Genomic DNA, 56502 nt, shown 5'->3' on the forward strand with positions numbered 1-56502 from the left:
GGCACAGGTGCGGTCCGTTGCTGCTTGAGCTGACGGTCGAACCAGTCCAGCTCTCGTTCAAGCAGCGACCCCGCGTTGTCGATGCCTGCGGCGTCGGCGGTCGGGCCGAGGTCGGTGTCGCCAAAGCGGCCGCTCTGGTTGTCGTGCGACCAGGGTCCGACGATCAGTGCAGCCTGTTGCCCGGCCTGGCGTGCCCTGACGTAGTTGTCGAGGCTGCCTTGCAGGAAGCAGTCGAACCAGCCTGCGACGGTCAGTGTGGGAACGTCAGGGTGGGGGAGCGGCGCGGAGCCGGCCTTCGGAGCCGACAGGCCGAAGCGGAGCAGAGTCGGCGACGCGGGTGCGGGAAGCTCCCAGTACGCGTGCGTGGGCAGTTCGGCCAGCGCCGTGTTGAGCGCGGCGAGTTGTCCGCGCAGTTCCCCGGAACCACCTGAGTAGCGGCGTTCGAGAACGTTGATTCCCAGGCTCAGCGTCCAGTGGGTCACCAGCCCCAGCTCGACGGCACCGCCCCGGGAGAGCAGGCCGTCATGCGGGTCCGCCCAGGTCAGTTCGGGTGCCGCGGCATACAGGTGAGGAGGCCGTGCCGCGATGGCGGCCCATTGGGTGTGGCCGAGATAGCTGGGTCCGTACATGCCGACGCGTCCGTCGGCCCCGGGCAGCCCGGCCGCCCACTCGACCGTGTCGTGCCCGTCCGCGCTCTCATGGACGAACGGTTGCCAGCGCCCCTCCGAACGGAACCGCCCGCGGCAGTCCTGGATGACGACCAGATAGCTGCGGCGGGCGGCGCCGAACGGGTCAAGACGGGTGAGCACGCCGGGGTCCTGCTTGCCGTAGGGAGTCCGGGCCAGCAGGACCGGCCACGGTCCGCTGCCGGTGGGCCGGTAGGCGTCGGCGCGCAGGACGGTGCCGTCGCGCATCGTGGCTTCCAGGTCGATCCGGATGTCGATGTCCCGGTGCGGGCGATGCACGGCGGCGCCTCCTGGCGACGGTCAGTGGTGCGTGGTCAGCCGATGCTCAGATCGTCGACGTAACCGCGGTAGCCTCCGGTCGAGTTGGGGTTGTCGTAGCCGACCAGGACCCGACTGATCTGCTTGTTGGCATTGCTGGTGCCCAGGTTGACGGTGACGTGGTTCCAGGCGTCGAGGGTCAGGTGCCCGCACTGCTGGGCGGGGTGGATGCTCCTGCCGTTCTGGTCGACGGCGCCGGAGTCCCTGAGCGTGCTGCCGTCGGTGAAGACCATGTCGACGGCGGTGCAGGAGCTGTTGACGGACCCCGAGGTCAGCCAGCTGCTGGTGGCACTGGACTGCGGGTAGATCCAGTAGCTCAGGGTCTTGCCGGTGCCGATCGCCAGCGGGGATGCGCCGAGATCGTAGATCTCCATGTAGGCGTGCACGGTGCTGCCGCCCTGCCCGGAGCCGGAGTACATCAGCGCGCCGCTGCCTGCGTGCGAGGTCTCACCTGTGCGCACGGACGACTCCGGGCCGGTCAGGCCGCAGCACAGCCCGGTCACCGATGCGACGCCGCCGCCGCTGGCGTCCACCGTGTCGACCAGCGGGGCCGGGTCGGTGGACTCGAAGCCGGAGCTGAAGCTGCTCGTGGTGGTCCCGGTGCCGGTCTGCAGGGGCTGGGCCAGTTGGGTCTGGATGGTCGCGAACGGGGTTCCCGCCGGGGCGAGTTCGAGCGTGTCGCCGGCGGAGGTCGCCAGGGTGATCTTCGAGCCGGACACGGTGCCGGTGTCGGTGCCGTTGCGGTACACCTCGACGCTGCCCGACCACGGGTTGGTGAAGGTGAAGGAGCCGCCGCGCTGGCTGACGACCCGCGCGTACTGGACGCTGTTGTTGTAGAGGCTACTGGAGACCAGGAAGTCGCCGTAGGCCAGCAGGTCGCCGAACTTGGCGTTGGTGTTCGTCGGCCAGTCCGGGAAGAACCTGACGTCGTTCTGGAAGGACTGCAGCAGCATCTCGTCCAGGCCCGAGGTAGTGACGTTGATGTTCTCGACGCCGCCGCCGTTGTGGTGGACGGCCATGTTGGCATAGCTCTGGCTGGTGGCCTCGTTGTGCAGGTTGGTCAGGATGGTGCTGGGGTTGTAGCCCACACGGGCGGCCGCGGCGTAGAAGGTGGCCGGCGCGTTCCCGCCGTGCCAGGCGTTGGTGAGCGCGCCGATGGTGTTCTGCGCGGTGGTCAGCAGCGTCGGGGCGCTGTCCAGACCGACCAGGCCGCCGGGGTAGATGGCCTGGGAGTCGAGGTCGTTGCCGTCGTTGTAGAAGTCGCTGCCGACCTCGGTCTCGCGCAGGATGGTCTGGCCGTTCAGCGTCATGGTCGGCAGGGCGCTCAGGTGCGAGACGATGTTCTGCCAGGTCGCGCGGGTGGTGGCGTCCTGGTTGAGGGCGGTGCTCATGTCGATCAGGCCCTGCAGGAGCAGGTGGACCAGGCCGAGCGACAGGCCCGAGTTGGTCTGCGGGTAGCTCTGGTCCTCGTGCGGGGCGTCGTTGGTGATGACGTAGCGGTTGTTGGCGGAGTCCCAGGTCAGATAGGACTGCCAGAACAGGCCCACCTGCTTGAGCCACGGATACACCTTGGTCGCGTAGGAGGCGTCACCGGTGTACTCGAAGCGCATCACCATGTCGCTGGCCAGGTTGGCCGCGTTGGACTTCTGGTTGTGCAGTGCGGTGTCCGCGCTGGTGCCCTGCGGGGACAGCCCCACCGGGTAGAGGACGCCGCTGTAGCCATTCGACGTCGCCAGGGCCTGGCCGGCCGACTGCCAGTCCAGCACCGGCTGGTCGTAGGCGTCCATCTGGGCGATGTGGTTGGTGGACAGGGCCGCGTAGAACGGGGCCTCGTAGTTGTAGTTGGTGTGGTAATCGCCGTTCCAGTTCATCGCCCCGGTGATCCAGTTGCCCCACAGGCCCGGGGCCGATTTGCCCGGGCGCGAGATGCAGGCCAGCAGGTACAGCGAGCCGTACCAGCTCTTCTCCACGGCCTTGTCCGGGATCTCGACGAACGACTGCGACCAGTAGCTCTGCCACCAGGCGCGGTGGGAGGTGTTGTGGTTGCCGACATCGGTCTGGGTGAGGTTCTGGACCAGCGCGTCGGCGCCGGACTGCCACGAGGAACTGTCGACGCTGGAGACGATTCCGGTGACCAGGGTGGCCGTGCCGCCGGGCTGGAGGGTCATGCTGACGGTGTTTCCGGAGACCGACTGGGTCTGGCCGATGATCCGCGCGGCCATCCTGGCGTGCGGATCACTGCCGGTCCCGGTGTCGGCGACGACGTCCGCGTCGAGGTCGTTGCCGGTGGTGGTGACCGTGGGGGTGCCACCGGAGCCGTTCTGCAGGGTGACGCCGATGCTCTGTGCGCTGCCGCCGGTGAGCTTGAACGAGGTGACGGCCAGGCCGCCGTTCGCGTCCACCCAGCTGCTGGTGGTCAGGGTCTGGCCGCCCAGCGTGTAGCTGCCGTCGACCTCGCCGTGGGCGATGTCCTGCACCACGTGGTACGAGGAGCCGCTGAGCCCGGGGGCCTTGACCACGATCCGGCCCAGGGGCTTGATCGCGTGGCTGGACGAGGAGAAGAAGTCGTTCTTCCCGACGTACATCGTCTGGTTGTCGATGGACCCGCCCACCGCGATCCCGATGTCGCCGTTGCCGAGCAGCGGGGCGTCGACGGTCCCGCCACCGGTCAGCTGTGCGGGCGGGCTCGTCCACACACCGGTGTACTGCTGTGCGATCCGCCAGCCCTGGTTCGCGGTGACCGTGTCGGCCAGGGCGGGACGGGCGAGCGTGGCGGTGACCATGGCGCACGCGAGCCCCATGACCGTGGCGACACCCACGGCCTTCCGGGGCTGCAGGCGCAACTTCCCGAGGCGTACCTCGATCTTCATCGACCGGACCTCTCCTCAAGCATTGGGTGGGCATGCTGAACCCGCGACCGGCGCAGGCGTGCGCGGTCGGCAGAAGCGCGGGATCAGGGCGGGAGCACGACCAGAACGACCGTGTTGAAATAACGTTATCGCGAAAGGTTGTGGGCATCGTGAGGCTGTGTCAAGGGGTCTGACGCGGAGCGGCGACGGGGTCCCGGGCTCAGGCCGGGATCTCCCCGGAGCCACGGACCGTCAGCGTCAGCGGGAGGACGACGGTCTGCACCTGGCGGGCCGGATCGGCGATGCGCGCAAGCAGCAGCTCCACGGCGGTCCGGCCGATCAGTGCGGTCTGCTGGGCGACGACGGTGAGCGCCGGCTGGAGCAGGTCGGCGTGCGGGACCTCGTCGAAGCCGACGATGGCCAGCCGCGAGGCCGCCTTGGGCCCCAGCACCCGGAGCGCGGTGAGCGTGGTGTCCATACTGCCGGTGACCAGCGCGGTCGCAGGCTCCGGACCGTACAGCGCGGTGTCCAGGGCCGCCGCGACCCGCTCGGGGGTGATCTCCCCGGGGTGGACCAGTCCGTCCAGCGGCTGTCCGTGGGCCCCCAGCGCGGCACGGAAGGCCGCCGCGCGCTCACGGCCCGAGTAGACCTGCTCGCGGTCTCCGACATAGGCGATGCGGCGGTGCCCGTATCGGGTCAGATGGTGGAACGCGGTGCCGATGCCCGAGGCGTTGTCGGACATGACGCAGTCCACCGAGACGCCGCTCATCGGCCGGTCCATCGCCACGATGGGCATGCCGGCGTCCAGTTCCGGCTGCAGGTAGCTGTGGTTGTCGCCGAACGGTTCGAGAATGATGCCGTCCAGGCGCTGCCGGCACATCGACACCAGGATCTCCCGCTCCCTGGCCTCCTCGAAGTCCGTGGAGGCGGCCAGCAGCGTGAGCCCCGACTCGCGGGCGGTCTGCTCGATGGCGGCCAGCTCCGGGTTGACCTCGGCGATACGGCGGACCGCGGCGCCTATCGTGCCGGTGATCCCGGTGCGCAGCTGGCGGGCCCGCTCGTCCGGCCGGTAGTTGAGCGCCGCGATGGCGGCCTCGACCTTGGTGGCGTACTCGGGGCCCACCGTCGGGTCGTTGTTGACCACGCGCGAGACGGTCCGCAGCGCCACCCCGGCTTCCCTGGCCACATCGACCATGGTCGGCCGCTTCGGGCGACCCCCGGTGCCGTTGCCAGCCCGTGCTCCGCTCATGCAGTCACTCCTCGTTGTTTCAGCGCACCGTTATCAGATCGACTCTTGACACATTCCCGCAATACGCGCGTACTCTCGCGATAACGTTATCTCGCAGGTGCTCCGGCGTCGATCCTCCCACTGATCCGCCCCCACCCACGGGTCACACCACCCCCCAGGAGACTTCCATGCGGCACAAGATTCTCACTGCGGCCTGTCTGGCCGCAGGGCTCGCGCTGGTGACCGGATGTTCCGCAGCCACCCCGTCCGGCGGCGCGAAGGGAGGCTCCTCCCTGACCTATCTGACCTTCGAGACTCCGAGCCTCACCGCGTCGTTCTGGGACAGCTCCATCGCCAACGCCGAGAAGAAGGTCCCGGGGCTGACGGTGAAGAAGCTGGTCGCCCCCAGCACGGACCGCGACGCGTACGCCAAGCAGCTGCAGGCCTCCGGGCAGTTCCCCGACCTGCTCCAGTCGATCACGCCGTCGACCTTCGCCACCGCCGGGCTGCTCAAGCCCTACGACCAGGGCTGGGTCAACGCGAACTTCCTGCTGCCGCTGGGCAACGCCTACAAGGGCAAGGTCTACATCCCGCCGACCAACTCCCAGATCATCCCCCAGGTGTTCTACAACAAGAAGCTGTTCGCCAAGGCGGGCCTGACCACGGCGCCCAGGACCTGGTCGGAGTTCATGGCCGACTGCGCCAAGCTCAAGGCCGCCGGCGTCACCCCGATCGAGCTGGGCGGCGGCGACCCCTTCGCCGCCTCGATGCCGCTGGTCGGCATCCTGTCCGCCGACGTCCTGGGCAAGGACCCCAACTGGCTGCAGGAGCGCTACGCCGGCAAGGTCCACTTCACCGACCCGAACGTCGAGACAGCCGTCGCCAAGTACCGGACGATGGTCAAGAACGGCTACTTCGAGAGCGGCGCGCTGGGGGTCAAGTACGCCGACTCCATCACCAACTTCGCCGCCGGCAAGACCGCGATGTACATCATGGGCAGCTGGTTCCTCGGCTCGGTGCCGAAGGCGACCGCCGATGACTTCGGCGCCTTCCTGACGCCCACCGACGACGGCTCGCTGGTCGTGCCCTTCGCCGTCGGCGGCTCCATGGCCATCAGCGCCAAGACCGCGGACCCCGCCAAGGCCACCGCCTTCGCCGAAGCCTGGTCGCTGGACCCGAACAACTACAAGACCCTCATCGAGGGGGACGGCGCCTTCCCGATGCTCAAGGGCAAGACCCTGGCCGACTACAACGTCAACGTCACCCAGGTCTTCAAGGACTCCTACTCCTACGTCACCAGCCAGAACACCAAGGTCTCCGCCATGGGCTGGGCGACCAACGACGACTCCATGCCCTCGGGCCTCAACGACGCCTTCTACGCCGCCAGCCAGGCGCTGTTCAGCGCCGACGACGTCCACGGCCAGATGGCCAAGCTCGACGCCGCCTGGGACGCGGCGACCAAGTAGCCGCATGGCCGGCGCCGGGCCGACCGAGCCCGGCGCCGGCCGCACCGCCATCCGACTCCTCCAAGGGAAGACGCCATGACCACCCGAGTCCGCCCGCGCCGCGGCGACCCAGCCCTCGGCGCCATCGCCGTGCTGGCACTGGGACTGTATGCCCTGTTCATCCTGGTCCCCGTGGTCATGAGCGCCTGGAAGAGCCTGACCAACGAGAACCCGCTCCAGGACCAGGCCCGGTTCGTCGGCGCGGCCAACTACACCGAGATGCTCCACGACAGCGCCCTGACCGCGAGCCTGACCTTCACCCTGGTCCTGGCCGCCGTGGTCACCATCGCCGCCAACGCCCTCGGCATTGGCTTCGCGATGCTGCTGAACAGGACGTCGCTGAGCTTCCGGGTCATGCGCACGGTCGCCTTCCTGCCCCAGGTGCTCTCCGGCGTCATCGTCGGATTCGTCTGGCGCTACATCCTCGCCCAGGACGGGATCCTCAACAACGTCCTGCTCTCGCTCGGCATCATCGGCCATCCGGTCACCTGGCTCGGCAGCCCACACCTGGCCATGTTCTCCGTCGGCCTGGTCGCCACCTGGGTGCTCACCGGGTTCACCACCGTCGTGCACCTGGCCGCGCTGCAGTCCATCCCGGTCGAGCTGTACCAGGCCGCCATGGTGGACGGGGCCGGCCGCTGGCAGCGGTTCCGGCGGATCACCTTCCCGATGGTGGCCCCGGGGACGACCATCAGCGTCACCATCTCGTTGATCACCATGCTCAAGCTCTACGACATCATCACGGTGCTCACCTCCGGCGGCCCGGCCGACTCGACCCAGTCCACCGCCCTGTACATCATCAAACTCGCCTTCACCGACGACCGGTTCGGCTACGCCTCCGCCGTGGCCATGCTGCTGCTGGCCGTCTCCGCGGTCATCTCGCTGTTCGTGACCGGCCTGCTACGCCGCCGGGAGGTGGACCTGTGATCGCCTCGACCTCGCAGCGACCGACGACCAAGAACCCGCGCACCGACACGTCCGCGGCCGCGCCGCGCGCGAACCGCCGGGTGTGGGCGTCCAAGGGCTACCTGCTCGCGGCCGCCCTGCTGACGCTGGCGTTCGTCAGCCCGATCTACCTCACCATCGTCAACGCCTTCAAGTCCCAGGACCAGATCGTCAGGAACCCTGCGGCGCCCCCCGCCCCGCCGACCCTGCACAACCTCACGGACGCCCTGTCCCGCCCGGACCGGATCATCCAGATCGGCCTGACCAACTCGGCGGTCACCGTCATCGCCTCGGTGCTGCTGATCATCCCGCTCGGCGCCGCCTTCAGCTTCTGGCTCAGCCGCCGCCCGGCCCGCTTCCGGCGGATCGTCCTCGCCTGCTTCTCCGCCGGACTCATGATCCCGCCCGCGGTGCTCCTGCTGCCCACGATCCGGATCCTGACCATCCTTCACCTGGACCACACCTATCCCGGACTGATCCTGTCCAACGTCGGCGGCGGCTACCTGTCCTTCGCGGTCTTCGTCTACTCCGGCTTCCTGCGCTCCGTCCCCGCCGAGATCATCGAGGCCGCCACCGTGGACGGCGCGGGCACGCTGCGGATCTGGTGGACGATCATCATGCCGCTGCTGCGGCCCGCCACCGCGACCGTCGCCATCTTCCTGTCCCTGTGGATCTGGAACGACTTCATGAACCCGCAGTTCATCCTCGGCCCCCTGCACGGGCAGACCGTCACCACCGGCCTGTACCTGTCGGTCGGTCAGTACTCCACCAACTACGCCCAACTGTTCGGCGTGATGTTCCTGGCCGCCGTCATCCCGGTCGCCGGATACCTCACCCTGCAGAAGCAGTTCATCGCCGGCCTGACCTCGGGAGCCACCAAGTGACCGCCACGACCGACGCCGGCCCCGGTGCCACCGAGATCACGCCCGGCGTCCCGGACCTGGACGACGTCGCGGGCCACTGGGTGGGCGCGGACGAGATCGCGCACCTGCCCTCGCTGCGCAACCAGCAGGGACAAGGGCACGTCAACGCCGACCTGACGTCCGCGTCGTGGCTGGTGGCACCGCCCTTCACCTTCGGCTACCACACCGGTGAACTGCACCTGGACGGCCGCACCCCCGCTGCCCAGCGCTTCCTGTGGAAGCCCTGGGGAGTGGTGCGCGAGCGCAGGGGCGACGGACTGCTGCTGCGCACCGACACCCGCATGGCCCTCTCCCGCGACCTGCTGCTGTGGCGGATCACCGCCACCAACGAGGGCCCCGAGGCCAGGACCGTCGAGCTGTCCCAGGACCTCTACGCAAGGGTCGCCCACACCGAGGTCGGCTACGGCTGGCTGTACGACGTTCCCTGGAACCACGGCGACCACCACGACTTCATGGCCCTGGAGCGCATCCGGGCCACCACCGGTGGCGGCGGTGCGTCCTACCTGCTCTCGCCGGCGCCGCGGCGGCTGCGCCTGGGCAGGCCCCGCATCCCGGGCATCCAGCGCGACGAGGACCACGGCCCCATGCTGCTGGACGATGCGCTGCCGTCGCACTTCAGCCACGACAAGGAGCCCGAGCCCCGTACCGGCGTGGACGCGGCCGTGCGGGCGCTCCGGGTCGAGTCCGCGGACGGCGGACTGGTCCTGGACATCGACGGACCGGTCACGCTCACCCGCGACGGCGAGGCGACCTTCGACGCCCTCGTGCTCGCCCCCGGCACGGAGATCGGCTTCGACCTGCGACTCGACGCGGCCGGGCAGTCCGGCACCGTCCTCATCCACGGCAACCATCCCGACTCCCTGCAGATCGGCGTCGAGGACGGTCGGCTGTGGCTCGGCATCACGGGGGAGCGCGAGTTCAGCACCGCGGACGTCCCCGAAAGGACCTGGCACCGAGTCAGCACCCGCGTGGAAGCCGACCATGCGGTCCTGACGCTCGACGGGGAGGAGATCATCCGGACCCGGCACTGGAACGCGTCGCGCCGCTGGGCCTCCCACGTCACCGACAGCCCCGAGACCATGCTCACCATCGAGGACACCCGCTCGCCGGCGCGAGCGGCCTACGCCTTCTCCGGGCCTGCGCCCGGCCTCACCTCCACCGGCGCCGGCGGCCGTGCGACCTGGACCTGCCGGATCGAGCCCGGGCAGAGCGTGACCCTCGGAATCGCCTGCGCCTACGGGACCGGCGCCGACCAGGTCCGCGCCGAAGCCCGCGCTGCCGTACAGGACTTCGACGCCACCCTGCGCGCCGGGACGGACGGCTGGCGGCAGCACTGGTCCCATATGTTCACCCCGGGCAACCCCGACTTCTCCGGACACCTGCCGACCCTCACCACCCATGACGCCGGCCTGGCCAGGACGTACTACATGGGTGCCCTGCAACTTCTCTACATGCGCAACACGCGGATCCGGCCCGGCGAGCCGGTGTTCCTCACCGGGGGGCCGCGCCTGGGCCCGACCACCACGTACTTCTGGGACCACAGCGAGTGGAGCCGGATGTACGCCCTGCTGGAACCGGCCGGGCTGCGGTCCTGGCTGCTGCGCGTCCTGGCCGGGCCCTACCAGGAGTCCTTCGGCATCGACGCCCGCAGCGGCGGCCCGCTGGGGAACGCCTACAGCGCCAACGACTACGCCCTGTTCCGCCTGATCGAGCACTATGTGTGCATCACCGGGGACACGGCCTTCCTCGACACCACCGCCGGCGGAGCAACCGTCCTCCAGCACCTGGAAGGACTCGGCTTCGGCTGGCGCGACAAGCGCAGCCCCGCCACCGGAGGGGTCCTCGCCGACTTCGGCGAGGACCCCTGGAACCTGCTGGAATGCATCCCCGGCTACACGGGCGTGGTCGCGTCCTTCAACGGCGCCTATGTCGGCGCCACCCGCGCACTGGCCGGCCTGTACCGGCAACGGGGCCGCCACCAGGACGCCGACCGGGCCGAGGCCGAGGCACGCGAACTGGCCGACGCGGTCCTGGACCTGTACGCCGGGGACGGCCGCTGGCGGATACGCCGACCGGACGGAACGGACACCATCGGCCACTGCCTGGACTTCGGGCTCGTCGCGGCCTGCCTGCACCGTGAACTCGCCCCACAGGTACGGCTTGAGATGGCCGACTTCGTCGAGAGGGACCTCCTGGCCGGCGGTTGGATGCGGGCCCTGAGCCCGAACGACCCGGCCGCTGCCACCTCCGACCGCCCCGATCACGGTGCGGGCGGCGCCTTCTGCGCCTGGCCCGGCGTCACCGCCCATGGCCTGGCCCGCCTGGGCTTCCGCGACCGCGCGCTCACCTTGCTGCGTGACCTCGCGTCCGCCGCCTCCGGTGGCCTGTGGGGCCAGGCCATGGAGATCGTCACCACAGCCGACGGGCACCTGCGCGCCCGGGTCGCGGAACGGGGCGTCTCCAACCGGGAGACCATCGCCGGGGCCGCCGGGGCCGAGGCGGTACTGTCCGCGCTGTTCGATGTGAACCCGTCGTTCACCGACCCCCGGCACCGGGCATCCCTGCCCGACACCCTCACTGCGGACGGCATCGGAACGCTCCGCGGTCTCCGCCGCCCTTGATGACCCCAGCAAACTCTCCCATGAAAGGTCGACATCCCGATGTCGCCAGTTCGCGGCTATGAAGCCGAACCCTGCCACGCCGTCACCGCAGCGGTCGGAGTCGGATACCAGCAGGCTGCCGCCCACCTCACCCAAGGACAGATCCTCGCCGTCGACGGGCCCGTCGCCGTCGACTGGGACGCCGTCGCCGCGGGGGTCTGCGACGCCCTCGCCGCCCGCGGCCTCACGGCGAAGCAGATCGACATGCGCGACCACTTCGCAGCCTGGGACGACATCCTCGCCCTCACCGCCTCGGCCGTGCTGTCGGACGACCCCGACTTCGCCCCGCTCTCGCAGGCCGGCCTGGCGGACTTCTTCGCGGCGGTGCCGGAACCCGGAACCAGCGCCACCGCAGTCACCGTCGTCCTCGGCCCGGGTGCGTCGCTCGTGGCCCACGACGCCCTCTGGTACGCGGACCTGCCCAAGCGGTACGCCGAAGCGGAGATCACCGCGGGCACGGGTCGCAACCTGGGCCAGCCCGCAGGTACCGGCGCGGGAACCACACGCCGCCTGTTCTACATCGACTGGCCGGTGCTCGACCGGCACCGCGACGCCATCGCCGGCGCGATCGACCTGTGGGTCGACACCCAGGACCCGCACGGTCCCACCTGGCTGGAGGGCCCCGCCCTGCGCGAGGCGCTGACCGACCTCGCCGCGAAGCCGTTCCGGACGCGCCCCACCTTCAACACCACCTCGTGGGGCGGGCACTGGGCCCAGCAGGAACTGGGGATCAACCGGGAGGCACCCAACACCGCACTCGGCTACGAACTCATCGCTCCCGAGAGCGGGATCCTCCTCGGCAACCCGGACGGCCCACGCGTCGAGGTGCCGCTCCAGGTCCTGGTGGCCCTCCACCCCGAGGACGTCCTGGGCGGACCCGTCCACGCGACCTTCGGAACCTCCTTCCCGATCCGCTTCGACTACCTCGACACGGTCGGCGGCGGCAACCTCTCCGTGCACTGCCACCCGCAGTCCGACTACATGCAGCGGGTGTTCGGCTGGCCCTACACCCAGCACGAGACCTACTACATGATGGTCGGCGGCCCCGACCGCCAGGTGTTCCTGGGCCTGCACCAGGACGCCGACCTCGACGCCTTCCGGCTCGAAGCCGACCGGGCGGTCCACGACGGTCTTCCGTTCGACATCGAACGCTATGTCCAGACCTTCCCCGCCGACCAGCACCAGCTCTTCCTCATCCCCGGCGGCACCCCGCACGGCAGCGGCGAGGGCAACGTCGTCCTGGAGATCAGTGCCACGCCCTACCTCTACAGCCTGCGCTTCTACGACTGGCTGCGTACGGACCGTGCAGGCGACCAGCGGCCGGTCCACGTCGGCCACGCCTTCCAGAACCTGGATCCCGCCCGGTCAGGGGACGCGGTCGCCCGCGACCTCGTCCAGCACCCGCGGACGCTGCGCTCGGGCGACGGCTGGCACGAAGACGTCATCGGCCGGCTCCCGGAGATGTTCTTCGAGGTCCGGCGGGTGGAGCTGGCCGCGGGAACCGCTGCGGACGACGCGACGGACGGACGCTTCCACATCCTCAACGTCGTCGAGGGGGACGGGATCCTGCTGGAGACACAGAGCGGAGGCCGCCACGAACTGGCCTACGCGGAGACGCTGACCGTACCGGCCTCGGTGGGCGCCTACCGGGTCCAGGCCGTCGGAACCCGACCGGTCCGCTACGTCAAGGCGCTCGTCCGGTGATACCCGACCAAGGACCCGCGCTGTCGGTCATGGACATCGGCGGCACCCACGTGACAGCTGCACACGTGGACGTCACAGCGGGCAGCCTCAGCCTCGGACCCTCGCACCGTGAACCCATCGAAGGCACCGTCAGCGCGGACGAGTTCGTGTCCGCGCTGGTCCGATGCGCGGGGCGGCTTCCCGGGCCGGCCGGGGAGCACTGGACCATTGCCCTTCCCGGCCCGTTCGACTACCAGCACGGCATCGGACGCTACGAGGGAGTGGGCAAGTTCGAAGCCCTGCGCGGCTTCGATCTGCGCACCGCTCTCACCGCCCGCCTGCCCGGCCACCCCACCGTGGCCTTCTGCAATGACGCCGACTCCTTCACGCTCGGCGAATGGCAGGCCGGCGCCGCGCGCGGACAGCGCACGGTCACCGGGCTCACCCTCGGCACCGGCGTCGGTTCCTGTTTCCTGCGCGAGGGCACGATTGTGCGGCAGGGCCACGGAATCCCACCCGGCGGCCGCGTGGACCTGATGGAGCACGCCGGCCGACCGTTGGAGGAGACGGTGTCCCGCCGCGCACTACGACGGGCATACGCCCGGGCCGCGACCGACCCTGGGGAGCCGGACGTCCGCGAGATCGCGGAACGGGCCCGCAAAGGCGACAGCGCCGCGGTCGGCGTCTTCACCCAGGCGTTCCACGCATTGGGACTGGTGCTCGGCCCGCTCCTGGCCGCTTACGAACCGGACGTCCTGGTGATCGGTGGATCCATCGCCGGCTCCTGGGACCTGGTGGCTCCACCCCTGCGCGAGGGCATCGCCGCCGCAGCACCGGAAAGCGGCCGGACAGTCGTCGTCCCCGCACAGTTCCCCGAACGGGCACCCCTACTGGGCGCGGCATACCTTGCCACTGCGGTGAATGCTCCTTCAGGCTGAATTCAGGATGATATCCTTCAACTCAATCAGGGTTTCGATTCGATGGCTGGCCCGTGAAAAGTCCTGTGTTTTCGTGAAGCCGTTATGGACGATAGCGCAGTCGATGCCGGCCGCCACGGCCGAGTTCAGCCCCCTGGATGAATCCTCTACGACCAGTGTCTCCTCCGTGGCGGCTCCGAGACGCTTCAAGCCGGTCAGGTAAGGTTCCGGGTGCGGTTTGGAGAGCTCGTAGTCCTCGCGGACAAGGACGAAGTCCATGAATTCTCTGATGTGGCGCTTCTCGTGGATGATTTCAAAATCCGCACGTTTTGCGGTCGTCACGATGGCCATGCGGACGTATTTTGACAGTTCGGCAAGCGTTTCAACGACGCCTTCGATCTCAATGGCTTCTGTTCTCAGATATTCCTGATAATAATCATTGCGCACCTCGCGCTGCCTGCTGATGGTCTGTTCATCGATACCTGCCGCCCTCGCCTGGGCCCAGGTGCCCAATCCCTGGTTCATGTCCCGGAGGTATCGGTCCTTGTCCAAGGTCAGACCAATGTCCGCCAGGGCGCGCTCTCCGGCTCTGTAGTACCAGAATTCGGTGTCCACCAGAACGCCGTCGTGGTCGAAGAGTATGTACTTTTTCACTCGCTTGATCCTTTCCGGTAGCCGCGGCAACATGCGGGAACCGGACCGATGCGGCGCACGTCTCCCGCTGCATGATCTCCAACGAGCAACAGGAGCACGCGAGTTCCACCGGGCTGTCCGCGGTGGCCGCGGATCCGCGGAAGGTCAATGACTACGACGGCTTCGCCGAGGCGTACGCGGCCGAGAACGAGACCAGTCTCGTCAATGCCTACTACGAGCGGCCCGCGATGCTGGCCCTCGCCGGAGACGTGGCCGGTCGGCGGATCCTCGACGCCGGCTGTGGTTCCGGGCCCCTGTTCGCGGCGTTGCGCGAGCGGGGCGCCGTGGTGAGCGGCTTCGACGCGAGTGCCGGGATGCTGGAGCTGGCCCGGCGGCGGACTGGGGGCCGGCGCTGGCCGAGCTGCGGCGCGTGCTGAAGCCCGGCGGTCGGCTGCTCGCGTCGGTCGACCACCCGTTCGCCGTCGCCGCCATGCACCGCGAGGCAGGCCGCGAGGCCCAGTACTTCGGCACCACCAACTGGACCGAGGAGTGGACGATGGGCGGCCGGACCGCCCTGATGAGTCTCTGGCACCGGCCACTGCATGCGATGACCGAGGCGTTCACGGAGGCCGGTTTCCGGATCACGGTCATCAGCGAGCCGGAGCCCGATCCGGCCGCCCGCGAGCTGTTCCCCGAAGCCATCGCGGCCAGGCCGCGCTTCCTGTGCTTCCTGTTCTTCGTCCTGCAGGCCGACCCGGCCCCAGTTCCTGATCATTGATCAGGTGACTGGACCGCTCCGGCAGGCCGGCGCCTGCCGGAGCAGCGTGTGGTGTCGGGTCAGTCCTCGATCGTGATGCTCAGGCCGGCGCCGCTGCTCGAGGTCACACCCATGGTGGTGCCGGCCAGCACGTTGGTGCAGAGGACGATGGGGCTGCCGGAGTACTTGACGTACCCGGCGTTGCACGCGCCCCAGTTCCCGTTGCCGTAGTAGAGCCAGCCCTCGTAGCTGACGCCGGAGTTGCCCTTCCACAGGTTGAGGTCATGGCAGGTGGTGGCGGACGTGCTCGGCTTGACGAAGGTCTTGCCGCCGGAGAATTCGGGCAGACCGTGCGCGTTGGTGCCGCTCGTGCCCGTCGTGCCCGTCGGGAACTGACAGCCGACCGCGGCCGGCGTCACCGCCTCGGCCGGGGCCGTCGCGACGGCCGCCACGCCCCCGAACAGTGCGAAGGCCGCCGCGCCGGTTGCGAGTCGCTGGGACATCCTCATGTGCTTCTCCTCCTGGGACAAGGGGTGTTCCGGCTTCCGGGATCCGATCCCTCGGACCCGGACCACGCCGATCCTGGTGGGGGAGGCGTCCCACCGGAAGAACCGCCGACCGGATGACGGAATCCTGGGACGGCGCCGCCGTGACCTGCTGGGACGCGGAATCGGCTGCGGACCCGGCGGGACGGCTCTGCCTGGACAGCGGCTCGGGCTTGGGGGATGAGCCAATACTCAGCGCACCCAGACGACCGCGGTTGCCGAGGTCTGGTCCGGCACCCGGTGCTGGGCGTTGAGGATGGAGACGAGCCGGGCACGGAACTGGAGCTCGCCGCGGGGCGAGGCCTTGAGGATCAGCCGCAGGCTCTCGTGCCGCTGGCTCTCGGCGGGGGTGCAACGGATCGTGTGCCAGCCGCCCTTGCCGATCCGTTCGTCGATGCACAGCTGTATCAGAGAGCCGGCCACGTCACTGCCGCCCGATGCGCTGACCTGCAGGGTGTGGCCGACCGGGACGCTGTAGCTGCTCACGCCGACGGCGACGTCCGACTTCGCGGAGGCGGTCCCTGCGCTCATCGCCAGACCGGTCGCGGCCATGGCCACGACCGCCGCCGCGGAACCGGTCCTGCTCCGAACGAACCTCCTGATGGTGCCCATGCGCGTACCTCTCTGCTGGCGAGACGATGCAGAAGTCACTGCGGCCCCTAGGACGTCGGCCCTCAGGGGAGGGTTCCATCGGGATCGGCAGTGGCGAGGTCAGGCCACCGCCGCCTCCGCCCGTTCACTGCTCCGGGTCTCATCCGGCACGACACGTCGGCGTCGAGAGGGCATGCCCGCTGTCGGGTTGGTGACGCCCCAGGCCGCGCCCTTGCAGATCAGTTCCTTGTAGAGGGCGGCAACGCGGCCGGTCAGGGCGCGGTCGACCGCCCGGTCGTCGGCGGTGACGAACTGGATCAGGCCGTCCTTGCGGCCGAGGGAGATGCACTGCTGGTAGTAGCGGATGGAGACGTGGGGGAGCTTGCTGCCGGAGAGGCGGGCGGCGATGGCGTCGGCGGCCTGCCAGGCCATGGGTACGCCCGACGCGCAGGACATGCGCAGGGGTTTGCCGTTGGGGCCGATCGCCATCGCCGCGTCGCCTACGGCGTAGACGTCCGGGTGGGAGACCGAGCGCATCGTGGAGTCGACCGCGATCTGGCCGCGGTCGGTGAGCTCCAGGGCGGTGGCCCGGGCGATCGGGTGGACGGCGAAGCCCGTGGTCCAGACCGTGACCTCGGCGGGGACGGTCGTGCCGTCGGCCGTCGTCACGCTGTCCGCTTCCACGGCGGTGATCGTCGTGTGTTCGTGGACCTTGATGCCGAGGGTGTCCACCACCTTCCGCAGGTGGGCGCGGCCCTTCTCGGAGAGCCAGTCGCCGAGGGCGCCGTGGGCGACCAGGGCGACATCGAGGTCCGGGCGGGTTTCGGCGATCTCGGTCGCGGCCTCCAGGCCGGTCAGGCCGCCGCCGACCACGACCACCGGCCGGCCGGCGTCCAGGGCGGCCAGGCGGTCGCGGAGGCGCAGTGCGCCGGGGCGGCCGGCGATCTCGTGGGTGTGTTCGGCGGTACCGGGGACGTCCCCGTCGTTCCATCCGCTGCCGAGGGCGTAGACCAGGGTGTCGTACCCCAGTTCCTCGTGCCCGGAGCTGTCCGCGGCGGTGACGGTCACCGTCCTGCGGTTCACGTCCACGGAGGTGACCTGTGCGAGCTTCAGCTCCACGCCCGTACCCGCGAACATCTCGCTGAGCGGCCGGGGCGTGAGGTCCTGGCCGGTCGCGAGCTGGTGCAGCCGGACGCGCTCGACGAAGTCGGGCTCGGGGTTGACGAGGGTGATGGTGACGTCCTGGCGGTGCAGCCGCTTGGCGAGGCGGCCGGCGGCGATGGCTCCGGTGTAGCCGGCTCCGAGGACGACGATGCGGTGCTGCATCTGAATACTCCTGTCTGCGCGGGTCCGCCGTTGTCTTGCGCGGTTTCGCCACTTGAACCGGGCAGTCGGGGAGCCACATCCCCACGTACGTCTCACGCCGGGCGCGTGCCGAAGTGAGCTGGTTGAGGCAGAAGTTGGTGAGGACCTTGGTCAGCCAGGCCTCGGGCACCTCGATCCGCTGGACGTCAGCCGCCTGCCAGCGCAGGAATGTCTCCTGCACGGCGTCCTCCGCCTCGCTCGCCGAGCCGAGCAGCCGGTAGGCGACGGCCTCCAGCCGGGACCTGGCAGCCTCGAACCGGTCGACGTCACTCATGATCAGGGCCATGCTCGCGATCCTAGTCACCCCGGGGTGGCGGCCGGACAGGCTAGGTTACTCGGATGAGTCTCCTTGATGATGTGGCCGAGCGTGACGGCTGGCGCTGCTGGGTGTGCGACGAACCGGTCGACCCCGACATGTCGGTGAACGATCCGCGCGGGCCCAGCGTGGACAGCCGGACCGCCGACCGGAAGGCCAAGGTCGCCGAGCGGCTCGCGCACCGCGGGTGCAACACCCGCAAGGGCGCGGTCAAGGTGGTCATCGCCTGGCCGGACCGCCTGTACGTGGTCGAACCCGCGCCGCTGATCACCGTTGCCGGAAGGCTGGAGCGCAAGGGGGGCCGCGAGATGGTGGGTCGTTGTCCGACCAGGAAGGACGCCCAGGAGGCTGCGGACTGGCTGCTGGACCGCTTCTCGCGACTGGTACCGGGGCTACCGGTCAGAGCCGACATCGAAGCAGGCGGCGGCCAGTTCCTCCTCATCCTGGCCACCGGCCGCCGCTGACCGCGTGCGGCCGTCAGTGGTTCGGTTGGTAGGCGAGTTGTTTGACCTGGCGCAGGACGAGGGCGGTCTCGGCGGTCTGGATGCTGGAGAGCGTGCCGATCTGTTGGTTGAGGTAGGTGTACAGGTGGTCGGGGCTGCGGAAGAGCCCTGCGGCGATGATGTTGGCCGCGCCCGTGGTGGCTGCGGCGAAGCGCACCTCGGGATGCTCGGCCAGCGCCTGGCCGACATCGGCCAGTGCGCCGGGGGTCACGGTGAGCCAGAGCATGGCCGCAACGCCGTGTCCAAGGGGTTCGGGGTCGTAGTCGACGGCGAAGTAGAGCACGCCGGTGGCGCGTAGCGACTCGAGCCGCCGCTTGACCGCCGACTCGGTCTGTCCGGTGGCTTTCTGCAGTTCGGCCAGAGTGGCGCGGCCGTCGTCGCGGAGCACCGCCAGCAGCGTCTCGTCGCCCGGGTCCAGGGTGACCGGGTCGGCCGACGGGGCAGGGGCTGGGGGGCGCAGGGCTGCGAGTTGTTCCGGGTCGAGTGCGGTGTTCTTGTTCAGCCAGCTGAGCATGATGTCGCCGTAGAAACGGTGCAGGAGGCAGTGCGCGCTGACGGAGACGACCTGCGGGGTGCGCTGGATCCGGTCGAGCAGGAGCTCGTCGCGCTCGCGCCGGCTGCGTGGTTTCATCCCGCAGATGACCTCGGTGCCGCCGGAGATGACGGTGACGTAGAGCGTGTCGGGGCGTTTGGCCAGCGCGTGGGCCAGTCGTCCGGCGACATCCGGGGTGCAGTGCAGGCGCACGATCCAGGTCTGCCCCCCGACCCTGGTCTCGTCGGTCAGTCCGAGTACCCGCAGGTTGACGGTGTTGTGCAGTCGTCGGTAGCGGCGGGCCACGGTCTGGTCGGAGACGCCGAGCACGGCTGCGATCCGGCTGAAGGGCGCGCGCGCGTCGAGCTCCAGGGCCTGAAGCAGCTTCAGGTCGAGGGGATCGAAAGCGGTTGGGGGCACCGGCGGCTCCTTCCTCGTTCCGTGCATCCGGGATCCTCGGATCATTGTCAGCGCAGCGGTGCGTGACTGCCCGTCCGGTCGATCGCGGCCGAGGCGGCCGGCGTGCCCGCGTTCGTCACCGCAGTGATCGGTTGCCTGCGCGGGGTGCGTAGGAGCACGGCGGCGAAGAACGCGGCGAGCAGCGTCAGGGCGGCTGCCACGATGAGGCACAGGTGGGTGCCGTCCAGGAAGGAGCTGGTCAGTGCGCCGAGTGCCCGCCCCTGGTCCGGGCCCAGGTTCATCCGGGCGATGGCACTGAGACCACTGGTGTGCGCGGTGGTGACGACACGGTCCGCGGTGGCGCCGGTCAGGCCTGCGTGGGCGAGGTGGCCGGGCAGGGCGTGCAGGGCTCTGCTGGTGAGCAGTGCGCCCAGGACGGCCGGGCCCAGTGCGCCGCCGACCTGCCGGAAGGCGTTGTTGCCGGCGGCGGCCATGCCGGCCAGGTGATGGGGCACGGAGGCGACGGCGGTGGCGGTCATCGGGGTGAGCACGGCGCCTGTGCCCAGGCCGAGCAGCGCCAGCCGCCAGGCCAGCGAGGCGAAGGAGGTGTCGGCGCCGATGGTGGTCAGGGCGAGCAGGGCGCCGGTTGTGACCAGCAGGCCGCCGGTGATCGTGATCCGCGGGGAGATGCGGTGCATCAGGCGCCCGGCGGGCACGGTGGCCAGGATCGCCATGACCGTCACCACCAGCAGCCGGTAGGCGGCATGCAGGGTGTCCAGGTGCTGCACCAGGCCGAAGTACAGGCTGAGCACGAAGAAGAAGCCGATCAGCCCGAGGAAGGTGATCATCGCGACCAGGGTCGTCGCGGTGAACGCCGGGCTGCGGAACAGGGAGAGGTCCAGCATCGGGCTGGTGCTGCGATGCTCGGCGACGATGAATCCGGCGGTGCCGAGTGCGGCCAGTGCCAGGGCCACGAGCACCCGGGTCTGCGAGAACGAGCCGGCGCCGCCCTCGATGACGCCGTAGACCAGCGCGGTGATCGCGACTGCCGCGGTGATCTGGCCGGGCCAGTCCAAACGGCGGGAGCCGGGTGCCCGCGAGTCGGCGACCAGGCGTGTCGCGGCCGCGGTGGCCGCCAGTGAGGCGGGGATCGGCAGCAGGAAGATCCAGCGCCATCCGACGTGTTCCAGGATGGTGCCCGCGATCAGCGGACCGACCGCCAGTGCCGCCATCAGCGCGGTGGCCCATATGCCGATGAACTTGCCGCGCTCGCGCGGGTCCGGCACGGCATGGCTGATGAGGGCGAGGGTGGTGGGCAGCAGCGCGGCGGCGCCCAGCCCGGCGAAGGCCTGACCGACCCACAGGACCTGCACCGTCCGGGCGCACAGTGCGATGGCCGCGCCGACGGCGGCCAGGACGAGTCCGGTCTGGAAGACCCTCTTGCGGCCGTGGACGTCGCCGAAGACGCCGGCGGTGAGGATGAGGGCGGCCATCGGCAGCACGAACGCGTCGGACACCCAGGACAGTTGCGCGGTGGAGGTGTGCAACGTGCGCTGGATCGCCGGCAGGCTCACCGAGACCGTGGTCACCGGCAGGTAGGCGACGAACACGCCGATGCAGGCCATGACGAGCGTGGCCGCGCGGCGTTCCGCAGGTGGGCCGGCCGTGGTCGTGACGTTCAAGGAACTCTCCCTTTGCTGCGCCGGTGGCGACGCGATCAGTTGCTTCGGCGCAACCTTCGGCGCCGCGGCCGACTTGCAGCCAGCCACGCCGGTGTTTTCGCGGAAATCCGACGCCTCAGCCCCGAATCACACGGATCCACGACATCGGTTCCGGGCCCGACCCCGCCACCCGCTACGGCAGCACCGCCACCAGCCGCCTCGCCACCCCGTACGTCGCCGTCTTCATCCCGTCCCCCGGCCGGCGAGGGTTGCCGCACCGGCCAGGAAGATGTCGAGTGCGCGCGGGCCCTGTCGCCGTCCTGGGCGACGTCGAGCACGTCCCGTGCGAAGGCCAGGCAGATGTTGGTCAGAGCGGCCATGAAGCGCTGGGCCGCCGCGTAGCCGAATCCGGCCCCAGCGAGCCTGTCGATCTCGGTGGGGCAGGTGAACTCCGCGTTCCGCCTGGTGAGAGGGTGGAGCGCGGAAAGCCACCCCAGACGAAGACAGGATCCGGACATGACGGCCGTACACGGCAGCACTGTCGACATTCAGACCCAGGACGGGACAGCGGACGCGTACTTCGTCCACCCCGAGGGCGAGGCACGCCACCCCGCCGTGCTGCTCTACCAGGATGCGTTCGGGCCGCGCCCGGCGCTCAACGCGATGGCCGACCGGCTGGCCGCCGAGGGCTACGTCGTCCTGGTGCCCAACGTCTTCTACCGCGAGGGCCGTGCGCCGGTGGCGCAGCTTCCCGCGTACATCGACGACGACAACCGGGGCGCGTTGTTCGCCTCACTGATGCCGCTGATTCAGGGCCTGACGCCGGATCTGGTGGTCGCCGACGCGCACGCCTACCTCGGCTGGCTCGCCGACTGCCCGCAGGTCGCCGATGGGCCGGTCGGCATCACCGGCTACTGCATGGGCGCCCGACTCGCCCTGCACACCGCGGGCGCCTACCCGGACCGGGTGGCCGCGATCGGCGGCTTCCACGGCGGCCGGCTCGCCACCGACCAGCCCGACAGTCCGCACCTGGCGGTCGCCACGATGACGGCGCAGGCGTACTTCGGCCACGCCGACCAGGACCAGTCAATGCCGCCGGAGCAGCAGGAGCGCCTGGAGAAGGCACTCACCGAGGCCGGCGTCACCCATCGCTGCGAGGTGTACCAGGGCGCAGGTCACGGCTACACCCAGTCCGACACCTCCGATTTCCATGCTGAGGCCGCGGAGCGTCACTGGACTGCCCTGCTCGAACTGTTCGGCCGTGCGCTGCGGGGGGCTGACGGCTCGCAGAGGAACTGTTGAGCCGTCAACTCTGCTGACAGCGAATCTGCGGCGGGCAGAGAAATCGCATCGGGGGATCTCCGGAGGTCAACAGTGGAGTCGACGGCATCCCTGCCGCGCCTGGAAGAGGAGACCAGATGACTCCATGGATCTCGCCGCCGCCCCGTGCGGAGGACGGCGACACACAGCCCAGCCGGTTCGACGACCATCTCGCCGCGCAGTTGCTCGCCCAGCGGATCATTGTCCTGGGCACGCAGGTCGACGACGTGTCGGCCAACCGGGTCTGCGCGCAGCTGCTGCTGCTGTCGGCGGAGGACCCGCGCACCGACATCAGCCTGTTCGTCAACAGCCCCGGCGGGTCGGTCAGCGCGGGTCTGGCCGTCTACGACACCATGCGGCTCATCCCCAACGACGTCTCGACGCTGGCGATGGGGTTCGCGGCCAGCATGGGCCAGTTCCTGCTGGCCGTGGGGGCGGCCGGCAAGCGTTTCGCGCTGCCGAACGCGCGGATCATGATGCACCAGCCCTCGGCAGGCATCGGCGGCACCGCCGCGGACATCGAGATCCAGGCTGAGAACCTCCAGTTCACCAAGAAGGCCATCGAGCGGATCACGGCCGAGCACACCGGGCAGAGCGTGGAGACGATCGCGCGCGACGGCGACCGGGACCGCTGGTTCACGGCCGAGCAGGCCAAGGAGTACGGGATCGTGGACCGGGTGGTGGAGTCGGTCGCCGACATCCGCCCGGCCACCTCCCGTCGACGGATGGGGCTGTGACATGGGCTCGTACACGGTTCCCTACGTCGTCGAACGCACCGCGCAGGGCGAGCGGTCCTACGACGTCTTCAGCCGGCTGCTGAACGAGCGGATCGTCTTCCTCGGTACCGAGATCGACGACGGGGTCGCCAACGTGGTCATCGCGCAACTCCTGCACCTGGAGGCGGAGAGCCCGGAACGCGAGATCTCGATCTACCTCAACTCGCCCGGGGGTTCCTACACCTCGCTGATGGCGATCTACGACACCATGGCGTTCGTGCAGGCGCCGATCTCCACCTTCTGCGTCGGCCAGGCCGCGTCGACAGCGGCGGTGCTGCTGGCCGGCGGAGATCCCGGACGACGGTTCGTGCTCCAGCACGCGCGGGTGCTGCTCGGCCAGCCGGCCAGCGCCGGCCGGCAGGGCACGGTCTCCGACCTCAGCCTGGCGGCCAAGGAAATGGCCCGCATCCGCTCCCAGGCCGAGCAGATCCTGGCCCGGCACACGCACCACGACGTGGCGACGCTGCGCGCGGACATGGACCGGGACAAGATCCTCACCGCTGAGGAGGCCGTCGCGTACGGGCTCGCCGACGAGGTGCTGAGCCGACGACTCGCGTTCCTCTGATCCTGCGCTGCCCTGAATGGGAACCGGTGAGCCGACCGGTACGGCGGTGGCAGCGCACCGCCGCACCGGCGCTCGGTGCGTCAGGCTGCCAGGCAGAGCCCGTCGTACGGCGAGGTGCGGCCGCGGCCCACCCGGGCGCGGGTGGGCCGCGCCAGCTCGTCCTGGGCAAGCGAGAGCAGGTCGGCCAGGCCCAGGCCGAGGGCGCCGGCGGCGGCCGCGAGCACCTCGGAGGAGGCCTCCTTGCGTCCGCGCTCCAGCTCCGACAGGTACGGCATCGAGATCCGGGCCGCCTCCGCGACATCCTTCAGCGTGCGCTCCTGGGAGAGCCGTTCACGCCGCAGTACGCCGCCGACCAGGTCGCGCCACAGGGGGGCCCGCGGCGCGTGCGGCGACGGGGCTCCCGCCGGTCTCGGCTGGGCGCGGGTCGCCGCCGCAGAACCGGGTGGCGAGGGCTGCGGGCGCAGGGCAATGACGCGGGCTTCGTCCGGCGCAGGAGTGCTCACCGCTCCAGCCTAGGGATCCGGGGCGCCGAGGGAAGGGAGCGGCGTTCTGCCCTGGGTGAAGCCGTGCAGGCGTCCGGCTGCCGGCTGGCACCGCACGGCCGCGGTCCCGCTGCCTCAGCAGTCGTCCCAGGACACTAGGATGACGGGCGATCACCTCAAGATCCGCTGTCGCGGCCCCCGTGGGAACCTGCACACACCGGTTCCACGGGGTGTTCGCGATTCTGCCCGAGGGGGGCACCATGACGTCCGTTCCACCGCCGCGTTTACCCCGACCCCGTTCGCTCCGCCTCCGGCGGCTGTCCCGCAGCACGGCACTGTTCGCGCTCGTGGGCGGCTGCGCGCTGCTGGCCGGCGGCCCGGCCTCGGCCTCCGGGACCGGGGCACTGACCCCGTACCTGGACTGCGTCACCACCAACCCGCAGACCGGCGACGTCACCGCGTACTACGGCTACCACAACACCACCGGCACCGCGTTGACCATCAACGTCGGCGAGAACAACCAGACCTTTCCGGTCGGCGATTTCCAGGGGCAGCCGACCTACTTCAACCAGGGCACCTTCGCGCAGGCATTCACGGTCACCTTCGACCCGAAGCTGTTCCCCAGCATCGCGTGGATACTCAACGGGCAGGAGGCCGACGCTTCCGCCGCGTCCGCGGCCTGCACCGGCGGGGTCACCGCCCCGGCCACCGCTGTCGGTCAGACCGGGGCCACCCTGACCGGTGTGGTCGTGCCGACCGGCACCGCCACCGGCTACTCCTTCTCCTACGGCACCACCCCGGCCCTGGGAACGACCACTCCGGTCCAGGACTTCGGCACCGGCACCCAGCCGCTGCTGGTGCAGCAGAAACTGACCGGACTGTTCCCGGGAACCACCTACTACGCCCGCCTCGACACGACCAGCGACGCCGTCACCACCCACGGCCAGGTCCTCAGCTTCACGACCACCCCGACCGCACCGCTGGTCATCACCACGGCGACACTGGCCGCCGGCACCGTCCACGCCCGCTACGCCCTCACCCTGGCAGGCAGCGGGGGCCTGAAGCCGTACACCTGGACCATCACCGCGGGCCGGCTCCCCGCCGGGCTCACCCTGAACCGGACGACCGGCGCGATCACCGGAACCCCGACGGCCAAGGGCACCAGCACCTTCACCGTCAAGCTGTCCTCAGCCGGCGCACCCCACGCGACGCCGGTCAGCAGGCAACTCCACCTCACCATCGCCGCGGCCAAGGCGAACTGACTGTCCCCGCCGTCCCCGCCGGCGCTCCCGGCGGGGACGGCGGGCGCAGGTCCGCGGTACGCGCCCAGCTCGACCACCCCGGGCAGGCCGACGATATGGTCTCGATCATGGCCACCACCGCTGTCATCTTCGACTTCTTCGGAACCCTCACCCCGAGCACGCCGACCGAGGTTTGGGACGCCCACGCCGCGCGGAGCGCGTCCCCGCTCGGCATACCCGCCCGCCAGTGGCGCACGACCCTGGACGCCTCCTTCGCCGAGCGGGCGACCGGCAGCCTGGGCGATCTGACGGCGACGTTCCGCACCCTCGCCCAACGCAACAACATCCATCCGAGCGCGGAGGCCCTTGCCGCCGCCTGCACCGCACGGATGGCAGCACAACAGGAACTGTTCGTCCTGCGTGACGACGCAGCCTCGACCCTGACCGAGTTGCGCTCTCGGGGACTGCGGCTGGGGGTACTGAGCGACTGCACCGCGGAACTGGCAGCAGCCTGGTCCCGGCTGCCGGTGGCCGAACTGGTCGACGCACGAGTGCTCTCCTGCGAAGAGGGGCGACGCAAGCCCGACCCGGAGCTGTTCCGCCTGATCGCACGCCGCCTCGGGGTCGACCCGCAGGAGTGCCTCTACATCGGCGACGGTGGCGGCGGCGAACTCACCGGCGCGTCCAACTGCGGCATGCAGGCGTTCATGCTGCGGGCAGCAGACTGGGCCGTGAACGACGCCCACGCACGCGAGGACGACTGGACCGGCCCCACCCTGCCCTCACTGACCGACGCCCTGTCCCTCACTCCCGTTGTGACCGACAGCCCCTGATTCATCGGGTGTGGACGGCGCAGCCGCCGCACTCCCGCAGAGCGGTGCTGCGTCGTGCGTCGGGGGTGGGGGCCCGGTCTGTGGTGGTGTCGGTGCCGGGGTGTAGCGTCTGCACGCGGATTGCACATGAATCACTGGGGGGTTCCACATGCGCCGGACTGCTGCGCTCTGTCTCGCGGCCGTTACAGCTGGGGTTCTGGCGGCGCTTTCCGCCTGCTCGGGCTCGACGGCCGGGACGGTCTCCGGCGCTGCCGCCAAGGGTGTTGACGGTGCGAAGGCGGCGGTCCTCAGTGTTGCTGACGCTCTGTCGCTGACGACCAGGAAGACCGCGGAGTACACCTCCTACCGGGAGAGGGTGACCATGGTCCTGCCGAAGGTCGGCGGCTTCACCATGGCCGGCAGCGGGTCCCGCGAACCCGTCAGGATAGATGCGACGATAACCAGCGCGAAGCTTCCCGAGGGCGTGCACGTGCTGTTGTCCGGCACCACGGAGTACATCAACAGGGGCTCCGCGGGCGCCAGGGCGTGGGGTGGCAAGCACTGGCTCAGGATCGACCTCTCTGCGCAGGGGGCGGCTGGGAAGGCGATAGCCGACTCCATCAACAAGTCGTCAGGCAGTCAGGACCCGTCGACCTCGGTGAAACTGCTGACATCGTCCGGCCAGGTCAAGCGGGTGGGTAGGGAGACGGTGGACGGGGTGGCGACCACCCACTACTTCGGTGTCGTCGACCTCAGGAAGCTCGCCGGTTCGGACGCCGATCTGAAGGCGTCCGCCGACCGGGCGGCCCAGGAGGGCGTGAGTACCGAGAGCGTGGACATGTGGATCAACGACCAGAACCTCCCGGTCAAGTTCCACTGGATCGCCATGACCTCCCAGGGCGCCGAGGACGCCACCATTGAGTACTCCGACTACGGCAACACCCCGGTGCCGATCACCGTGCCCCCGTCGAGCGACACCGAGGACCTGGCCACGCTCGCCAAGTAGCCGGCCCTTCACCGGACTTCATCGACACCGCTCAGGGCCGGGCCCGGATTCCCTCGTAAAGAAGGTCGAGCACCCGGCTCACCTGATCGCGGTCCTCGAGCACAGGCGCGACCATGGCGATACCGCTGAGGGACACCACCACATCGTCCGGTTCGACCTCGGGACGCGTGGCCCCCGCCGCCGCGGTTGCCGCCAGCAGCGTGCCGACCGCTTCATCGACCCGCCCGCGGCTCTGCGCGAACGGGTCCCTGCCCGCGGCCACGACGGCTTCGAGCGCCTCCGTCAGGCCGATCTTGGTGGCCCAGTAGTCGACGAACCGGTCCATCCAGATCCGCAGGGCGTCCTGGGGCGGCACCTGCTCCAGCAGTTCCGCGGCCCCGGCGCACACCGCGTCCAGTTCCGAGCGGTAGGCCGCCTCGATGAGGTCCTCGCGGGCCGGGAAGTGGCGGTAGACGGTGCCGACACCGACGCCGGCCTGCTTGGCGATCTCAGTGAAGGGGACGTCGGGACCCCGCTCGACGAACAGGCGCAGCGCCGCCTCGAGGATCAGGGCGCGATTGCGCTGCCCGTCCGCGCGTGGTCTGCGCCGCGTCGTGTCGGTTCTGGTCACAGTCACCCCTAGGAAGCGGAATCCATTCCATTTTCATGGTACGTCCCGGGGCCTTGGTCCCAGGCCAGGGGCAGAACGAACGGCCGGGGGTCGGCCCCCGGAGTGCTGGGCATGTCCCGCGCGCACCCGGGCTTCGCGTCCCGGCCGGTCGAACCCCACTTGTATCCGGAACATATTCCGGTTAACTTTGTCTTACCGGACCAGATTCCGGATAACGATTGCCGCCCGACGGGCAAGGCCGAACAAGCAGCCGACCGGTGCGGGCACCACTCCACGGTGAAGGACTGAACGCAATGAACACAGAAGACCTCTCATTCCCCGAGGACGAGAAGGTGCTGGTCACCGGCGGCAGCGGTTTCGTCGGCGCGCACACGGTCACATGCCTGCTGGGCGAGGGGCATCGGATCCGGGTGGCCGTCCGGGGGCCCGCACAGGAGGCTCAGGTGCTGGCGGCGCTCCGGCAGGCCGGGGTCGATCGGGCGGACCTGCTGGAGTTCGCGGTCGCGGACCTCAGCGCCGACGACGGCTGGGCGCAGGCCATGGACGGGATCGCGCACGTCCTGCACCACGCGTCGCCCTTCCCGCCCACTCCTCCCGAGACGGAGGACGAGGTCATCCGCCCCGCCCGCGACGGCGCGCTGCGGGTGATCGGCGCCGCCCGCAGCGCCGGGATCCCTCGGGTCGTGATGACGTCCTCCTTCGCCGCGGTCGGTTACACCCTGACGCCCGACGACCACTACACGGAGGAGAACTGGACCGACCCGGCCACCCCCGGGCTGCCCGCTTACCACAAGTCGAAGGTGCTGGCCGAGGCGGCGGCGTGGGACTACGTCAAGACCAACGGGGGCATCGAGCTGGTGGTCGTCAACCCGACCGGCATCTTCGGCCCCCAGCTCGTGGACCGGCCCTCAGGCTCCATCGGACTGATCAGGGCTCTCCTGGCCGGCGAGATGTCCGTGGTGCCGGTCTGGAACTTCGGCGTCGTCGACGTGCGTGACGTCGTGGACCTGCATCTGCGCGCGATGCTGCACCCGAACGCGGCCGGCGAGCGATTCCTCGCCAACAGCGGATCTTCGAGCCTGTTCAAGATCGCGAACATCCTTCGCGAGCAGTTCCCCGCCGCGGCCGACCGGCTGCCGGCGACGGAACTGACCATCGAGCAGGTACGCGAGGCCGCGAAGACCGAGCCCGCGCTGAAGGACGCCGCCGTTCTGGAGGGCCGGATCCCCGACATCAGCCACAAGAAGGCCAGTTCGGTCCTCGGCTGGGAGCCCATGGACGTCAGGGACACCATCGTGGCAACCGCGGACGCCCTGATCGAGCTGGGCGCGGTCACCCTGCCGGAGCCGGGCAGCTCCACGTCGTGACCGACGATCCCCTCATGGAGAAGGTCGAGCAGAGTATGGGTTCCGGAGTGAATGATCAAGCAGTCATCCGAGAGGTCCGGGTCGCACGCCGCCCGCAAGGCACTGTGCGACCCGAGGACTTCGTCCTCGCGGAGGCTGCCCCGCTGCCACAGCTCAGCGACGGCCAGGTGCGGGTTGCGCTGCGGCGCCTGGGAATGAACGCCGGCATGGCCGACGGAATGCGTGAACGCACCAACTCCGGCCGCCCCGGCATGGCGCTGGGCGCGGTGCCTCGCAGTGACGCCGTGCTGGAGGTCCTGGAATCGCGCAGCGACGCATTCGCCCCCGGCGATCTGGCCGTCCGCTCCTGGTCTCCGTGGCGGGAAATGGACGTCGTGGACGCGGACGAGCTGCGCCGTGTCCCGGCGGAGCGCGCCGACCTGCCGCTGGAGAGCCACCTGACGGTGCTCGGTCACGTCGGCTTCACGGCGTGGGTCGGCATGGTGCGCGTTGGAGAGGTCCGCGAGACGGACACGGTCTACGTGTCCGGCGCCGCGGGCGGCGTGGGCAGCTGCGCCGTGCAGTTCGCCGCAGCGCACGGAGCCCGGGTGATCGCCAGCGCGGGATCCCCGCAGAAAGTCGCCCTGCTCCAGGAGCTGGGCGCAGACGCGGCCGTCGACTACCACGACGGGCCGACCGTCGAACTGCTCCGCGCCATGGCGCCGGACGGCATCGACCTGTTCTTCGACAACGTGGGCGGAGACCAGCTCGAAGCAGCCCTCGACACGCTCCGTCTCCGGGGCCGCGCTGTGCTGTGCGGAGCGGTCTCCCAGTACGGGCGTGAAGGCACGGGCCCAAGAAACTACCTCCGCATGATCTACCAGGAACTCACCCTGTACGGGTTCACCGTCACCGAGCACGAGGATCTGCGCCCGGCCTTCGAACGTGAGGCTATCCGGCTCGTCCGTGACGGTCGCCTGATCAGCATCCATACCGTCCTGAACGGCTTCGACCGCATCCCGGAGGCGTTCAGCGCCCTGCAGACCGGCGGCAACCGCGGCCGCATGATCGTCGCTGCGTGACCGGGGCCGCAGACCGTCCATCAGGGAAGCCGTAACTACCTCAACCACCATCACGCACGCGAGTCGCTGGCAAACTGTCGGAAGCGATCCAACGCTCCCTGGGGGAAGGGCGACCGCAATGTCCCGGCTCGGACGACGGCCCCAGTGCGAAGGCGGGCGGCACCGACTGTCCACGGAGCGGCTCACTCTCCGTACTCCTGTCGATGCCCTGGACCAGTTCGGGACCGCGATGGGGGCGTGCGACGCCGATGCACAGCACTGGCTCGGCTGGGGGCGTCAACCGCCCGACGCCGGCGCCAGGGCGCTGCTGCTGAATGTGTCGGACCGCACCCCCGCACGGGTCCGCCGACGCCTGAACCAGCGGCTTGCATCTCCGCCGTTGCCGTCGGACGATGACCAGCTCTTCCTCGCCGCTCTCTACGACGCCGACGGCAGGTACGCGGGCGCTGCAGGCGTGAACCTGCGTACCACGGAGATCGGCGGTTGGCTGGCTCCTCACTTCCGGGGCTTCGGACTTGGCCGGGAACTCTTCGGCGGAGCAGCTGAGTTCGCTCACGACCATCTCGGGATCCCGGTCGTGCGGGCTGGTGTGCAGTTGGACAACTGGGCCTGCCGGGCGGCGCTTGCCTCGGCTGGGTTCACCACAGCACAGGGGCCGGCCACCCATACGCTCCCCGATGGACGCGTGATCAACTCCCGTTGGTACGAGCATCGTTCACCGAGCCCCGGCATCTGCGGCCGAAGCCCAGGAGCGAGCACGCCGTGGGTCCGCGACGCGTGAGCCGGTGCGTGGGCTGTCGTCAGCTGGTCCCACATCAGTGGTCAGTGGTCAGCGGTCAGCGGTCAGCGGTGGGCGAAGGTTCTCGGGCCGGCCATGGTGCCGTCGACGAGGTCGCGGAGCTGGGAGCGGGCGGTGACCCCCAGCTTGGGAAAGGACCGGTAGAGGTGTGAACTGACGGTGCGTGGGGAGAGCAGCAATCGCTCGCCGATCTCGCGGTTGGTCAGTCCACGGGCGGCCAGGTGCACGATCTGCTGTTGCTGCGGGGTGAGTGCCCGCAGTGTCGGCGGAGCGCTGGTGGCCTCGCGAACCCCGACCGCGCGCAGTTCGGACAGCGTGCGATCGGTCCACGGCTGGGCGCCCAGCCTGCGGAAGGTCTCCAGTGCGGCGGCCAGCAACGGGCGTGCCTGGCTCGGACGGAATTGCCGACGCAGCCATTCCGCGTAGTCCAACTGCGTCAGAGCATGCTCGAACGGCCGGTCCTCGCTGGACGGCTCGTCGAGCGCGGCTCGGAAGTGGCGTTCGGCATCGTCGGGGCCGGCCAGCAGCGCCCTTGCCCGTGAGAGCAGGGCGCGTTGACGTGGTGAGGCGTGCTCCAGGTGGCGCGTCGCCCGGTTCACGACCGTGAGCGCGCTGTCACGTCGCCCGCCGCGAACCGCTGCCGCGGCGAGATCGGCCAGGCCCACGGCGGACGCGTGGTAGTGCACTGGTGATCCGTCGGCGGTGAACATCATGCGGAACTGGTCGAACGCGGTCTCATGGTCGCCCTGCGCCGCTGCTGCGATCCCCAGCGCCCAGCGGGCCCGGACGATCACGAAGGTGTCCCGTGTCGTCACGCAGGCCAGCGCTTCCATGGCCGATTCCCGTGCCGCCCCGGAGTCCCCCCGGAGGGCGAGGACGGCGGCGTCGAGTGTCAACGCCGATGGCGCCCGGTGCGGGGGCCTGGCTTCGGCTGCCGCGCGGATCGAGCCGTTCGCGATGTCCCGTGCCCGCGTCCACTGGCCGTCCTCCAGACAGGCCCAGCCCGCGACGCAGCGGAGCGCGTCCGGCAGTCTCGCTGACGCGGGCGAGGATTGTGCCGCCGTGCCGAACAGGGAGACGGCCAGCGCGGTTTCGTCGAGCACCCAGGCGACGGTGGCCAGGGCGGTCAGCGGCCCGGACCCGGATGGTCCGGCCGAGACCAGCCTGCGCAGTTCGGAGAGGTTCGCCGCTCTGTCGGACGGAGGATCGGTCGCTGCCCGGATCCAGAGTTCCGCCAGCCCGCCGTCGTGCTGCTTCGGCGTCCCACTCAGCGGCGTCCCACTCAGCGGCGTGCTGCCCAGCAGGGACAGCACGCGCCGGAAGTCGTCTCGCTGGGAGACATCCCCGTGGTAGTAGCCGACCAGGGCTGCTGTGGCGAGGGCCTCCAGCGCCGGTGCCGGGTGGAGCCGCGCGAGGGTCTCGGCCGTGCGCAGCAGCAGCGGGTAGGCGAGAGTGCGGCGGGGGGTGAGGGCGAGCGCCTGGCCCCGGCGCAATGCGGCGAGTGCGAGCTGCACGGGGTCGTCGGTGAGTGAGTCGACCCGGGCGGTCAGCTCCTCGACCCAGCCCGTGTCGCCGGTGAGGATCGCGATGCCGGCGGCCCGGGTGAACCGCCGTGCGGCGTCACGGGTTTCGGGGCTGAGTTCGCCGGCCTGCTGGAGCGCCTGGGCCGCCGCCGCGAAGCCGCCCCGCTGCTGGACCTGACCGGCAGTGCGCTCCAGTGCCTGGGCCACGCCCTCGTCGGGGCCGCTGCTCGCGGCGGCCAGATGCCGGGTGCGTCGGTCCGGGACATCGTGCAGTGCCTCGGCCCAGCTGAGGTGGGCCAGGTGGCGTTCCGGCGGGGTCGCGGCGTGGTAGACGGCGGACCGGATGAGCGGGTGGCGGAACCGGACCTGGCCGTCGCGGACGCGGACCAGGCCGGCCTTCTCCGCGGGCAGCCACACCTCGGGTGCGACGCCGTCCGGGGTGCCGGTGTCGGTGGCCGCCAGCAGCAGTGCCTGCCGGGTGGCACCGGGCAGTTCGTCCAGCGTCGCGCCGTAGACCTGTTCCAGCCGGTCGGTGAGCGGCAGCGGTCCGGCCGGTGCGAGCGCGCGCTCGCAGCCGGAGCCCATTTTCGCGAACTCGACCAGCGCCAGGGGGTTACCCGCCGCCTCGGCCAGGATGCGTGGTCGGAGGCGACCGGCGGGTCGTCGGGGCTGCGCGTCGAGGAGCTGGTTCGCGGCGACCGCATCGAGCGGCCCCAGGTCGACAACCGGTTGGTTGTGAGCGTACGCGAGGGGCCGGGCCCCGCTGCGGACGGCGCTGAGCATCATGATCCGCTCGCCGTTCAGCCTCCTGGCCACGAACCCGAGCACTTCCAGCGAGTCCTGGTCCAGCCATTGCGCGTCGTCGACCACGAGCAGCACGGGACGGGTGTCGGCCAGGTCCGACAGCAGGCTGAGGACCGCGATGCCGATGATCAGCTGACCGGGCTCCGCAGGCCCGGCGGTGATCCCGAAGGCGCCCAGCAGGGCGTCGCGTTGCCGCTCCGGAAGGCCCTCCGCCCGGTCCAGCACCGGCTTGAGGAGCTGGTGCAGGCCCGCGAAGGCCAGGTCGGTCTCCTGCTGGCTGCCTTCGGCCCGGAGCACCTGGAGACCGGTCTCGCGAGCGTGCCGGACCTCCCTGTCGAGGAGCGTGCTCTTGCCCATTCCCGACTCGCCGGCAATGACGAGGGCGTGCCCGGTTCCGTGCGAAGGGTGCAGCACGCTTCTGATCCGGGCGGCTTCGAGGTCACGACCCACGATCGTGTTGCCGGAGATGGGTGGAGCGGTCAAGAACGACTCCTGTCCGTGCACAGGGACTGGCGGGCCGGAGGGCTGGCTGGGGCGTCAACTCTAGCTCCGGGTCCTGGTGTGGGACTTCAGCAATCTCCCTAGATGTCCGCGCTGGGAACGCGGGTGCAGTCACATGACTGACTCGAACCCGCGATCACCGACCGCAGACTGCCTCGACAGGCCGTCCTACCTCACCCCGGACGCAGAATCGGAGGAAGTCCAGCATGATGTCAGCCACGGCAGGATCAGCAGTTCCGCCGCTGCGCATTCTGACGCCCAGGAGCGATGCGGATGAGTTCGCGCGGTCCGCCGGCGGCAAGGGCCGCAACCTGCAGGTGCTCACCGCCGCCGGGTTCCAGGTTCCGCGCTGGGCGGTGATCGGTCTCGACGTCTTCGCCGAGTTCGCCCGCGGCAGCGGCCTCGCAGAGGAGTTGGAGCTGCTGCTGGGGGACGGCTGGGAGCAGCAGCCTGCGGCGGTCGCCACGAAGATCGCCGAACTCATCGGGGCGGCGCCCATGGACGGCCGCGTCGCCGCCGCCCTCGCTTCGGCATACGAGCTGGCCGGAGCGGGTCCGGTGGCGGTCCGCTCCTCCGGTGCGGAAGAGGACGGCGCGGAGCACTCCTTCGCGGGCCAGTTCGACAGCTTCCTCAACGTCTCCGGGCTGGAGCAGGTGACGGCGCAGGTCCGCAGCTGCTGGGCCTCCGGCTTCTCCGAGCGGTCACTGCACTACCGGTCGCAGCGGGGCCTGCCGCCGAGCGCGGGCGGCGTGGCGGTCATCGTCCAGCAGATGGTGGCCGCTGAGCGGAGCGGCGTGCTGTTCACTGCCGATCCGACGACCGGCAGCACCGGCTCGTACGTGGTCAGCTCGGTGTACGGGCTCGGCGAAGGACTGGTCTCGGGCGCTGTGGACGCCGACACCGTGGTCCTGGACGCCGCCAGCGGGGAGCCGGTCCACACGGTGATCGGCGGCAAGGAAGAGAGCTACCGCGCTGCTGCGGGGCCGGGTTGCGTGGTCGAGGAGGTGCCGTCCGCCGACCGCGAGGTACTGTCGGTGACTGCGGACGATCTTGCCGGCCTGCACCGGATCGGAGTCCTGGCGACGCAGCTGTACGGGGCGCCGCAGGACATCGAGTGGGCGATCGCCGCAGGCACCGTCTGGGTCCTGCAGAGCCGGCCCGTCACCACTCCGCTCCAGGAATCCCCGCAGGCCGGACCCGAGGCCGAACCCGAGGGCGAACTGCGGATCTGGGACAACTCGAACATCATCGAGAGCTACAGCGGGATCGTCTCACCGCTCACCTACAGCTTCGCGGCGGACACCTATGCGAAGGTCTACGAGCACTACGCCCGCGCGCTGAACGTGTCGGGGGACCAGCTCCGGCAGCTGCAGGAGTGGACGCCCCAGATGCTGGGCTACTTCCACGGCCGGGTGTACTACAACCTTTTCCACTGGTACCGCATGGTGCGGCTGGCGCCGCTCTATCCGCTGACCCGGCGGGTGCTCGAATTCTCCCTCGGAGTCGAGGAGAGCCTTTCCGACGAAATGGCCTCCGAACTCCATCCGTTCACTTCCCCGCCGGGCCTGCGCGGCCGTATCTCACGGTCGATCAGATACGCCGTGTTCACCTACAGATTCCTCGCCATGGGGAGGTCCGTCGACGCTTTCCTGCGGAGTTTCTACCAGGCATACGACGTCTTCAACCATGTCGACTACGACGCGCTGCCGGGCGAGGAGACCTATCGCCGGTTCCGTCGGCTGCAGCGGGAGCTGATCGAGAAATGGGGCCCGATGATGGCCCTGGACGCCACGATCCTGCTCTCCGTCGGCCTGCTGACCCTGCTGACCCGACGCTGGCTGCCCGATGCGCCCGAGTGGTTCACCCTGGCGGCCGCCGCCCCCGGCAAGGGACTGGAGTCCGCGGAGCCGGTGCAGGCGCTCGCCGAGATGGCCGCGCTCGTCCGCGCCGACGAGCCGCTGCGGGAGCTGATCGAGCGTACCGCTGACGGCGAGCTGTACCAGGCCCTGCAGGACGGTGGGCACACCGCGATGCTGGCCGCCGTCGACGCCTACATCGACGCGTACGGCTACCGCAGCCCGGACGAGCTCAAACTCGAAGTGCCCGACCTGAGCGAGGACCCGACCGGCCTGTTCACCCTGCTGCGCGGCGCCCTGCCGGAGGCGGGTCCGGACCGTGGCGCGGACGCCGACGACTACCTCGACCAGCGCCTGCGCGGCCCGCGCCGCTGGGTCTACGACCTCGTGCGCGGCAAGACCCGCAGGTCGCTCGCCGACCGCGAGCGGCTGCGCTTCTGCCGCACCAGGGCCTTCGGCGCCGCCAAGCGGATGCTGCGGGCGATGGGTCGCGATCTGGCCAGGATTCAGGCGATCGACGCCTGGGACGATGTCTTCCTGCTGCGTCTGGAGGAACTGCGCGGGGCCTTCGAGGGCTCGATCGCGCACGCCGAGCTCAGGGAACTGGTCGTGGTGCGCAGGCGGCAGCTGGCCGAGGACGCCGAACTCCGCGCCCCGTCGAGGTTCACCACCCATGGCGCGCCGTACTGGCGCGGCAACCTCGAACGCGCCGGCTGGACCGCGGACGGCGCGGTGCGCAGCGGAGCACGCGAGTTCCGCGGCACCGCCTCGTGCCCCGGGGTCGTCGAGGGCCTGGCGGTGGTCACCGATGCCCCGCGCGACATCGGCGGCGGCATCATGCTGACCTACCGGACCGACCCCGGCTGGGTGTCCGCCCTGTCCTCCGCCGCTGCGCTGGTCATCGAGCGCGGCAGCCCGCTGACCCACGTCGCCGTCGTGGCACGCGAGCTCGGCATCCCCACGGTGGTCCAGGTCAAGAACATCACCACGGAGATCAGCTCCGGGACGCTGCTGCGGGTCGACGGCGGCGCCGGCACGGTGACCGTGCTGGCCGTTCCTGATGGAACGTCATGAATTCGGAGACTCCCAGGACTTTCGAGACTCCCAGGACCAGGACGGAGGCGTTCGCGTGATCCTCAGCGAGGACTACCTGCAAGGACTGCTGGACAAGGCGCTGGCCGAGCTACGGCCCGGCGACGAGTGGGCCGTGGTGCTCGAAGGCTCGATCGCCGAGGGATTCGGCAATCCCTCCTCGGACATCGACTTCCTGCTCATCGGCCGCGACGAGAACGACCTGCCCACGATGCCCTCGCTGCTCTTCGTGGACGGCCGCCGGGTCGAGGTCCGGACCCGCACGGTGCGCCAGATCGCAGAGCAGTTCGCGGAGTTGCAGGCCGGAGCCAAGCGGGTCGCCAGGATTCCGGAGGACCTGCTGAACCGCTGCCAGCGGCTGCTGAACAGCTTCCCGCTGCGCGGCCACGCGCTGGTGGACGAGATCAAGGGCCTGCTGCCGGCCGAGCAACTGCGCCGGACAGCCGCCGACTGGTGGGAGCACTACGCACGGCAGTCGCACCGGCAGGCGATGGCCCTGGTGTGCCTCGGAGAGTCGGAGGAAGCCGTCGACTGGGCCCGGGCCGGGCTGGTGCAGGTGGTCAAGGCGTGGGCGGCCGGGCAGGGGGAGACCTACCTGGAGCCGAAGTGGCTGTCCATGCAGCTGGACCGGGTCAATCGACCCGAGGTCCGCGAGCGCTACTGGTCCTTGGAGTCCTCCGCCCGCGACCTGCCCGCGGCGGACTACGTCGCCGCCTGCGTCGCGTTGGCCGAGGACCTGGGGATCAGCGGCATCCAGTGGCGACCCGACCGGCTCACCGTCGAACGCAGAGCGGGAGTGACCACCTGGCAGACCGGCGAGCGGGTCCAGGTGATCCGTGGCCGGCGAGACGTGTTCGCACTCGGCCCGCAGGCCGGGCAGGTGTGGCGTTCCCTCGTCCTCGGCAGGCCGCTGCCGCAGGTGCTGGCCGGCGCCGAGGCGACCGGGGTCGGAGCGGCCGGCTCGCTGCTGGCGGACTTCCTGAGACTCGGACTGGTCCGGCTCGCCTGGAAGGGCGGCGGCACGGTCACCCCCGCGCTGCCGCTCTGCGCGCCACCGGGCCCGATCACCCCACCGCCCAGCACCGCGCAGCCGCTGCTCACCGTCCGCGGCGCCGCCGTCACCGCTGTCGACAGCATCGACCTGGTACCGCTCCCGGCCGAACGGTTCGCGGCGGCCGCGATGGCCCTGGTGTGGTCCAACGTCCTGGTCGAGAACGCCAGGGAGGATCTCGCGGGCGCCCTGCAGCGGGGTCAGTGGCGAGTGGCCGAACTGACCGCCCGCCGCGCTCTCCAGGCGGCCCTGCGCGGCCTGTTCAGCGCCTACGGGGTCAACCCGCTGCCGGCCGACTCGGACCTGATCCGCCGGCTGACCCTGCTGCCCTCCAGCACCCGGCAGATCCGGGACCTCGCGACCCGCCTGGACCAGCTGACCATCGACACGCCCGAACACGGCTCGGCCGTGCTGGCGGAGCTGGAGGCCTTCGTCGATCTGGTCCGGGGGATCACCGGGGCCGACGCGTTCCCCGACTCGTTCGACTCGGCCGACGGCTGGCGGGCCACCTTGGAGATCGGCTACGACTGGCTGCGCCTCGGCGCGCATGTGGGCGCCGACCTGCCGATCCAGGAGGCCCGCGACCTGATCGCCAGCAGCGGGGCCCAACCTCATCTCTCGGCGCAGAGCCCGCCTGTCGGCCCGACCACTGGAGTACCCATGACCCTGCGGCAGTCCAATCCTGAGCACGGGCAGAACAGCTGATGGCGGATGGGATGACCGTGCTGGTCACCGGCGCGAGCGGGCTCGTCGGTGCCGAGGTGACCGCGAGGCTGGCCAAGGCCGGGCACTCGGTGCTGGCCCTGCTGCACAGCAATGCGGATGTGGTCCGCAACAACGGGACCAGGCTGAAGCCGAAACCCCGGACGCTGACCCACCTCAGCGGGGACATCACCCGTTCCGGACTCGGTCTCTCCGCCGAGGACCTGCACCGCGTCGCCGCCGTCGACCGGATCGTCCACTGCGCGGCCATCACCGACTTCGGCCGCCCTGACCAGGAGTACCAGCGCGTCAACGTGGCCGGGACCGAGCAGGTGCTGGCCCTGGCCCGGGCCGGTCGAGTGCCCCTGGTGCACGTGAGCACCGCGTACGTGTGCGGCGAGCGGGACGGGGTCGCTCGCGAGGACGAGCTTGACGTCGGCCAACTCCCGGGCAACGACTACGAGAAGAGCAAACTGCAAGGGGAGATCCTGGTACGCCGGGCAGCCGAGGACGGCCTGCCGGTGGCCGTCGTCCGGCCGAGCATCGTGGTGGGTGCCGAACGCAGCGGCTGTGTCCGCGAGTTCAAGACCATCTACCCCATCCTCAAGCTGGTCACCAAGGGCCTGGTCAGGTCCATGCCCGGGCACTACGACGCGGCCCTGGACCTCGTGCCGGTGGACTACGTCGCGGACCTGGTGACCGAGGCGGCGACCCGCTTCGCCGAGGCCGAGGGCCGCACCCTGCACGCCATCGGCCGACCGCTGACGCTGCGGGACTTCTCCGACGTGCTCGCCGAGTACCCCTCGTTCCAGGTGCCGAGGTTCGTCCCGCCCTCCGCGTTCTCCGCCGACGCACTGCCACCGGTGGAACGTGCCTACCACCAACGGGTGATCTCGCTCTACGAGACCTACTTCTCGCGCCGTATCCGCTTCGACGACCGCGTGGCAGCCGCCTTCTCCAGCCGCCCAGCACCCGGCGGGGGCCGCCCGTACCTGCGCCGGCTGCTCGACCACTGCCTGAAGTCCGGCTACCTGGGCGCCGCGCCCGTGCCGGACTCCGTCCCGGCGCTCGCCGGACTCGACGAGAGGACCCGGGTATGAACCCTGCGCTGATGACCCCTGCGTTGACGTATGGAATCGAGGTGTCGCCGCTGCTGAGCCGCGATCCCGAGAAGCGTCGACTCTACGGTGCCGATACCTACTTCCAGGAGAGCTTCGAACAACTCGACGCGCTGACCGATGATGTGGCGCACTTCGCCAACCGGCACGCGGCTCTGCTGCTCAAGCCCGACGCGGTGGCCGCCCGCCGGCTCCTTCCGGCCATCGACTGGCTGGCCGAACAGGGCTTCCGCATTGTCGCCGCCGAGCCGACGAGGCTCACCAGGACGATGATCCGCTCGCTCTGGTACTTCCAGTGGAACCTCGCCACCCCGTACCGACGGCGGCTCGCCCGGCTCTTCCTCGGCAGCACGGACTCCCTGGTCCTCGTCGTCCGCCCCGAGTCCGACTTCGAGCCCGTGTCCGGGGCCGGGCCGGAGTCCGCGATCGACGTGCCGACGTCGGTGCGGCTCACCGCGCTGAAGGGCCCGACCGACCCGGACGCCAGGGTTCCCGGCCAGCTGCGGCACCTGCTCGGCCGCTACAGCTACCTGCTGAACCTGGTGCACACCCCGGACGAACCCGCCGATGTGCTGCGCGAGCTCGCCGTCCACTTCGACGACGAGCGCCGCGAGCAGATCTACCGCTCCGCGCTCAGGGGCCGGGACTGTTCCGAGCGGGCCCGCATGCTCGCCGATCAGCTCTACGCCCAGTGCACGCCCCGCGACCTCGACTTCGAGCCGGCCGTGGACCGGCTGCGCCGCGCGGCGTCGAAGCATCCGCAGCTCGACCCGGCGGCCGCCCCCCGGCAGCTGCTGGAGGCCGCTTGGAACCACGGCGTGGAGCTCGACCCCTGGGACGCCGTCATCGTCGGGTCCCGGGTCCTCCCGATGAGGCAGGAGGGCCGCGCACCGGTGCTCGACGGCGCCGGCGTCGACGACTGGCTGCGGCACCTGGCCGAACTGAACGCAGCCCCGACGCCGGGGCGATGAGCCGCAGAGATCCGAGGAGGAATGCATGGAGTTCACCCGGACGCTGCCGAGATGGCTGGTGCACCGAGCGGCGATCGCCGAGGTCCTGCTGACCGACGCGCACCGCCGCGACGACGACAGCTACCACCTGGCCGCACAACTCCCGCGCGCCCACGCCTTCTACGGAGACACCCTCGGCCCGCGGACCAGCTACGACCCGATGCTGCTGCTGGAGGTCGCCAGGCAGGGCATCTTCGTCCTCGGACACCGGTTCTTCGGAGTCCCGGAGGGATATCAGTTCATCCTCCGAACCGTTGAGTTCGACGTCCTCGACCTGACCGCCCTGGCGCCGCCCAAGGACGTCCCGACCCACGTCGTGGTCGGCTGCCAGGTCGAGCGCCGACTTCGCGGGCGAACGGGCGTGACCGGCCTGGTCGTGCGCTACACCATGGTCATCGACGACCGCGAAGCCATGGCGGTCAGGATCAACTACTCCTGGATGCCGCCGGAGCAGTGGACGGCCGTGCGAGCGACGCGGAGAAGCACACTGGGACTGCCGGCGACGCCGTCCGTCCCGTGGCAGGAGCCGCGGATCGACGCCCGGCTGGTGGACCGCCGCGACCCGGACAACGCGGTGATCTCGCCGCCGCGATCCATCGAGAACGGTGGGCAGGCCGCGACCCTGGTGGTCGACACCTCGCACGCGACGATGTTCGACCACCGCCTCGACCACGTGCCCGGGATGCTCGAACTGGAGGCGTTCCGGCAGCTCGCCCTCACCGCGGCCGTCGACTCGGGAGTGCTGCCGACGCCCACGGCCCTTCTGGTCGGCCTGTCGGCGCGGTTCCGCTCGCTCGCGGAGCTCGACCTGTCCGCGGAGTGCCGGACCGGTCCGGTCCGGCCCGGCGAGGAGATCCACTGCTCCATGCACCAAGCCGGGACGGTGGTCGCCGAAGCGCGGGTGAGGCTCGCCGACCGGTCTCGGCCCGACCTGGCAGAGGCATGTTCGCCACTCTTCGCCCGAGCTTGAGAGGACCGCACGTGACCACCGCCGCCGTCCAGGCACCGGCCCGACTGGGCCGGTTCGTGCTGCAGATGTTTCGGCCGCACATCTACGCCACCTACGGGCTGCTCTGGGCACTCGCTCTGGAAGGCTCGGCCGTCACCCTGTCGGGTGGGGCCTGGCGCGTCTCCGCAGCGACTGCGGTGCGGGTGGTCAGCGTCGTGCTGGCCCTGCTGTTCCTGCGCATGCTGGACGAGCAGAAGGACCTCGCGTACGACCGGGTGCACCACCCGGACCGGCCGTTGGTCACCGGGGCGATCACGGTCGCCGAACTGCGCGGCGGGATGGCGGTGATCACTGCCGTCGTGGTGGGCCTGAACGCCGCGCTCTCACCCACAGCCGTGGTCCTCGTCCTCGTCGCGCTCGGCTACGGCCTGTTCCTGGCGCAGTTGGAGCGCCGGTCGACGGCGGTCCGGGAGAGCCTGCTGCTCAACCTGCTGGTCACCTACCCGGTGCAACTGCTGCTGAGCTGCTACCTGTACGCGTCGCTGGCCGCCTCCGGCGCTGTCGCGGCCGACTGGCGGGCAGTTCCGCTCGTCCTCCTCTTCGCCTGCGTCTTCCTGCACTTCGAGTTCGCGCGTAAGACCGCCTGGAGCTCCGAGCCCGGCGCACGCCTCTACTCGGCCGTGCTCGGCCCGACCGGCAGCGCGGCCCTCGCGCTGGGTCTGGCAGCCGGTGCGGTGGTCTGCGAGGTGGTGCTGTTCCGGCCCTCGACGCCGATCAGTCTGCTGCCCTGCCTGATGGCGATCCTGCCCGCATTCGGCGGATGGCGCTTCTTCGCCTCGCACAGCGGGAGTTGGCCGCTTCCCCTCGCCATGGGTTTCATCCTGGGCTCGTACCTCTCACTGGTGCTCCAGGCGGCCGTCGCGCGCTGAGACCGTTCGTACGTCATTTACGCAAGCGAGGAGACGGGTGCACCAGCTACCGAAAGACACATCCCTGACGCGGGCCGACGTCGACATCGAGCCGCTGCCCGACCTGACCTGCGACGAACTGCTGACCACCACGCGCACCGTGCGCCGAGGGCTGGACCTGGACCGCCCGGTGGACCTGGAGTTGGTCAAGGACTGCCTCCGCCTGGCCATCCAGGCGCCCAACGGTATGAACCGGCAGCGCTGGCGCTGGCTGGTGCTCACCGACCCGGCGATCCGCGCCGCCGTGGCCCGGATCTACTGCGAGGCCTACTTCCAGCGCAACGCCGGGACCCTGAACCGGCTGCACGAGGTGGACGAGGCCACCCGTCGTACGGTCTCCGGCGGACGCGAGCTGGCCGAGAAGCTGCACCAGGTACCGGTACTGGTCATCCCCTGCCTCGAATTGGACACCGAGCAGTTGCCGGCCGGCAACCAGGCCGGGGTGTGGGCCTCGCTGCTGCCCGCTGCCTGGAGCTACGCACTGGCTGCCCGCACCCGCGGCCTCGGCACCGCCTGGACGACCGTTCACCTGGACCGCGAGCGGGAGGTCGCCGAGCTGCTCGGTCTCCCACCCACCGTCCACCAGGGCGGCCTGCTGCCCACCGCCTACACCGTCAGGACCCGCTTCCGGCCCGGCCCGCGGCGCCCGTTGGATGAGGTGCTGCACATTGACCGCTGGCAGGACGCTCGGACTGTCATGGAACGTAGTTGAACGTGTCCGGGTTCGGGCCGGTGCGTTCGCCGCGGTTCAGTCCGGAGATGGCGGTCATGTCGTCGTCGGTCAGTTCGAAGTCGAACAGCGCGAAGTTCTCCTCGACCCGGGAGCGGGTGACCGACTTGGGGAACACGATGTCGCCGCGCTGCAGGTGCCAGCGCAGGGTGACCTGGGCGGCGGAGCGGCCCAGCCGCTGGGCGATCCGGGAGATCACCGGGTCGTCGAGTACCTTGCCCTGGGCGATGGGGGACCAGGCCTCGGTGGCGATGCCGTGGGCGGCGTCGAAGGCGCGCACCTCGTCCTGGGTCAGGTAAGGATGCACCTCGATCTGGTTGGCCGCCGGGACGATCTCGGTCTCGTCGAGGAGCCGACGCAGATGGTGCGGCTGGAAGTTGGAGACGCCGATGGCCCTGACGCGTCCGGAGCCGTAGATCTCCTCCATGGCCCGCCAGGTCTCGACGAAGTCGCCGACCCCCGGCAGCGGCCAGTGCACCAGGAACAGGTCCAGGTAGTCGAATCCCAGGTCGGCCAGGCTGCGGTCGAAGGCCTTGAGTGCCGCGTCGTGGGCGTGGAAGCCGTTGTTGAGTTTGCTGGTGACGAAGACGTCCTCGCGGGGCAGGCCGGACTCGCGGACCGCTTGGCCGACCTCCTTCTCGTTTCCGTACATCTCCGCCGTGTCGATATGGCGGTAGCCGACCTGGAGCGCCGCGAGGGTCGCCGCCACGGTGTCGGCGGGCTTGATCTGGAAGACGCCAAAACCGAGCTGGGGGATCTCGACCCCGTTGTTCAGGGTGACGGTGGGAACTGTGTTCACGAGGATTGATTCCTTGCCGTATCCGGAGACGGGCTCTGCCACGGGAGCGGGGGAGCGGGGAGCGGATACCCGCGCTTCCAGACTGCAGCAGCAGGGGCGTCCTGTCCTGCCGACTGCCTACGCACGAGGCGTGACATACCCGGCTGACCGACCGCATCGGACATTGGGCCGAACGGGTGGGGCATGCGTCTCGGGTGAGAACCAGGGAGCTGAGTCGGACGTACCTCCTCTCACCGCTCCCGTCCCTCCGTGACGACCGGGAGCGTCTCGTAGCCGCGCAGCGCGAGCCGGTCCCGGCGGGTCGGCCGGGTTCCTGCCGCGGGGCCGAGGGCGGGGAACCGGGAGAGCAGACCGTCGAAGGCGACGGCCCCTTCCAGACGGGCGAGCATGGCGCCGAGGCAGTGGTGCATGCCGCCGCCGAAACTGAGCGGCTGGATGTCGCCGCGCTCGGGGTCGAAGCGCCCGGGGTCGGGGTAGCGGGCCGGATCGCGGTTGGCGGCGCCGAGCAGCAGGACCACATGGGTGCCGGCCGGGACGGGGACGCCGTCGATGTCGATCCCGTCGGCCAGCGCTCGCCTGTTGCTGACCTGCACGGGTGAGTCGTAGCGCAGTACCTCTTCCACGAAGCCCTGCGTGGCGATCTTCCCGGACCGGAGCCCGGCCATCACGTCGGGGTGTTCGAAGAGCAGTTGCAGGCCGTTGCCCAGCAGGTGGGTGGTGGTCTCGAAGCCGGCCAGCAGCACGCCGGCGAGGTTCGCGATGAGCTCCTCGTCCGTGAGCAGCGGGTCGGCTGCGTCCCGGGCCTGGACCAGAGTGGTCACCAGGTCGTCGCGGGGATCCGTCCGTCGCTGGTCGGCCAGCGCCGTGAAGTACGCGCTGACCTCGGCCGCCGCCTTGTCGGCCGCCGGGAGGCCGGACGGATCGGCCAGGAGTTCCAGGGTGGCCATCAGGTCGGAGGCCAGTCCGCGGAAGAGGTGGCGGTCCTGGTCCGGGACCCCGAGCAGTTCGCAGATGACGCTCGCCGGCAGCGCGAAGGCGAAGGTGTCCATGAAGTCCAGGGGAGACGCACCGGCCGCCTCGATGTCGTCGAGCAGCGTGTCCACGCTCCGGCGGATGCCGGGTTCCAGGGCGGCGACCCTCCTGGCGGTGAAGACCTGGGACATCAGGGACCGCAGCCGACCGTGGTCGGGCGGGTTCGACACGAGGATCGTCTCGCTGAGCAGGGCCAGCGAGAGATGCTGCTCGACGTCGGTGGGCGAGGCCACAAGCCCGATGTCCGCGCCCAGTCCGGGGTGGCGCAGGGCCTGCTTGCAGGCCTGGTACCCGGATACGAGCATCAGTCCGTCACCGGCCGACGCGGCCGGTCCGAGCTCGTGGGCACGTGCGTAGAGGGGGTAGGGATCGATCCGTCCTTCCGGTGACAGAAGTTCCATGACGATCGTCCCTGCGTCCATGCGTGATCCTCCCTGGTACGGCCTGGCAACGAAGCCTAGGAGAAGACCTTCTAGCGATCCCACTAATGTCCTGGACCAGGAATTCAACCCGAGCCCCTTCCGCCGTCCTGACACTCGATCAGCCATGCCCTGCTGTGCTCGGGCGCCGGGTCAGTGCTTCGGCGGTGTCACGCGGGATCTGTGTCTGTCGGATCGGGGGTGTCGGTGTTCTCACGGTCGCCGTCCGGCTCGCGGGCTGCTGCACGCCCCTTGAATGCGGTCAACGCGATGAGCGTCGCGCTGACGACGGCGAGTGCTGTCAGCGCTGACAGGTGTCGGGTTGCGGGAAGCAGGATCAGTAGTGCCGCGGCGGCGGCCGGTTGCGCGGGCGGTACCCGCCCGACGGTCAGCCTGGTGAAGGCCGCGTGTCCCAGCAGGTATGCGGCGGTCCCTGCGTACAGGGCGGTCAGCGCGGGCCAGTTCAGCGGGGCGCCGAGGCTCGACGCGCTGCTGTCGGTGACGGCCGCCAGCACTTCTCGGATGCCGAGCGCCAGGTAGAGGACGCCGGCGATCAGCAGGAAGTGGACCATGGTGTAAGCGTCGCGGGCGATCCGGGCTCGGCGCACTGGGGATGCGTGTTCCAGCGCGTCCTCGGCGGCGGCGGCGAGATGCTCGAAGTAGAGCCGCCACAGGCAGACGACGGCCGCGAAGCCGAGTGCAGCGGCGACGAGCACCATGGTGCGGGACACCGAATCCCCGGCCCCGGTCCCGGCGGAGATCAGGGATTCGCCCAACACGATGATCAGGACCATGCGGTGGCGTTCGGCGAAGTGCCCGGGGCTGCGGACCTTCCACCCGCCCACGCGGGAGGCGATCCAGCCCCCGCCGAAGTCGATGGTGAACGCGAGGGCCCACAACGCGGTCTGCCACGCGCCCGCGAGCACGGCCCCGGCGATCAGGGGGACCAGCGAGAAGGTCTGCGGGATCGCGTCGGCCAGCAGTTGGGCGCGCAGCCGGCTGTCTTCGGCGGCAGCGGTCAGATGCAGGCCGAAGTAGATCAGCCGCACCAGGATGAAGGCCGCTGCCAGGATCAGCGGCGCGTCCACCGTCCCGGTGTGGCGGCTCCAGGCGTCCGGCATCACCAGGGCGGCGATGAACAACGCGGCCATCACCACCAGCATCCCGGACCGGACCAGGCCTTGGTCGGTGCGCACCCGGTTGCCCAGCCAGACGTAGGCCGTCCAGGACCACCACAGCAGCAACAGCAGGATCAGTCCTCGGGCCAGGGTGGCGGCCGAGAGTGAGCGGGCCATGAACGAGCCGACCCGCGTGATCGCGAAAACGAAGACCAGGTCGAAGAAGATCTCGAAGGAGGTCACCCGGTGGGACTCGGCGGTCATCGCCGGGCGGCGCCACGAGGCGTCCCCCACCGGTCCGGCGGAGCCGCCCTCGCCGGGACTGCCTTGAGTGCTCATCCCGGCGGCTCACCTCGCCGCGAGCAGGGGGGCGCCGACGCCGCGCAGCAGCGTGTCGACCACCACGTCGGCGGCCTGCGCGGGGCTGAGGTCGGGCAGGTTCTCGGCGGCGTGCCGCATCAGCGGCGGAAGGAGCGCGGCCACCCAGCCGGGCGGCAGGTCGGAGCGCAGCAGCCCCTCGTCGGTCGCACGCCGCAGAAAAGCGTCGACCTGGTCGATCAGGCGTTGGCGGCGCTCGCGGATCGTCTCCTCGGCGTGCAGACGGCTGGTTTCCACCGGCCATTTCCGATTAGCAGCGATGACCCCCTCGACGTAGCGGTGCAGCGCCACCGCGACCGGGGCCTGATCGAGCCTGGCTGCGTCGACGGCCTGCTCGACCGCGTCGTACCGGGCCTGGTAGACGGCGGCCAGGAGCTCTTCGCGCGAGGCGAAGCGCCGGTAGACGGTGCGCCGGTCCACGCCCGCCTGTGTGGCGATGGCGGCGATGCTCGCCGAGGCATCGTCGGCGAGCATCCGGGCCCCGGTGCTCAGGACAAGTTCGAGGTTGCGCGCCGCGTCGGCTCTCATGGTCACGAGTATAGACACCCGAGAGGCGGATGAGCCATGTACTGACACATAAATGCCCCACATATAGATCTAAGTGCTACATTGATGAGACTGTTGTCAATGCTCTTCATCCCGGGACCGAGAGGACGATCATGATCATCTATGACAGGCTGTTCATCGGCGGTAGCTGGACCGAGCCGAGCAGTCCGGAGCTGCTCGACATCCTGTCCCCGCACGACGAGTCGCTCGTCGGGCGCGCCGCCCAGGCCCGGCCGGCCGACGTGGACCGCGCGGTGGCCGTCGCCCGCGCGGCCTTCGACGAGGGCACCTGGCCGAACACCGCGCCGGCCGAGCGGATCGCGGTGCTGCGCCGCCTGAACGCCCTGCGCGAGTCCCGCGCCGAGCGGATCGCGGCCGTGATCACTGCGGAGAACGGCTCCGCCGGCTGGTTCACCCGGGCCGGACAGCCGAGCCTGACCCGGCAGGCCAACGCCTACCTGAAGGCGGCCGAGGGGCTGGCGTGGGAGGAGGTCCTGACGCCGACCGACCCCGCGGCCACCGTGCGCAGCGTGGTGCGCCGCGAACCGATCGGCGTCGTGGCAGCCGTCATCCCGTGGAACTCGCCGTTCTCCGCCTCCCTGGCGAAGATCATTCCGGCGCTGCTGGCCGGCAACACGGTCATCCTGAAGGTCTCCCCGGAGAACTCCCTGAGCATGGGCCTGCTCGCCGACCTGCTGGCCGAGTGCGGGCTGCCCGCGGGCACGATCAGTGTGCTGCCGGCCGACCGCGAGACCAGCGAGCACCTGGTGTCCCACCCCGACGTCGACAAGATCGCGTTCACCGGGTCGACCGGCGCCGGGCGCCGGATCGCCTCCATCGCGGGTCAACAGCTCAAGCGCGTCAGCCTGGAGCTCGGCGGCAAGTCCGCCGCGATCGTCCTGCCCGACGCCGACCTGGCGAAGTTCACAGCCGGCCTGGCCTTCTCCTGCCTGCTCAACAACGGCGAAGCATGCATCGCGCAGACCCGCATCCTCGCCCCGCGCAGCCGCTACGAGGAGGTCGTCGACGCCGTCAAGCAGGTCGTCGAGTCACTGAAGGTCGGCGACCCGCAGGACCCGGACACCTTCATCGGCCCGATGATCCGCCGCGACCAGCAACAGCGGGTGCGCGACTACATCGAGATCGGCATCAAGGAGGGCGCGCGCCTGGTCACCGGAGGCCCGCAGGTGCCGGCCGGCCTGGAGCAGGGCTACTACGTCACCCCGACGGTCTTCGCCGATGTCGACAACGCCATGCGTATCGCCCGCGAGGAGATCTTCGGCCCGGTCCTCGTCGTCATCGCCTACCAGGACGAGGACGACGCCGTACACATCGCCAACGACTCCGAGTACGGCCTGTCCGGCGGCGTGTGGTCCGCCGACGAGCAGCACGCCCTGGCCATCGCCCGCCGCATCCGCACCGGCACCATGACGGTCAACGGCGCCCCGGTCGGCTTCGACGGCCCGTTCGGCGGCTTCAAGGCCAGCGGCCTGGGCCGCGAGTACGGCTTCGCCGGCCTGAACACCTACCTCGAGTACAAGACCGTCACCCTCTGATCACCCGTCGAACAGGGGGCCGCGGGCACCCGGCCGTTGCGGTCGGTGGTGCGTGATCGTCACTGCATCCGCTGTAGCCGCGGTCGATCCAGAGCTTCCTGACGGGCCATTGACAATCATGGCGGTGGAGATCCGCTTAGCTCGGGCGAGACCGGGGAAAGCCCTCGGGTAGCGCCTTCGGCTCACTCGATCCTGCACCGAACAGAAAGACTCTCACATGGACGCTCAAACGGACCGCTCACCGGCCAGGCCCATACTGATCACCGTCGGCCTGCTCTTCTGCGTGGGGAGTATCGCCGTCGCCTTGGCCTACCCCCTCAACTGGTCCTGGGTCGGTCCGGCGCTCGGCGCCGTGGGCGTGGCGGCGTTCCGCTACTTCCGTCGCTGACCACGCACCTTCGCCTCACAACAGACCCAAGGGGGCCGCCGCACTGCCGGCGGTCGGCGGTGGTGCGCCAGGGACCGGGGGCCGCTGCGGCCGCCGTGCCGGGCGATCAGCGGATCGGCTTCACTAGCCTCGGACCGAGATCCTCCGGTCCACGGTTTCCTGGACCTTCGGCAGGGCGGCTGCGACGGCCTCGCTGTCGGGCTCCTCACCGAGCAGGTCGACGGCGGTTACGCGGGTAAGGACGATGTCGGCCTCGTGAACCAGTCCAGCGGCCCAAACGTCCAACTCCGCCTCGGAGTCCTCGCCGTAGCTGAGGTAGAGAACCGGGCGTTCAGCGGAGGAGCCCAGCAGGGTACGAAGGTGCGCGGCGGTGACCCGCGGGGCGGTCCTGTCGAGGTTCGGTTCCATGGTGTGACGCTCCTCCGATTGATAGCTGATCAGCCGCAATGCTGTCATGAAGACGTGGTGGTTGACCGCGGTGCGGGCGTGCTCGCGCTCCGACCAGTGGACGCGCTCGGTGATCTGGTGGTCGACGAGCCGCAGTGGACCCCCAGGGTGCCTGCAGGTCGACGCCGAAGGCGGCAAAAGCCACTACCAGAGGTATCCGTCCACGGGCGCGGGCCTGGCCGGGCGTTCGTGGACGTCGACCAGTTCGAGCAGGTCGCGTTCGAGGTTGACGGCCAGGGCGGTGACGGGGACGTCCTGGCTGCGGTTGGCGAACGGCTCCTCGGTGGACGCGCCGACCCGCTCGACCATCCGGAAGAACAGGGTGATCAGCAGTGCGGAGGGAATGACCAGCCAGCGGTAGGACGTCAGTGCGCTGATCGCGGTGAAGGGGAATACCACCACGTAGGAGTGCACGAACAACCGGCTGATGTAGTCGTGCGGTCGCGGGATCGGTGTGTTGCTCATCCGCTCGGCGAGCGCCTGCTGGGTGGACAGCCCGGCCAGGGCGGTCTCCATCTGGAAGTTGTCCAGGCCGGTCAGGATGCCGAGGGCGTAACCGTGGAAGACGGCCTGGCTCTGCAGTCGGGCCAGCACCGTGGCGCGGTTGTCCGCCGCCAACACCAGTTCGGCCTCCTCGGGGGACAGCAGCCGGGTGAGCTCGACGGTGGAGTCCTGCCGGCGCAGCAGCCGGGCCAGGCTGTGCGCCCACGCGGCCTGGCGGTTGGCGAAGTCGTGCTGCCAGGTCCGGACGGTGCCGGGGTCGATCGTGGGGTCGGCGAGTTTGGCGTCGGTGACCGTGCGGGCGACCCGGATCAGTGTCCGTGACTGTCCGGTCAGTTGGGCCCAGATGGTACTGGCCTCCCACCAGCGCTGGTAGGCGGTGTTGGCGCGGAAGGCGAGCAGGATGGCCAGCGCGGTTCCCAGCACGGTGGCGAGCAGCGAAGGCAATGCGAGCCAGCGGATGTCGGCCCGGTCGACCAGCAGGTACGCGGCCGTACTGCTGACCGCCGCGAGCGCGAGGTCGAACCGCACGAACGGGAGGGTGCTGCTGAGGTTGAAGGTTCCCTTGACGATCACTGCGCCAGCCTAACCGCGCCATGCCGCCAAATGCCATGGCCCCCAAGCGGGGTGATGCTCCGTCGGTTCCACTGACGGAGCATCACCCCACCGGCTCGGCCGCGCTGTCGGTCTGTCCTGTCATCGCCCCCAGCGCGTACGGCTCGTGCCGGGAGCCGGCCAGTTCGCTGCGTTGATCTCGGCACGGCGGAGGCGCTCAGTCCGTGGCGGGCAGGTCGTCCCCGATGACTGGAGACTCGGCCAGCCGGTCCCGTGTCTGCGCGCTGCGCAAGACGTCCCGGACCGCCGAGATGACCAGCGCGGGATCGTCGGCGTGGATGTAGTGCCCCGATCGCTCGGCGATGACATGGCGGCTGTTGAGCGAGAGCTGGGCCAGGTCTGCGTTCAGGCCGTGCCAGCGGTGCCAGTCCTCGGTGGCGGGAGCGTTACCGTGGCCGCGGGTCAGCACGAAGAGGGGCTTGTCACCCAGCGAGCCCTTGGCCAGCGCCCGATCGGCTGCTGTCAGCCGCCTGAAGGCCCGATGCTCGCGCATGATCGACCTCCGGTCCGCGCCGCCTCGGACCTTGCGGGGAACGACCATGATCAGGGGGACCATCAGCGCGTCGCTGAGGCGTTGCCGCCAGGGAAGAGCGCCCTGGAGAGCTGCTCTCTGGGCCTCGTGGGAGGAGTCCACCAGCACCAGGCCGGCGACCTCATCCGGGTAGAGGCCGGCGAACGCGCGCACGAACACGCCGCCGACCGAGTGGCCGACGAGCACGACGGGACGAGTAACACCGAGCGCGTCCAGAAGCCCATGCAGGTCGCGAGCGATGTCGACGGGTTTCCTGGCGTCCAGCGCTCGGCTGCTGGAGCCGTAGGCTGCCCGGTCGTAGGTCACCACTGTGGTGTCCACGGCCAGGGTTTCAGCGATCGCCCGCCAGGACTCCGCATCGCCGCCGAAAGCCGGCTCGATGACCACGGGCGGCCCGCCAGTGCCGAATACGGTGGTGCTGAGCCAATGTGAACCCACGCGCACTTGAGTGCTCTGGCTGTCCATCTGTTCCCCAGGGAGCCGACGATGCGTCACTTCGTATGATCGTAAGCGTCGCTCAGGGCCGGTGGATGGGCCGGGGCCCTCCTCGGCGCCGTGATGATGGCCGCCCGCCCGAGTGGGTCTCTCTGGCGGCTTCGACGACTTCCTGGGTCAACAGGGTGGCACCTGCAGTCTGTCAATCTGTTTCGGGGAGGGTCCGGGGTAGTCCGAAGCGTGCCATGACATTGGTGGTGAAACCGGTGATGGCCGTGATGCGGTCGCCGGCGGTGGTGATGACCAGGAGGGCGTAGGCGCGGTGGACGCCGGCGTGGGGGTCCGCCAGGTACAAGGCGAAGGCGGGCTGGCCGTTGGCCCGGGTCGGTACCACGCGGTAGCTGCGACCGGGGCGGAAGGTGGCGGCGGCGAAGAGGCGCCGGGCTGGTTCGATGCCGCGGTATTCCAGCATGGCCGGAGGCATGGAGAGTCTCACGTCGGTGACGAGCAGGTCGATCATGGCATCCAGGTCGGCACGTTCCAGGGCATCGGTGAGCCGGGCGACGAGCCGGTGTTCGGCGGCGTCGGGTTGGCGTGCGGGCGTGCGGCTGCCGGTGCTGCCGGAGTCGGCGAGGTGGTTGTCGACGGTGGCGCGGGCGCGTTTGAGGGCACTGCTCACGGATTCCTGGGTGGTGTCGAGCATCTGGGCGACTTCCGCGGCGTGGTAGCCCAGGACGTCGCGGAGGACCAGCGCGGCGCGTTGGCGTGACGGCAGCAGTTGCAGGGCGGTGATGAAGGCCAAGGAGATGGCCTCGGTGGTCTCGTAGCGGGCCTCCGGTCCGGGGCGCTGGTCGACAAGGTGGTCGAGCAGGACGTCGGGGTAGGGCTCCAACCAGGGCGGGGCGTCGCCGGCGCCGGTGGGTTCTGGCAGGGTGGCCTCGGGCAGCGGGGGAGCGATGCGGGGGCGTCGGCCGTCGGCACGCAGCATGCTCAGGCACCGATTGGTCGCGATCTTGTAGAGCCAGGTCCGGAGCGAGGATCGCTGGCCGAACTCGCCGAGGTTACGCCAGGCGGACACGAGGGTCTCCTGGAGAGCGTCCTCGGCGTCCTGCAGGGATCCCAGGATGCGGTAGCAGTGCACCTGCAACTCGCGGGAGTGGCCCTCGACCAGGTCCCGGAACGCGTTGTGGTCGCCGGCCCGAGCCCGGGCGATCAGGTCCGTCGTGTCCATCTCCATCGGCGTGCATCCTCGTCTTTCTTCTTTCCGCAGGGCGCGTTCGGCTCGCCTATTCATACCGACGCCGCCGGGCCCGCGAATTGGGCGGCGTTGCGGCGCCCAATTTCGGGCGGGCGGCGGCGTCTACCCGGTTGGAGGCGGTCCCGGTCCGGGACGCGCCCGGAGACAGAACAGGACCACAGATCATGGCCAAGTACGTTTTCTCCTTCCGTGTGCCCTCCGACTACAAGCCCAACGCCGGGACGCCGTCCGAGTGGCAGGCCTGGTTCGGCGGGCTGGGTTCGGCCCTGGTGGACGTCGGCAACGCGGTGACCGGTTATGCCTCGCTCGGGGAGGTCGGCGGCAGCGGCTCCCGGATGGTCGCCTACTCGGTGGTGTCCGCCGAGGACATCGACTCCGCGCTGGCGCTGGCCAAGGACTGCCCGGTGCTGCGGGTCGGCGGCGGGGTCGAGGTCGGCCCCGTGATGGAAGCCGCCGGGTCGTGAGCGACGCCATGACCGCATCGACGGCGCCGCCGCAGGAGTCGTTCCTGGCGACCGGGCGCGGCAGGGTCACGCTGGCGCTGCTGTGCGCGGTGACGTTCCTGGACGTCATGGACGGCGCGATCGTGAACGTCGCGCTGCCGACCATCCGTACGCATCTGGGGTTCTCGGTGCAGAACCTGCAGTGGGTGGTCAGCGGCTATCTGATCACCTATGGCGGGCTCCTGCTGCTGGGCGGTCGGGCCGGGGACCTGCTGGGGCGGCGGCGGCTGCTGATCGCCGGGACCACGCTGTTCGCGGCCTCCTCGCTGGCCTGCGGGGTGGCCGACAGTCAGGGGCTGCTGGTCGGCGCCCGGCTCGCCCAGGGCATCGGGGCGGCGATGATGTCCCCGGCCGCGCTGTCGATCCTGACCAGCACCTTCCAGGACTCCGACCGGCACAAGGCGCTGGGCGTGTGGGCCGGGATCAGCGGGATGGCCTCGGCGGTCGGGCTGCTCTTCGGCGGGCTGCTCACCCAGGACTTCGGCTGGCGATGGGTGTTCTTCGTGAACCTCCCGCTGTGCGCGCTGGTGCTGTTCGGGGCGTTCCGGATCCTGAAGCCCGACCACGGCCGGTCCGTGCCGGGCGGATTCGACGCGGTCGGCGCGGTGCTGGCCACCGCCGGCATGCTGCTGCTGATCTTCACGTTGGTGAAGGCGCCGGACGAGGGCTGGGGTGCGGGCCGCACCATCGGCGGGCTGGCCGGCTCGGCGGTGCTGATGGCCGCGTTCGTGGTCAATGAGCAGCGGCGCGCCGATCCACTGGTCCCGATGTCGATCTTCCGGATCAAGGGCCTGGCCGCGGCCGACGCCACCCAGGTGATCGCCTGGGCCGGGTTCTACTCGATGTTCTTCTTCGTCACTCTGTATATGCAGAACGTCCTGGGCTACTCCCAGTTGCGGTCCGGGCTCGCGTATCTGCCGGTCAGCGTCGGCATCGGGTTCGGCTCGACCGCGGCGACGAAGATGTTCGTCCGGACCGGTACCCGCCCGATCATCGTCTCCGGCGCGCTGCTCGCTGCCGGTGGCATCGTGTGGCTCTCCCGCATCCCGGTGGACGGCACCTATCCCGGCAACCTGCTCGCCCCGCTGGTGGTCATGGGGGTCGGGCTGGGGCTGCTGTACGCCGGTGTGCAAACAGCCGCGAACGCGGGCGTGCCGGAGGACCAGGCCGGACTGGCCGCGGCCCTGATCACTGCCTCATTCCAGCTCGGATCGGCGCTCGGCCTCGCGGTGTTCAGCGGGATCGCGACCAGCCGCACCAGCCACCTCCTGGCCGCCCACACCCCGCCCCCGGAGGCACTCACCGCCGGGTTCCAGCGGGCCCTGCTCGTCAGCGCCCTCTGCCTTGTGGCAGCCGCAGCCATCGCGCTGCGCGCCTCCAACACCCGCGGCGAACCCGCCGCCACACCAGTAACCCGACAGAACCAGGAACCGTCCTACGACCGCGCCTAACACAGCACAACGAAATCCCGGGATGGCGTTCAACGCCATCCCGGGATTCCCTCTACCTACCTCGCGCCGAGGGCCGCGCAGGTCAGCCGCTGGTGTCGGTCGGTGTCGCCTCGCCGAGCATGGCGAGGGTCAGCACGTTGCCGGAGATGCCCCAGCCGCCGTCGGGGACCTCTTCGATCAGCACCATGGTGGTGGCGCGGGCGCGCTCGCCGTAGAGCTCGACATACAACTCGGTGGTGCGGGTGACGATCTCCTCCTTCTGCTTCGGGGTGAGGGTCTTCTCGAGGACCTTGAAGTTGGCGAAAGGCATGGCTGGTTGTTCCTTTTCTCAGTGGGGTGTTACAGGGAGCTGCCTGCGGTGAGCAGGCTGTCCAGTCCGATGCGGCGGAAGAAGTCGGCGCGGAGGCGGTCGGTGACCGCGGAGGCGACTTCGCTGCCGTCCCGGCTGGGGTCTATGTGCGTGCGCAGAGGCCGAGTGGCGATCTGGCGAATGCCCGCGTACACGGTGTGACCGGCGAGGGCCAGAGCACGCACGGACAGTGCCCCGATGCCGCCGGAGGCCCCGGTGACGAGGATGACCTTCCCTGTTTCGTCGTTCCTCATGACAGGGCCTTTCGTTGATCGATGGGGTGGCTGCGGAGGGTTCAGATGATTCCGCCGTTGGCGCGGACGACCTGTCCGTTGATCCAGTGACCGGCCGGGGAGGCCAGGAACGCGACGACCTCGGCAATGTCGGCCGGGGTACCGAGGCGCTCCAGCGGGGGCTGGGCGGCCAGGCGGGCGATGGTCTCCTCGTCCTTGCCGTCCAGGAACAGGTCGGTGGCCGTGGGGCCGGGCGCGACGGTGTTGGCGGTGACGTCCCGGCCCCGCAGTTCCCGGGCCAGGATCAGCGTCAGTGCCTCGACCGCGCCCTTGCTGGCGGCGTACGCGCCGTAGCCAGGGAAGGCCAGCCCCACCACGGACGTGGAGAACGTCACGATCGCGCCGCCGGGGCGCACGCGACGGGCGGCCTGCTGGACGACGACGAACGTGCCGCGGATGTTGGTGCGGTGCAGGTCGTCCAGGACGGCAAGGTCCAGCTCGGCGATCGGAGCCAGCTGCATCCGCCCGGCCGCGTGCACGACGACGTCGACGCCGCCGAACTCTCCTTCGGCCGCGTCGAACA

The 56502-nt window shown here is 70.1% G+C and carries 50 protein-coding genes and 2 pseudogenes (2 of these 52 running past the window's edge); 28 read left to right on the forward strand and 24 right to left on the reverse strand.

The features are described 5' to 3' along the window. From ABH941_RS04735 to ABH941_RS04745, 3 genes are all read right to left on the reverse strand, one after another. Positions 1-965: the 5' portion of a CocE/NonD family hydrolase gene (locus tag ABH941_RS04735; protein WP_370127284.1), read on the reverse strand. 679 nt of this gene lie to the left of the window's left edge; 965 of the gene's 1644 nt are visible here — the first part of the coding sequence; the start codon lies at positions 963-965; the stop codon falls past the left edge of the window. Positions 966-1000: 35 nt separating this feature from the next. After that, a complete protein-coding gene (locus ABH941_RS04740; protein WP_370127285.1) occupies positions 1001-3874 on the reverse strand; it encodes a hypothetical protein in 2874 nt (957 codons plus the stop codon). Between the two features lie 199 nt (positions 3875-4073). Beyond that, positions 4074-5102, reverse strand: a complete 1029-nt coding sequence (locus ABH941_RS04745; RefSeq protein ID WP_370127286.1) for a LacI family DNA-binding transcriptional regulator — start codon at positions 5100-5102, stop codon at positions 4074-4076. Between the two features lie 167 nt (positions 5103-5269). On the opposite strand from ABH941_RS04745, the gene ABH941_RS04750 reads away from it, so the two are divergent. The 6 genes from ABH941_RS04750 to ABH941_RS04775 all read left to right on the forward strand — a co-directional run bounded on the left by ABH941_RS04750 (position 5270) and on the right by ABH941_RS04775 (position 13735). Then, positions 5270-6547: an extracellular solute-binding protein gene (locus ABH941_RS04750; RefSeq protein WP_370127287.1), complete on the forward strand. Its 1278-nt coding sequence runs from the start codon at positions 5270-5272 to the stop codon at positions 6545-6547. Positions 6548-6622: 75 nt separating this feature from the next. Continuing rightward, positions 6623-7513 carry a carbohydrate ABC transporter permease gene (locus tag ABH941_RS04755; RefSeq protein WP_370127288.1) on the forward strand — a complete coding sequence of 297 codons (891 nt, stop codon included), beginning with the start codon at positions 6623-6625 and terminating at the stop codon, positions 7511-7513. Continuing rightward, positions 7510-8415, forward strand: coding sequence for a carbohydrate ABC transporter permease (locus ABH941_RS04760; RefSeq protein WP_370127289.1), 906 nt, complete (start codon positions 7510-7512; stop codon positions 8413-8415). The genes ABH941_RS04755 and ABH941_RS04760 overlap by 4 nt, the downstream gene beginning before the upstream one ends. After that, positions 8412-11075 carry a hypothetical protein gene (locus tag ABH941_RS04765; protein WP_370127290.1) on the forward strand — a complete coding sequence of 888 codons (2664 nt, stop codon included), beginning with the start codon at positions 8412-8414 and terminating at the stop codon, positions 11073-11075. Before ABH941_RS04760 ends, ABH941_RS04765 begins: the two co-directional genes overlap by 4 nt. Positions 11076-11114: 39 nt before the next feature. Next, positions 11115-12818, forward strand: a complete 1704-nt coding sequence (locus tag ABH941_RS04770; RefSeq protein ID WP_370127291.1) for a class I mannose-6-phosphate isomerase — start codon at positions 11115-11117, stop codon at positions 12816-12818. A 29-nt stretch (positions 12819-12847) separates the two neighbouring features. Then, positions 12848-13735 carry an ROK family protein gene (locus ABH941_RS04775; RefSeq protein ID WP_370127384.1) on the forward strand — a complete coding sequence of 296 codons (888 nt, stop codon included), beginning with the start codon at positions 12848-12850 and terminating at the stop codon, positions 13733-13735. Here the strand turns inward: ABH941_RS04775 and ABH941_RS04780 are convergent. Beyond that, positions 13727-14368, reverse strand: coding sequence for an HAD family hydrolase (locus ABH941_RS04780; RefSeq protein WP_370127292.1), 642 nt, complete (start codon positions 14366-14368; stop codon positions 13727-13729). The two genes, ABH941_RS04775 and ABH941_RS04780, sit on opposite strands and share 9 nt — an antisense overlap. A 71-nt stretch (positions 14369-14439) precedes the next feature. Between ABH941_RS04780 and ABH941_RS04785 the strand changes: the two are divergent. After that, a pseudogene (locus tag ABH941_RS04785) lies at positions 14440-15125 on the forward strand (class I SAM-dependent methyltransferase). Positions 15126-15184: 59 nt separating this feature from the next. On the opposite strand, the gene ABH941_RS04790 reads toward ABH941_RS04785, so the two are convergent. The 4 genes and pseudogenes from ABH941_RS04790 to ABH941_RS04805 all read right to left on the reverse strand — a co-directional run. Beyond that, positions 15185-15613: a hypothetical protein gene (locus ABH941_RS04790; protein ID WP_370127293.1), complete on the reverse strand. Its 429-nt coding sequence runs from the start codon at positions 15611-15613 to the stop codon at positions 15185-15187. Positions 15614-15841: 228 nt separating this feature from the next. Next, on the reverse strand, positions 15842-16261 hold the full coding sequence (locus tag ABH941_RS04795) for a hypothetical protein (protein WP_370127294.1): 420 nt from the start codon (positions 16259-16261) through the stop codon (positions 15842-15844). 99 nt (positions 16262-16360) lie between these two features. After that, positions 16361-17566, reverse strand: coding sequence for an NAD(P)/FAD-dependent oxidoreductase (locus ABH941_RS04800; protein ID WP_370127295.1), 1206 nt, complete (start codon positions 17564-17566; stop codon positions 16361-16363). A 1-nt stretch (position 17567) separates the two neighbouring features. Then, positions 17568-17891, reverse strand: a pseudogene (locus tag ABH941_RS04805) (sigma factor); the annotation flags it as partial. A gap of 53 nt (positions 17892-17944) precedes the next feature. On the opposite strand from ABH941_RS04805, the gene ABH941_RS04810 reads away from it, so the two are divergent. Continuing rightward, the gene (locus tag ABH941_RS04810; protein WP_370127296.1) at positions 17945-18385 is read left to right on the forward strand and encodes a hypothetical protein; all 441 of its coding nucleotides are present in this window, start codon (positions 17945-17947) and stop codon (positions 18383-18385) included. A gap of 13 nt (positions 18386-18398) precedes the next feature. Here ABH941_RS04810 and ABH941_RS04815 read toward each other — a convergent pair whose 3' ends face one another. Together ABH941_RS04815 and ABH941_RS04820 are read right to left on the reverse strand one after the other, a co-directional pair. Next, positions 18399-19376: an Lrp/AsnC family transcriptional regulator gene (locus ABH941_RS04815; protein ID WP_370127297.1), complete on the reverse strand. Its 978-nt coding sequence runs from the start codon at positions 19374-19376 to the stop codon at positions 18399-18401. A 47-nt stretch (positions 19377-19423) separates the two neighbouring features. Next, positions 19424-21037 (reverse strand): MFS transporter, encoded by a 1614-nt coding sequence (locus tag ABH941_RS04820; RefSeq protein WP_370127298.1) that lies wholly within the window; start codon positions 21035-21037, stop codon positions 19424-19426. A 495-nt stretch (positions 21038-21532) separates the two neighbouring features. Between ABH941_RS04820 and ABH941_RS04825 the strand changes: the two genes are divergently transcribed. From ABH941_RS04825 to ABH941_RS04835, 3 genes are all read left to right on the forward strand, one after another. Further along, on the forward strand, positions 21533-22318 hold the full coding sequence (locus ABH941_RS04825) for a dienelactone hydrolase family protein (protein ID WP_370127299.1): 786 nt from the start codon (positions 21533-21535) through the stop codon (positions 22316-22318). A gap of 116 nt (positions 22319-22434) precedes the next feature. Beyond that, complete coding sequence (locus tag ABH941_RS04830) at positions 22435-23073, forward strand: ATP-dependent Clp protease proteolytic subunit (RefSeq protein WP_370127300.1); 639 nt, start codon at positions 22435-22437, stop codon at positions 23071-23073. A gap of 1 nt (position 23074) precedes the next feature. Beyond that, entirely contained in the window at positions 23075-23677 is a 603-nt protein-coding gene (locus ABH941_RS04835) for a ClpP family protease (RefSeq protein WP_370127301.1), read from the forward strand. Between the two features lie 80 nt (positions 23678-23757). Here ABH941_RS04835 and ABH941_RS04840 read toward each other — a convergent pair whose 3' ends face one another. Beyond that, positions 23758-24180 (reverse strand): helix-turn-helix domain-containing protein, encoded by a 423-nt coding sequence (locus ABH941_RS04840; RefSeq protein ID WP_370127302.1) that lies wholly within the window; start codon positions 24178-24180, stop codon positions 23758-23760. A 239-nt stretch (positions 24181-24419) separates the two neighbouring features. Here ABH941_RS04840 and ABH941_RS04845 point away from each other — a divergent pair, with 239 nt between their 5' ends. From ABH941_RS04845 to ABH941_RS04855, 3 genes are all read left to right on the forward strand, one after another. Next, positions 24420-25421: an Ig domain-containing protein gene (locus ABH941_RS04845; protein ID WP_370127303.1), complete on the forward strand. Its 1002-nt coding sequence runs from the start codon at positions 24420-24422 to the stop codon at positions 25419-25421. Between the two features lie 107 nt (positions 25422-25528). Next, on the forward strand, positions 25529-26233 hold the full coding sequence (locus tag ABH941_RS04850) for an HAD family hydrolase (RefSeq protein WP_370127304.1): 705 nt from the start codon (positions 25529-25531) through the stop codon (positions 26231-26233). Positions 26234-26381: 148 nt separating this feature from the next. Continuing rightward, the gene (locus tag ABH941_RS04855) at positions 26382-27218 is read left to right on the forward strand and encodes a hypothetical protein (protein ID WP_370127305.1); all 837 of its coding nucleotides are present in this window, start codon (positions 26382-26384) and stop codon (positions 27216-27218) included. Positions 27219-27249: 31 nt separating this feature from the next. Here ABH941_RS04855 and ABH941_RS04860 read toward each other — a convergent pair whose 3' ends face one another. Then, positions 27250-27828, reverse strand: a complete 579-nt coding sequence (locus tag ABH941_RS04860) for a TetR/AcrR family transcriptional regulator (RefSeq protein ID WP_370127306.1) — start codon at positions 27826-27828, stop codon at positions 27250-27252. 293 nt (positions 27829-28121) lie between these two features. Between ABH941_RS04860 and ABH941_RS04865 the strand changes: the two genes are divergently transcribed. The 3 genes from ABH941_RS04865 to ABH941_RS04875 all read left to right on the forward strand — a co-directional run bounded on the left by ABH941_RS04865 (position 28122) and on the right by ABH941_RS04875 (position 31037). Beyond that, the gene (locus ABH941_RS04865; RefSeq protein WP_370127307.1) at positions 28122-29195 is read left to right on the forward strand and encodes an NAD-dependent epimerase/dehydratase family protein; all 1074 of its coding nucleotides are present in this window, start codon (positions 28122-28124) and stop codon (positions 29193-29195) included. Further along, positions 29192-30256 (forward strand): zinc-binding dehydrogenase, encoded by a 1065-nt coding sequence (locus tag ABH941_RS04870; RefSeq protein WP_370127308.1) that lies wholly within the window; start codon positions 29192-29194, stop codon positions 30254-30256. Before ABH941_RS04865 ends, ABH941_RS04870 begins: the two co-directional genes overlap by 4 nt. 118 nt (positions 30257-30374) lie before the next feature. Continuing rightward, positions 30375-31037, forward strand: coding sequence for a GNAT family N-acetyltransferase (locus ABH941_RS04875; protein ID WP_370127309.1), 663 nt, complete (start codon positions 30375-30377; stop codon positions 31035-31037). 62 nt (positions 31038-31099) lie between these two features. On the opposite strand, the gene ABH941_RS04880 is transcribed toward ABH941_RS04875, so the two are convergent. Beyond that, positions 31100-33865, reverse strand: coding sequence for an AAA family ATPase (locus ABH941_RS04880; RefSeq protein ID WP_370127310.1), 2766 nt, complete (start codon positions 33863-33865; stop codon positions 31100-31102). Positions 33866-34089: 224 nt separating this feature from the next. On the opposite strand from ABH941_RS04880, the gene ABH941_RS04885 reads away from it, so the two are divergent. The 7 genes from ABH941_RS04885 to ABH941_RS04915 are packed head-to-tail and all read left to right on the forward strand — an operon-like array spanning position 34090 to position 43341. Beyond that, positions 34090-36813, forward strand: coding sequence for a phosphoenolpyruvate synthase (locus ABH941_RS04885; protein ID WP_370127311.1), 2724 nt, complete (start codon positions 34090-34092; stop codon positions 36811-36813). A 55-nt stretch (positions 36814-36868) separates the two neighbouring features. Beyond that, complete coding sequence (locus ABH941_RS04890; protein WP_370127312.1) at positions 36869-38587, forward strand: nucleotidyltransferase domain-containing protein; 1719 nt, start codon at positions 36869-36871, stop codon at positions 38585-38587. An 11-nt stretch (positions 38588-38598) separates the two neighbouring features. After that, positions 38599-39684: an SDR family oxidoreductase gene (locus ABH941_RS04895; protein ID WP_370127313.1), complete on the forward strand. Its 1086-nt coding sequence runs from the start codon at positions 38599-38601 to the stop codon at positions 39682-39684. Then, on the forward strand, positions 39681-40673 hold the full coding sequence (locus ABH941_RS04900) for a nucleoside-diphosphate kinase (protein WP_370127314.1): 993 nt from the start codon (positions 39681-39683) through the stop codon (positions 40671-40673). The genes ABH941_RS04895 and ABH941_RS04900 overlap by 4 nt, the downstream gene beginning before the upstream one ends. A 25-nt stretch (positions 40674-40698) precedes the next feature. Beyond that, on the forward strand, positions 40699-41682 hold the full coding sequence (locus ABH941_RS04905; RefSeq protein ID WP_370127315.1) for a ScbA/BarX family gamma-butyrolactone biosynthesis protein: 984 nt from the start codon (positions 40699-40701) through the stop codon (positions 41680-41682). Between the two features lie 11 nt (positions 41683-41693). After that, complete coding sequence (locus ABH941_RS04910) at positions 41694-42590, forward strand: hypothetical protein (protein WP_370127316.1); 897 nt, start codon at positions 41694-41696, stop codon at positions 42588-42590. A gap of 37 nt (positions 42591-42627) precedes the next feature. Next, positions 42628-43341 carry a nitroreductase family protein gene (locus ABH941_RS04915; protein WP_370127317.1) on the forward strand — a complete coding sequence of 238 codons (714 nt, stop codon included), beginning with the start codon at positions 42628-42630 and terminating at the stop codon, positions 43339-43341. Here the strand turns inward: ABH941_RS04915 and ABH941_RS04920 are convergent. The 4 genes from ABH941_RS04920 to ABH941_RS04935 form a co-directional block, all read right to left on the reverse strand. Next, the gene (locus tag ABH941_RS04920; protein ID WP_370127319.1) at positions 43325-44158 is read right to left on the reverse strand and encodes an aldo/keto reductase; all 834 of its coding nucleotides are present in this window, start codon (positions 44156-44158) and stop codon (positions 43325-43327) included. The genes ABH941_RS04915 and ABH941_RS04920 overlap by 17 nt on opposite strands. A gap of 230 nt (positions 44159-44388) precedes the next feature. Next, a complete protein-coding gene (locus ABH941_RS04925; RefSeq protein ID WP_370127320.1) occupies positions 44389-45612 on the reverse strand; it encodes a cytochrome P450 in 1224 nt (407 codons plus the stop codon). Between the two features lie 167 nt (positions 45613-45779). Then, positions 45780-47066 (reverse strand): low temperature requirement protein A, encoded by a 1287-nt coding sequence (locus tag ABH941_RS04930; protein WP_370127321.1) that lies wholly within the window; start codon positions 47064-47066, stop codon positions 45780-45782. Between the two features lie 9 nt (positions 47067-47075). After that, positions 47076-47633 (reverse strand): TetR/AcrR family transcriptional regulator, encoded by a 558-nt coding sequence (locus ABH941_RS04935; protein WP_370127322.1) that lies wholly within the window; start codon positions 47631-47633, stop codon positions 47076-47078. A gap of 131 nt (positions 47634-47764) precedes the next feature. Between ABH941_RS04935 and ABH941_RS04940 the strand changes: the two genes are divergently transcribed. Both ABH941_RS04940 and ABH941_RS04945 read left to right on the forward strand, forming a co-directional pair. After that, the gene (locus ABH941_RS04940) at positions 47765-49207 is read left to right on the forward strand and encodes an aldehyde dehydrogenase (protein ID WP_370127323.1); all 1443 of its coding nucleotides are present in this window, start codon (positions 47765-47767) and stop codon (positions 49205-49207) included. 217 nt (positions 49208-49424) lie between these two features. Next, positions 49425-49595 (forward strand): hypothetical protein, encoded by a 171-nt coding sequence (locus ABH941_RS04945; protein ID WP_166682609.1) that lies wholly within the window; start codon positions 49425-49427, stop codon positions 49593-49595. Between the two features lie 123 nt (positions 49596-49718). Here ABH941_RS04945 and ABH941_RS04950 read toward each other — a convergent pair whose 3' ends face one another. From ABH941_RS04950 to ABH941_RS04965, 4 genes are all read right to left on the reverse strand, one after another. Then, positions 49719-50003, reverse strand: a complete 285-nt coding sequence (locus ABH941_RS04950; protein WP_370127324.1) for a hypothetical protein — start codon at positions 50001-50003, stop codon at positions 49719-49721. Positions 50004-50186: 183 nt separating this feature from the next. After that, positions 50187-51119 (reverse strand): bestrophin family protein, encoded by a 933-nt coding sequence (locus ABH941_RS04955; protein ID WP_370127325.1) that lies wholly within the window; start codon positions 51117-51119, stop codon positions 50187-50189. A gap of 196 nt (positions 51120-51315) precedes the next feature. Further along, positions 51316-52155, reverse strand: coding sequence for an alpha/beta fold hydrolase (locus ABH941_RS04960; RefSeq protein ID WP_370127326.1), 840 nt, complete (start codon positions 52153-52155; stop codon positions 51316-51318). 172 nt (positions 52156-52327) lie between these two features. Beyond that, positions 52328-53362: a sigma-70 family RNA polymerase sigma factor gene (locus ABH941_RS04965; RefSeq protein WP_370127327.1), complete on the reverse strand. Its 1035-nt coding sequence runs from the start codon at positions 53360-53362 to the stop codon at positions 52328-52330. A 185-nt stretch (positions 53363-53547) separates the two neighbouring features. Between ABH941_RS04965 and ABH941_RS04970 the strand changes: the two genes are divergently transcribed. Beyond that, positions 53548-53847: a hypothetical protein gene (locus tag ABH941_RS04970; protein WP_370127328.1), complete on the forward strand. Its 300-nt coding sequence runs from the start codon at positions 53548-53550 to the stop codon at positions 53845-53847. Continuing rightward, on the forward strand, positions 53844-55337 hold the full coding sequence (locus ABH941_RS04975; protein WP_370127329.1) for an MFS transporter: 1494 nt from the start codon (positions 53844-53846) through the stop codon (positions 55335-55337). The genes ABH941_RS04970 and ABH941_RS04975 overlap by 4 nt, the downstream gene beginning before the upstream one ends. 82 nt (positions 55338-55419) lie before the next feature. Here the strand turns inward: ABH941_RS04975 and ABH941_RS04980 are convergent, their stop codons facing one another. The 3 genes in view from ABH941_RS04980 to ABH941_RS04990 are tightly spaced (at most 41 nt apart) and all read right to left on the reverse strand, a layout consistent with a single transcriptional unit that may run on beyond the window. Further along, entirely contained in the window at positions 55420-55647 is a 228-nt protein-coding gene (locus ABH941_RS04980; RefSeq protein WP_370127330.1) for a tautomerase family protein, read from the reverse strand. Between the two features lie 29 nt (positions 55648-55676). Beyond that, positions 55677-55940 carry a hypothetical protein gene (locus tag ABH941_RS04985; RefSeq protein WP_370127331.1) on the reverse strand — a complete coding sequence of 88 codons (264 nt, stop codon included), beginning with the start codon at positions 55938-55940 and terminating at the stop codon, positions 55677-55679. Positions 55941-55981: 41 nt separating this feature from the next. After that, positions 55982-56502 carry the 3' portion of an SDR family oxidoreductase gene (locus ABH941_RS04990; protein WP_370127332.1) on the reverse strand. It continues 262 nt past the right edge of the window, so the window shows 521 of its 783 coding nt (coding positions 263-783); its start codon lies off the right edge, out of view; its stop codon occupies positions 55982-55984.

It is taken from the genome of Streptacidiphilus sp. EB103A (assembly GCF_041261405.1).
Lineage (GTDB): Bacteria > Actinomycetota > Actinomycetes > Streptomycetales > Streptomycetaceae > Streptacidiphilus.

Excerpts from the sequence above, each read along its gene's own strand:
- ABH941_RS04740 (WP_370127285.1), bottom strand. The coding sequence starts at position 3,874 with ATGAAGATCGAGGTACGCCTCGGGAAGTTGCGCCTGCAGCCCCGGAAG.
- ABH941_RS04745 (WP_370127286.1), bottom strand. The coding sequence starts at position 5,102 with ATGAGCGGAGCACGGGCTGGCAACGGCACCGGGGGTCGCCCGAAGCGG.
- ABH941_RS04750 (WP_370127287.1), top strand. The coding sequence starts at position 5,270 with ATGCGGCACAAGATTCTCACTGCGGCCTGTCTGGCCGCAGGGCTCGCG.
- ABH941_RS04755 (WP_370127288.1), top strand. The coding sequence starts at position 6,623 with ATGACCACCCGAGTCCGCCCGCGCCGCGGCGACCCAGCCCTCGGCGCC.
- ABH941_RS04770 (WP_370127291.1), top strand. The coding sequence starts at position 11,115 with ATGTCGCCAGTTCGCGGCTATGAAGCCGAACCCTGCCACGCCGTCACC.
- ABH941_RS04775 (WP_370127384.1), top strand. The coding sequence starts at position 12,848 with ATGGACATCGGCGGCACCCACGTGACAGCTGCACACGTGGACGTCACA.
- ABH941_RS04790 (WP_370127293.1), bottom strand. The coding sequence starts at position 15,613 with ATGAGGATGTCCCAGCGACTCGCAACCGGCGCGGCGGCCTTCGCACTG.
- ABH941_RS04795 (WP_370127294.1), bottom strand. The coding sequence starts at position 16,261 with ATGGGCACCATCAGGAGGTTCGTTCGGAGCAGGACCGGTTCCGCGGCG.
- ABH941_RS04800 (WP_370127295.1), bottom strand. The coding sequence starts at position 17,566 with ATGCAGCACCGCATCGTCGTCCTCGGAGCCGGCTACACCGGAGCCATC.
- ABH941_RS04810 (WP_370127296.1), top strand. The coding sequence starts at position 17,945 with ATGAGTCTCCTTGATGATGTGGCCGAGCGTGACGGCTGGCGCTGCTGG.
- ABH941_RS04825 (WP_370127299.1), top strand. The coding sequence starts at position 21,533 with ATGACGGCCGTACACGGCAGCACTGTCGACATTCAGACCCAGGACGGG.
- ABH941_RS04830 (WP_370127300.1), top strand. The coding sequence starts at position 22,435 with ATGACTCCATGGATCTCGCCGCCGCCCCGTGCGGAGGACGGCGACACA.
- ABH941_RS04835 (WP_370127301.1), top strand. The coding sequence starts at position 23,075 with ATGGGCTCGTACACGGTTCCCTACGTCGTCGAACGCACCGCGCAGGGC.
- ABH941_RS04845 (WP_370127303.1), top strand. The coding sequence starts at position 24,420 with ATGACGTCCGTTCCACCGCCGCGTTTACCCCGACCCCGTTCGCTCCGC.
- ABH941_RS04850 (WP_370127304.1), top strand. The coding sequence starts at position 25,529 with ATGGCCACCACCGCTGTCATCTTCGACTTCTTCGGAACCCTCACCCCG.
- ABH941_RS04855 (WP_370127305.1), top strand. The coding sequence starts at position 26,382 with ATGCGCCGGACTGCTGCGCTCTGTCTCGCGGCCGTTACAGCTGGGGTT.
- ABH941_RS04865 (WP_370127307.1), top strand. The coding sequence starts at position 28,122 with ATGAACACAGAAGACCTCTCATTCCCCGAGGACGAGAAGGTGCTGGTC.
- ABH941_RS04875 (WP_370127309.1), top strand. The coding sequence starts at position 30,375 with ATGTCCCGGCTCGGACGACGGCCCCAGTGCGAAGGCGGGCGGCACCGA.
- ABH941_RS04885 (WP_370127311.1), top strand. The coding sequence starts at position 34,090 with ATGATGTCAGCCACGGCAGGATCAGCAGTTCCGCCGCTGCGCATTCTG.
- ABH941_RS04895 (WP_370127313.1), top strand. The coding sequence starts at position 38,599 with ATGACCGTGCTGGTCACCGGCGCGAGCGGGCTCGTCGGTGCCGAGGTG.
- ABH941_RS04900 (WP_370127314.1), top strand. The coding sequence starts at position 39,681 with ATGAACCCTGCGCTGATGACCCCTGCGTTGACGTATGGAATCGAGGTG.
- ABH941_RS04905 (WP_370127315.1), top strand. The coding sequence starts at position 40,699 with ATGGAGTTCACCCGGACGCTGCCGAGATGGCTGGTGCACCGAGCGGCG.
- ABH941_RS04925 (WP_370127320.1), bottom strand. The coding sequence starts at position 45,612 with ATGGACGCAGGGACGATCGTCATGGAACTTCTGTCACCGGAAGGACGG.
- ABH941_RS04930 (WP_370127321.1), bottom strand. The coding sequence starts at position 47,066 with ATGAGCACTCAAGGCAGTCCCGGCGAGGGCGGCTCCGCCGGACCGGTG.
- ABH941_RS04935 (WP_370127322.1), bottom strand. The coding sequence starts at position 47,633 with ATGAGAGCCGACGCGGCGCGCAACCTCGAACTTGTCCTGAGCACCGGG.
- ABH941_RS04940 (WP_370127323.1), top strand. The coding sequence starts at position 47,765 with ATGATCATCTATGACAGGCTGTTCATCGGCGGTAGCTGGACCGAGCCG.
- ABH941_RS04945 (WP_166682609.1), top strand. The coding sequence starts at position 49,425 with ATGGACGCTCAAACGGACCGCTCACCGGCCAGGCCCATACTGATCACC.
- ABH941_RS04950 (WP_370127324.1), bottom strand. The coding sequence starts at position 50,003 with ATGGAACCGAACCTCGACAGGACCGCCCCGCGGGTCACCGCCGCGCAC.
- ABH941_RS04960 (WP_370127326.1), bottom strand. The coding sequence starts at position 52,155 with ATGGACAGCCAGAGCACTCAAGTGCGCGTGGGTTCACATTGGCTCAGC.
- ABH941_RS04965 (WP_370127327.1), bottom strand. The coding sequence starts at position 53,362 with ATGGAGATGGACACGACGGACCTGATCGCCCGGGCTCGGGCCGGCGAC.
- ABH941_RS04970 (WP_370127328.1), top strand. The coding sequence starts at position 53,548 with ATGGCCAAGTACGTTTTCTCCTTCCGTGTGCCCTCCGACTACAAGCCC.
- ABH941_RS04980 (WP_370127330.1), bottom strand. The coding sequence starts at position 55,647 with ATGCCTTTCGCCAACTTCAAGGTCCTCGAGAAGACCCTCACCCCGAAG.
- ABH941_RS04985 (WP_370127331.1), bottom strand. The coding sequence starts at position 55,940 with ATGAGGAACGACGAAACAGGGAAGGTCATCCTCGTCACCGGGGCCTCC.